The 57,671-nt window shown below is 63.2% G+C and carries 19 protein-coding genes, 2 tRNA genes, 1 rRNA gene and 1 pseudogene (1 of these 23 running past the window's edge); 21 read left to right on the top strand and 2 right to left on the bottom strand.

What is annotated here, in order from left to right:
• The 11 genes in view from QA649_RS28960 to dhaK are tightly spaced (at most 46 nt apart) and all read left to right on the top strand, a layout consistent with a single transcriptional unit that may run on beyond the window.
• Positions 1-826, top strand: the 3' portion of a protein-coding gene (locus tag QA649_RS28960; RefSeq protein WP_283020174.1) for a sugar ABC transporter permease. 98 nt of this gene lie to the left of the window's left edge; only the last 826 of its 924 coding nucleotides appear in the window; its start codon lies off the left edge, out of view; its stop codon occupies positions 824-826.
• Positions 823-1,800, top strand: coding sequence for a carbohydrate ABC transporter permease (locus tag QA649_RS28955; RefSeq protein WP_283020173.1), 978 nt, complete (start codon positions 823-825; stop codon positions 1,798-1,800). Before QA649_RS28960 ends, QA649_RS28955 begins: the two co-directional genes overlap by 4 nt.
• Positions 1,797-1,997, top strand: a complete 201-nt coding sequence (locus QA649_RS28950; RefSeq protein WP_283020172.1) for a hypothetical protein — start codon at positions 1,797-1,799, stop codon at positions 1,995-1,997. Before QA649_RS28955 ends, QA649_RS28950 begins: the two co-directional genes overlap by 4 nt.
• Before the next feature lie 10 nt (positions 1,998-2,007).
• A complete protein-coding gene (locus QA649_RS28945) occupies positions 2,008-3,105 on the top strand; it encodes an ABC transporter ATP-binding protein (RefSeq protein WP_283020171.1) in 1,098 nt (365 codons plus the stop codon).
• Positions 3,098-4,123, top strand: coding sequence for an ABC transporter ATP-binding protein (locus QA649_RS28940; RefSeq protein WP_283020170.1), 1,026 nt, complete (start codon positions 3,098-3,100; stop codon positions 4,121-4,123). Before QA649_RS28945 ends, QA649_RS28940 begins: the two co-directional genes overlap by 8 nt.
• Before the next feature lie 12 nt (positions 4,124-4,135).
• Positions 4,136-4,759 (top strand): dihydroxyacetone kinase subunit DhaL, encoded by a 624-nt coding sequence (dhaL, locus tag QA649_RS28935; protein WP_283020169.1) that lies wholly within the window; start codon positions 4,136-4,138, stop codon positions 4,757-4,759.
• Positions 4,756-5,148: a dihydroxyacetone kinase phosphoryl donor subunit DhaM gene (dhaM, locus tag QA649_RS28930; RefSeq protein WP_011086355.1), complete on the top strand. Its 393-nt coding sequence runs from the start codon at positions 4,756-4,758 to the stop codon at positions 5,146-5,148. The genes dhaL and dhaM overlap by 4 nt, the downstream gene beginning before the upstream one ends.
• A 31-nt stretch (positions 5,149-5,179) precedes the next feature.
• Entirely contained in the window at positions 5,180-5,479 is a 300-nt protein-coding gene (locus QA649_RS28925) for an HPr family phosphocarrier protein (protein ID WP_283020168.1), read from the top strand.
• 4 nt (positions 5,480-5,483) lie between these two features.
• Positions 5,484-7,103, top strand: a complete 1,620-nt coding sequence (ptsP, locus tag QA649_RS28920) for a phosphoenolpyruvate--protein phosphotransferase (protein WP_283020167.1) — start codon at positions 5,484-5,486, stop codon at positions 7,101-7,103.
• Positions 7,096-7,518, top strand: a complete 423-nt coding sequence (locus QA649_RS28915) for a hypothetical protein (RefSeq protein ID WP_063710359.1) — start codon at positions 7,096-7,098, stop codon at positions 7,516-7,518. Before ptsP ends, QA649_RS28915 begins: the two co-directional genes overlap by 8 nt.
• 46 nt (positions 7,519-7,564) lie before the next feature.
• Complete coding sequence (dhaK, locus tag QA649_RS28910) at positions 7,565-8,548, top strand: dihydroxyacetone kinase subunit DhaK (RefSeq protein WP_283020166.1); 984 nt, start codon at positions 7,565-7,567, stop codon at positions 8,546-8,548.
• A 122-nt stretch (positions 8,549-8,670) separates the two neighbouring features.
• On the opposite strand, the gene QA649_RS28905 is transcribed toward dhaK, so the two are convergent.
• Positions 8,671-14,547, bottom strand: a complete 5,877-nt coding sequence (locus QA649_RS28905) for an AAA family ATPase (RefSeq protein WP_283020165.1) — start codon at positions 14,545-14,547, stop codon at positions 8,671-8,673.
• 424 nt (positions 14,548-14,971) lie between these two features.
• Between QA649_RS28905 and QA649_RS28900 the strand changes: the two are divergent.
• The 6 genes and pseudogenes from QA649_RS28900 to QA649_RS28875 form a co-directional block, all read left to right on the top strand.
• Positions 14,972-15,091, top strand: a pseudogene (locus tag QA649_RS28900) (branched-chain amino acid ABC transporter substrate-binding protein); the annotation flags it as partial.
• A gap of 1,181 nt (positions 15,092-16,272) precedes the next feature.
• Complete coding sequence (locus tag QA649_RS28895) at positions 16,273-18,462, top strand: type I secretion system permease/ATPase (RefSeq protein ID WP_283020163.1); 2,190 nt, start codon at positions 16,273-16,275, stop codon at positions 18,460-18,462.
• Positions 18,459-19,922 (top strand): HlyD family type I secretion periplasmic adaptor subunit, encoded by a 1,464-nt coding sequence (locus QA649_RS28890; protein WP_283020162.1) that lies wholly within the window; start codon positions 18,459-18,461, stop codon positions 19,920-19,922. Before QA649_RS28895 ends, QA649_RS28890 begins: the two co-directional genes overlap by 4 nt.
• 272 nt (positions 19,923-20,194) lie before the next feature.
• Positions 20,195-20,662: a DUF1629 domain-containing protein gene (locus QA649_RS28885; protein ID WP_349254033.1), complete on the top strand. Its 468-nt coding sequence runs from the start codon at positions 20,195-20,197 to the stop codon at positions 20,660-20,662.
• 1,247 nt (positions 20,663-21,909) lie between these two features.
• Complete coding sequence (locus QA649_RS28880; protein ID WP_283020160.1) at positions 21,910-22,527, top strand: toxin-activating lysine-acyltransferase; 618 nt, start codon at positions 21,910-21,912, stop codon at positions 22,525-22,527.
• A gap of 99 nt (positions 22,528-22,626) precedes the next feature.
• The gene (locus QA649_RS28875) at positions 22,627-23,298 is read left to right on the top strand and encodes a DUF1629 domain-containing protein (RefSeq protein WP_283020159.1); all 672 of its coding nucleotides are present in this window, start codon (positions 22,627-22,629) and stop codon (positions 23,296-23,298) included.
• Between the two features lie 761 nt (positions 23,299-24,059).
• On the opposite strand, the gene QA649_RS28870 is transcribed toward QA649_RS28875, so the two are convergent.
• Positions 24,060-25,067, bottom strand: coding sequence for a hypothetical protein (locus QA649_RS28870; protein ID WP_283020158.1), 1,008 nt, complete (start codon positions 25,065-25,067; stop codon positions 24,060-24,062).
• A gap of 3 nt (positions 25,068-25,070) precedes the next feature.
• On the opposite strand from QA649_RS28870, the gene QA649_RS28865 reads away from it, so the two are divergent.
• From QA649_RS28865 to QA649_RS28850, 4 genes are all read left to right on the top strand, one after another.
• Positions 25,071-54,110 carry a tandem-95 repeat protein gene (locus tag QA649_RS28865; protein ID WP_283020157.1) on the top strand — a complete coding sequence of 9,680 codons (29,040 nt, stop codon included), beginning with the start codon at positions 25,071-25,073 and terminating at the stop codon, positions 54,108-54,110.
• Between the two features lie 1,689 nt (positions 54,111-55,799).
• Positions 55,800-57,287, top strand: a 16S ribosomal RNA gene (locus tag QA649_RS28860).
• Positions 57,288-57,478: 191 nt separating this feature from the next.
• A tRNA-Ile gene (locus QA649_RS28855) sits at positions 57,479-57,555 on the top strand.
• Between the two features lie 33 nt (positions 57,556-57,588).
• A tRNA-Ala gene (locus tag QA649_RS28850) sits at positions 57,589-57,664 on the top strand.
• Positions 57,665-57,671: the final 7 nt, after the last annotated feature.

Raw genomic sequence — 57,671 nt, 5'->3', positions numbered from 1 at the left:
GCTGGCGATCAACATCTTTCCGCTGGTGTGGATGATCCGGCTGTCCTTCACCAGCCTCAACCTCAGCATGTCCTATCTGCCGTTGCGGTTCGTCGGGCTCGATAATTTCCGCGACATCCTTACCGACGAGGATGTTTGGTTCCGGCTCCAGACCACAGCGCAATTCGTGATCTGGTCGGTGGCGTTACAGGTGGTCATCGGGTATGGCTTGGCGCTGTTGATCAACCGCCAGTTTCGCGGCCACAGTTTCTGGACCACGATCATTCTGCTGCCGATGATGCTGTCGCCGGCGGTCGTCGGCAACTTCTGGACGCTGCTGTTACAGCCGCAAATCGGGCCGTTCAACTCCCTGATCAGCCTGTTCACGGGGGTGCCGCCGAGTTCGTTCAGCATGACCGGGCAGGTCTCGCTCGCACCTTGGACCATCGTGCTCGTCGACACCTGGATGTGGGCCCCCTATGTGATGCTGATCTGCCTCGCCGGGCTTCGCTCCATTCCCGATTACATCTACGAGGCGGCCGAAGTCGACCGCGCCTCGGCCTGGCGGCAATTCTGGTCGATCACGCTGCCGATGACCGTGCCGTTCCTGATGCTCGCGGTGCTGTTCCGCGCGATCGAGAACTTCAAGATGTTCGACATGGTCAACCTCCTGACGTCGGGAGGACCGGGCTCGACCACGGAGCTCGTATCGATCACGCTGAAGCGTGCGGCGTTCGAGAAATGGCGCACCGGCTATTCCTCCGCGCTCGCCATCATCCTGTTCGTGACCGTGTTCGGTGCCGCCAACATCTATGTCAAAGCGCTCAACAAGGTGAAGCAACGATGACCGCTGCCGTCGCCAAATCTGCCCTCGCCAAGTCCACCGCTCACTCCATCGTCGAGGCTTCGCCGCGTTCGAAGGCGGTCGCCGGTGGTCTCGTTATCCTCTATGCCGTGATCACGATCCTGCCGCTGCTCTGGATCGTCGCCACGGCGTTCAAGTCGCAGAGCGATGCGATTGCCTATCCGCCCAAGGTGCTGTTCGAGCCGACCCTCGAAGGCTATGTGAACCTGTTCACGGTGCGCACGCGGCAGACGCCGGACTTCATCGCAAAACTGCCGCCGCCAGAGACGTGGTACGACAAGCTCGTGCGACAGCGGGACATGGTCATTGCCGGACCGTCGAAGGTTGTGCCGCGTTTCGTCAACTCGCTGATCATCGGGTTCGGCTCGACCTTCCTGGCCGTCTTTCTTGGAACGCTCGCGGCCTACGCTTTCTCGCGCTTCCGCATTCCCCTGGCCGACGACCTCCTGTTCTTCATTCTCTCGACGCGCATGATGCCGCCCGTTGCGGTGGCCATCCCGATCTATCTGATGTACCGGCAGCTCAACCTGACCGACACCAGGCTCGGCATGATCCTGCTCTACACCGCCGTGAACGTCTCGCTCGCGGTCTGGCTGCTCAAGGGGTTCATCGACGAGATCCCGCGCGAGTATGAGGAGGCGGCCCTCGTTGACGGCTACACGCGATTGCAGGCGCTGCGCAAGGTGGTGCTGCCGCAGGCGGTGACCGGTATTGCGGCAACTGCGATCTTCTGCCTGATCTTCTCCTGGAACGAGTATGCCTTCGCGGTTCTCCTTACCAGTGGTGAAGCCCAGACCATGCCACCCTTCATCCCCTTCATCATCGGCGAAGGCGGACAGGACTGGCCGGCCGTCGCCGCCGCGACCACGCTGTTCGTCGTCCCGATCGTCCTGTTCACCGTGTTGTTGCGCAAGCACCTGCTGCGTGGCATCACCTTCGGAGCTGTGCGCAAATGAACGGCTCTGCGGTTGGCAAAAGCGGAATGTCTCGCTGGTTCCTTCGTGGGCCCTGGGAGGCCGGCGCGATGACCCTGATCGGGGGCGGCATCGTCATGCTGGTGCAGCCTTGGTCGATCGATCTGTACAGCTATTCCTTTGTGACGATCCTTGCCGGCACGGTTGGCTATGTCATTGTTAGCCATTTTCCGGAATAGGACGGCAGCCATGGCACAAATCCGCGTCGAAAACCTCCGCAAGTCGTTCGATCAGTTCACAGCCGTTGAAGGTTCGAACTTCACCATCGACGACGGCACCTTTTTCGCGATGCTCGGGCCCTCCGGCTGCGGCAAGACCACCACGCTGCGCATGATCGCGGGCCTCGAACTGCCGACCGAGGGCAAGATCCTGCTCGACGGCGAGGACGTGACCTTTCGCCGTGCCGCTGCCCGCGATATCGCCTTCGTGTTCCAGCTCTTTGCGCTCTATCCGCACATGAATGTCGCGGGCAATATCGTCTTTCCCCTGAAGTGCCAGGGCATGGGGCGGAGAGAGATTCGCGAGCGTGTGCAGGAAACCGCGCGGCTGCTGCGGATCGAGCATCTCCTGTCGAGCAAGACTTCGAAACTGTCGGGCGGCGACCGGCAGCGCGTCGCGCTTGGCCGCGCTATGGTGAGACGGCCGAAGGCCTTCCTGATGGATGAGCCGCTCGGGGCGCTCGATGCCGAGTTTCGGCACCTGATGTGCGGCGAGCTTCGCGATTTGCACGATCGCATCGGTGCGACCACCGTCTATGTGACGCACGACCAGCTCGAGGCGATGTCGATGGCGGATCAGATCGCCGTCATGAACAAGGGACGCGTCGAGCAGATCGGCTCGCCGCAAGAGGTCTATGACCGGCCCGCCAGCATGTTCGTAGCCGATTTCATCGGCTCGCCACCGATGAATTTCTTGCGGTTTGAAAGCGGCCTGCGGTTGGGGGATCGGGCTGTTGCCTTTCATAGCGTCAGCGTCGAAGTCCCAGAGATCCGCGAGGATCGTGCGAGCGCACCGCTGGCGCTCGGGATACGTCCCGAGCACATTCGCTTTGCCGACGCGGCACCCGTCCGCGGCGAGGTGTTCGGCGCCGAATATCTCGGCACCACGCAGATCGTCACCGTCGACACGGCGCATGGACGCGTTGCGGCGCGGCTGCCCTCCAGCGCGTCGGTGCGGATCGGCGAGACGGTGGGTCTTGAATTCCACTCCGAGAGGCTGGCGCTGTTCGATGTTGCCAGCGGCCTCGCTGTTCGAACCGCCAGTTTGGGGAGTGCGCGTCGTGGCTGACGTAGTTCTGCGCAACATCAGCAAGCGTTTCGAAGCGGTCGAGGCCGTGCGCGAACTCTCGCTGGCAGTGAATGATGGAGAATTCCTGGTCCTGCTCGGGCCGAGCGGAGCCGGCAAAACCACGACGTTGCGGCTGATCACCGGGCTCGAGACCCCCGACGCCGGCTCGGTCATGATCGACGGCCGCGATGTGACGCACGATCCGCCAGGATCACGCGATATAGCCTTTGTCTTCCAGCAATATTCGTTGTATCCGCACCTCACGGTTTATGACAATCTGGCGTTTCCGTTGCGCTCCCCCGCGCGGCGCGTGTCGGAGCCAATTATCCGCAAGCGCGTCGAGCAGACGGCGGAGCTTTTGCATATCGCAAGCAAGCTGAACAACCGTGCAACCCGCCTGTCGGGCGGCGAAATGCAGCGGGTGGCCATCGGCCGCGCGCTGGTTCGCGATCCCTCGATCTACCTGATGGACGAGCCGCTGTCGTCGCTGGATGCGAAGCTCCGAGCGGAGCTTCGTCTTGAGCTCAAGCGGATCCAGCTCGAGCTTGGCGCAACTATTCTCTACGTGACCCACGATCAGGTCGAGGCCATGACAATGGCCTCCCGGATCGGCGTGATCAGGGACGGCCAGCTTCTTCAGTGCGGCACGCCGCGGGAGATCTACGAAAGCCCGTCGAGCAGCTATGTCGCCTCGCGCCTCGGCACGCCCCAGATCAACTTCCTTCCGGCCCATCTGTTGTCCGACGTGCCGGTGCCGCCGGGAACGGAGACGGTCGGCATCCGAACCGAGCATCTGCAAATCGCCGCGCGCAATGGCGGACGGATGGTCGGCCGGGTGCACCGCGTGGAGCACCTGGGTGAGCAGAATCACGTTCACCTGGATTATAAGGGCGAGATGTTGGTGACGCTTGCGGATCCGCGTCAGCCGCTTCAGTCCGGCCAGGAGGTCGAACTGCACCTGGTCCATCCGCTCTGTTTCGACCGCGCGGGGCAACGTATCCCCGCGATGATGCACTAGAGGATCAACTCGATGTCGCTGCAACCCGAAACGTTCAAGTCGTTGGTCAAGGTGGCCGCAGAGCAGGTCATCGCCAGCGCGCCGGAGCTCACGACGCTGGATCAGGCGATCGGCGACGGCGACCACGGAATAAACATGAAACGCGGCTTCGAGGCCGTGCTCGGCAAGCTCGATGCCATCTCCACGCAACCGCTCGACGAGGCGCTGAAGACGATCGGCAAGACGCTGGTGATGACGGTCGGCGGCGCGTCGGGGCCGCTTTACGGCAGTTTCTTTCTTGCCGCCGGCGAAGCGCTCTCGCACGACAGGCACTTGCCGGACGATCTCGCTGACGTCTTCGGCAGCGGCGTGAACGCGGTGAGCGCACGGGGCCGCTCGCAGGCCGGCGAGAAGACGATGCTCGACGTTCTCGTTCCCGTCCTGGAGACGCTGAAGACGGCCGCCGGCCAACCTGACCTGATCGCGCGGGTCCGGACAATTGCAGCCGAAGCTGTCGAGCGGACTGCGCCGATGCAGGCCACCAAGGGGCGGGCGTCGTTCCTGGGACCGCGCAGCGTCGGGCATGTTGATCCCGGGGCACGTTCGAGTTGCGTTCTCGTGCAGGCGGTCTGCGCGAGCCTGGAGGGACAGCAATGACCGACACTGTGGGTATCGTGATCGTCTCGCATTCGAAGGACATCGCCAAGGGCACCGCCGACATGGTGAGGCAGATGGTCGGTAGCGAGGTCAAGGTGGCGTTCTGCGGCGGCAATCCCGATGGTGGATTGGGCACCAGCGTCTCCCTGATCATCGACGCCATCAATGATGCTTGGTCCGCCAAGGGTGTCGCGATCCTCGTCGACCTCGGCGGGGCCGAAACCAACAGCGAAATGGCGGTCGAGATGCTGGAGCCCGCGCGGCGCGATCTCGTTGTCGTATGCAACGCACCGATCGTCGAGGGGGCCGTGATGGCGGCGACCGAGGCGGCAGGCGGCAGCTCATTGGCCCAGGTGAAGGCCGTGGCCGAGGAACTCTCTGCCGACTGAGACGTCGGCGAAGCGAAGATGGAATAAAGGTATGCTGGACAAAGCGGACGGACAGAGTTTCACCGGCAGTGTGCGGCTGGTGCACGCAGTGGGAATGCACGCGCGCCCGGCGGTCAAGCTGACTAAGCTTGCCAAGAAATTCCAGGCCCAGATTTCCGTGCGGGTCGCAGGCGCGGCCGAGTGGATCAACGCCAAGAGCGTCGCCAAGATCATGGCGATGCGCGCGGCGCACGGCAGCACGATCGAGATCAGGGCGTCAGGCAGTGACGCAGAGGTCGCCGTCGCCGCGCTGGTCGATCTGATTGCAAGCGATTTTCCGGACGGGACTTAGCAGCATGCAGGTTGGCGCGACAGGACTGACCTACCGCGGCAGAACCGCCTCGATCGGCTTTGCCCACGGTCCGTTCGTCCGGGTCGACGCTGATACGAACGGCGAGCGTGTCGCGGGTAACCTCGCTGAAGAAGCGCTTGCCCTTCGTGCCGCGATCGACACGGCAAGCGGGCAGATCGCGGATTTGGCCGGGATCGCCGGCGGCGAGGCGGCGCAAATTCTCGAATTCCAGGTCGCGCTCCTGGAGGACGAGGATTTCATCGAGGCCATTTTCGCGTCGATCGGCGAGGGGGATGCGGCTGACGTCGCATGGCGTTCGGCGCTCGACACGCAGATCGCGGATTACAATTCAGCGGCGGACGAGTATTTGAAGGCGCGCTCTTCGGACCTTGCGGACCTGCGCGATCGCGTGATCAACATCTTGCGGGGCGATGGGGGGCAGGCGCTGGAAATTCCGAGCGGTGCCGTCGTCTGCGCCGACGATCTGCCGCCCTCGCGATTCCTTGAGATCGACTGGTCCGGTGGCGGTGGTCTGGCGCTCTTGCGTGGCAGTCCCACGAGCCACGTCGCGATGCTGGCGCGCGCGCGGGGTATTCCCATGGTCGTGCAACTCGGCGCCATTCCTGACGTCGGAGCGACCGCGCTGCTCGATGGTGAAGGCGCGACGCTCGAACTCGATCCCGGCGCCGAGCAGGTCCGCCTGTTCGAAAAGCGGCGCGAAAGCCATCGCAAGAGCAGGGCGTCTGCGCGCGCGATTCTGCGACGGCCGACGGCATCATGGCGCGGCGAGCGGATCAAGCTGCTCATCAATATCCAGCGCGTCGACGATCTCGAGCACGCCGACGCGCAATATGCCGATGGCATCGGCCTCATGCGCACCGAGTTTCTGCTGACGGAGCAGGGCGGCCTGCCCGACGAGGAGACGCAGTTCCAGGCCTACGATGCGGTGTTGCGTTGGGCCGACCGGCGCCCGGTCACTATTCGTACCTTTGACGCGGGCGGCGACAAGCCCATCGCCGGCTTCACGCTGGACGGCGAAGCCAATCCGTTTCTCGGAGTTCGCGGCTTGCGGCTTTGCCTGGCCCGCCCCGAGATCTTTGCCGTTCAGCTCCGCGCGCTGGCGCGCGCCGCGGTGCGTGGAAACCTCAAGGTCATGTTTCCGATGGTCACATCGGCGGACGAGCTGGAGGCCGGACGGAAGCTGTTTTCCGACCTCGTGCAGCGCTTGCAGGCGGAGGGCATTGCCGCGATGCTTCCCGAGCTGGGAATCATGGTCGAAGTCCCGGCGGCGGCCCTGGCGATTGTGAGCTTCAAAGCCGCCTTCTTCTCGATCGGCTCGAACGATCTTGCGCAATATGTCCTTGCCTGCGATCGTTCCAATGGAGCGCTCGCCCCCTTGATGGACCCGCTGCATCCGGCCGTGCTCGAACTGATCGCGCGGACCGCCGAGCATGGGCGGCGCGCCGGGATCAGTGTCAGCCTGTGTGGCGACATGGCTGGCGATCCGCGCTGTCTCCCCGCATTGCTGAACTGCGGCTTACGCGAGCTTTCGGTGAATGCGTCGGCGCTTGCGCAGATCAAGCAGACCATCGACCGGCTGAGCGGCGGAGGTGGCCTTGGCTGACACGGCAATCGATGAACCGGCGGAAGCCGGTGCTGTGGCGATTTACAAGCGCATCTTCAAGGAGGTGCTTGAGAGCCGGCCGTCCGGCATGCGGCTTCGTCTTGCGCATGCCATGGGGAAGAATCGCAGCTTCGTCAGCCAGATCAGCAATCCCGCTTATCCCGTGCCGATTCCCGTGCAGCATCTCAATACGATCTTCGATGTCTGCCACTTCCCTCCGCAGGCGAAGGCCGCTTTTCTTCGCGCTTATGCGCGCGCACATCCGCGCCGGGTCGGCCGGCTGACCGAAGGATCGCACGAGCGGACGTTGACTCTGCATTTGCCGGATCTCGGTAGCGCCAAGCGGAACGCCGAGCTCGATGCGCTGCTCCAGGAATTCGCGCGGCGCCTGATTGCTATCATGCGGGAAAAATAGGGCGCGAGGCCAAGAAGGAAAAAGGGCAGGAAGCGGGGAGGAGACAATGAAGAAGTTCATCAATTCGGTCGACGGCGTGCTCGCGGAAAGCCTTGACGGGTTTGCGACTGCGCATGCCGATCTCGTCGCGCTCGGGCCGGAGCGGAAATTCGTGCGACGCCGCGAGCTAAGCCCCCGGAAGGTCGCGCTCGTGTCGGGCGGTGGCAGCGGGCATGAGCCGCTGCATGCCGGTTTCGTCGGCTATGGCATGCTCGACGCCGCCTGCCCGGGACAGGTTTTTACCTCGCCGACGCCGGACCAGATCGTCGAGGCTGCTCAGGCGGTTGCGGGGGACGCCGGCGTGCTGTTCATCGTCAAGAACTATGCGGGAGATCGCATGAACTTCGAGATGGCGGCCGAGATTGCTGAGGGCCGTATGGCCACGATCGTGACGGATGATGACGTCGCGGTCGAGAGCTCGACCCACAGCATCGGGCGTCGCGGCGTGGCGGGCACATTGATCGTCGAAAAGGTTGTCGGCGCGGCCGCCGAAAAGGGTGCTGACCTCGAGGGCTGCGTTGCGCTCGGCGAGCGCGTCAACGCGCGCACACGCTCGATGGGCGTGGCGCTGACGAGTTGCACGGTCCCGGCGGCGGGCACGCCGACCTTTTCGCTCGGCGAGGATGAGATGGAGATGGGGGTCGGCATTCACGGCGAGCCGGGTCGTCGCCGCGTCAAGCTGGAACGAGCCGATGTGATCGCGGACGAGATGACGACGGCCATCGCGCAGGATCTCGACGCGCGCGACGGGGCCGAGGCCCTCCTGCTCGTCAACGGATTTGGCGGAACGCCAACGATCGAGCTCTATCTGATGTACAACGCGGCGCGCCGGATGCTCGAGAAGCGCGGCTTGCGCATCGCTCGCTCGCTGGTCGGAAGCTTCGTCACCTCGCTGGACATGGCCGGGTGCTCGCTCACCGTCAGCCTGCTCGATACCGAAACGACGGCGCTCTGGGACCATCCTGTGCGCACGGCGGCATTGAAATGGTGATTGCGGTCGTCCTTGTGCCCTCTTGGCCTAGAGGGCAAAGCGAAGTGCAAGGCTCGGGCGAAATCCGCCGCGACAATGCCGAGGTGTGTCCTTGAAAGGTGTGTTCACGGGCAGGAGGATGATCAGGAAGCGTCTGCGGGACGGACCGGCACGGTGAAGTGAAAAGTCGCTCCGCGGGGCAGGTTAGGCGTCACCCACAAGCGCCCGGCATGAGCTTCGATAATCGAACGGCAGATGGACAGTCCTAGCCCGAGCCCGCTCGGCTTCGTCGTGTAAAAGGGGGTGAAGACGTGCTCGAGAGTTTCCACTGCCAACCCCGGTCCCGAGTCCTGCACCTCGACAAGAACACGATCCGGGCCGACCTCACCGGTGGTGATAAGCACCCTTCTGGCGTCGTCCGCCACGGTGCCCATTGCCTGGACTGCATTGACAATCAAATTAAGGACCACTTGCTGCAATTGGACGCGATCGCCCTCCACAAGCGGTAAGCTGTCTGCAAGTTCCGCTTGTACCGAGACGCCGTTCTTCATCGCTTCGCCGCGGGTAAGCTCAATCACGTCCCGGATGGCTTCGTTGATATCCAAATTATCCTTCCGGGGCGGTGCTTTCTTGATGAGATCGCGAATTCGCTGGATGATGTCGCTGGCGAGCGCAGTATCGTTAATGACCCAGTCCAGTGATTGCCTGACCCTCTCGAGATCGGGCGGGTCTCTATCAAGGAACCGCGCGGCCGCACCAGCATTCATGGATGCCGCGGCGACCGGCTGGCTTACTTCGTGGGCGATCGAGGCCGTGAGTTCGCCCATGGTGGCGAGGCGGTTGGCATGCGCCAACTCCCGCTGCATCTCGCGCAGGGCCTCCGTGGCGCGCTTCTGTTCGGTGATGTGACGTCCCACGCCGCGATAGCCGATGAACTGGCCGGACTTGTCGAAAACCGGCATCCCGGACACGGAGACGTAGCGCTTGCGGCCGTCTGTCGTAGGGCGCGCGAGCTCGAAGTCACGGAATGGCAGGTGGGCATCGAGCGTCTCCCGATGCATGCGCCAAGCCTCCTCGTCGGGCTCCAAGTAGGGCACTTCCCAACGCGTTTTACCAAGTTCAGAGCCCGACGCGGGAGCGTCAGCAACGGTTTCGGCGAACTCCTGGCGGATGAAGCGATGGTCCGCATCTGATTCCCAGTACACGTCGAAAGAGAACTGTACGAGAGTACGAAAACGCTCTTCGCTCTCCCGCAGAGCCTCCTCGGACCGTTTACGCTCCGTCAGGTCGACGACAAAGGAGACACCTTGGTCCCGTTGCTCGTCGAACGCAGCCATTCCAATCAAGACCGGCACGCGGCTTCCGTCCTTACGGAAATACTCTTTCTCGAACGGCTGTACGCTCCCCATCTTCTTGAGTTCCGGGATCCACCATCGTTCGTGCCGATCGAGCCATTCCGGCGGTGTCAGGGCAGTCCAGAGCAGGCGACCAGAGGCGAGATCCTCACGGTCGTACCCCACGATGCGCAGAAACGCGTCGTTGGCCTCCAGAATGGGACCTTCAAGCTCCCAGATGATAATCCCAATGATGTTGGCGTCGACAAGGCGGCGGATCTTCGCTTCGCGTTCCCTGACATCGCGATACAGAGCCGCATTTTCCAGCGCGATTGCCGCTTGTGAGGCGAGAAGTTTTAGAACAGCAACTCTAGCGGGTGCGAAAACGTGGGGCGTCAGTGTATTCTCGAGGTAGAGCACCCCGATAAGCTTGCCATGGTGGATCAGAGGCAAGCAAAGAATGGAACGAGGCTTGCGCTGACCAAGGTAGGGGTCCGTAGCAAAAGGAGGTTGGCAGGCGGCATCCTCGAGAACAGCACACTCTCTGGTCCGCATTACGTAATAGAGAACGGATTCCGGGACCAGAGCCTCGGTCACCGCTGCTTCGCACAGTTCGACGGTCACTCTCTCGCCGGTTGTCGTGGCTTCCGCCTCGATGCGCGGCTCGTTGTTCTCGTGCGACAGGATCAACAGACCCCGTTCAGCGCCTGCTTGTTCAATGGCCGTGTGCATCAGCGTCTCGATGAGCTTTTCCAAGACCATCTCGCCTGATACCGCTTCAGACACCTTGATCACGGTAGTGAGGTCGAGATGCTCGACCGGCGCCCCGATGGTGCTCATGGGGCCAGGCTCTGATCTCACCTCCTTGAGGTGCGGATGGATATCCTCAAGTTGCCGCACTTTGCCGTCCGCCCCCCAACGAACATAGCAATCGCGCGCTTTTTGCAGATAGATGCGAGCAAACTCTTCGAAGCCACGCATGCCGTAAAAGCGGGCGGCCATTTCGTAAGCGAGTCCTTCGTGGTGGACGAAGCCGTTGCCGCGGGCGGAGCGGATGGCTTGTTCATAGAGATGCTCCGCGTCGAGTTCTCTGCCTTGGAGGCGGGCGATTTCTGCGCCGGCGAGTACAGCGCGGTTCGTGAAGCTCTCAGGGCAATTCTGCGCCCACAATTCGAGCTGCTGCTGGTGGGCCGTCAGCGCTTCAAAGTGCCCTTGCTGTTCTTCAGGGGGAGCCAAATCCCAGCATGCGGCGCGGGACAGTGCTGCATAGAACTCGTATTCCGCCGTTTCGAATAGCTGAGGTGATGACCACGGTAGGCTCCGAGCCTTGGCTGCGGCGGCCGCGGCTGACACATAGTCGCCGGCAAAGAAGCACGCTTGCAGCTTGCGTATCCAGTACCAGCTCTCAGGCAGTGCGAGCGCCGGATCAGCAGCCAAATGCCGCTCGAACCGAAGCTCGTCGGACTGGTTGTCGTGAAGAGCGCCGAACCGCCGCGTCAAGCCACGCAGCATCCGGATGAGCCCAAGTTGCGGCTTTATGATGTCGCCGATCAGCGCGAATTTCGCCTTCTCGGTCAACCGCAATCCGTGCTCGGCTTCGCGTTGTGCGTCTGCAAGCGGGTCGCCCGCCGCAAGGAAATTTGTGTTCAGGCTGGCGCAGCTGAAGGCAGCGAACGTGATATCGCCACTGTTGCTCGCCGCCTCAAATGCGCGTCGAAACGCGTCTCGCGCGTGCTGGAGGGGCTTTGTCCATGAAAGGACAAGGTTGCCATAGTTCAGGTAGGTCCTCGCTTGAACGAGCGAAAATCCGCGCCGCTCGACCAGCTCAGTGCCGATACGGCTCAATCGAAGCCCCGCCTCATAGTCGTCGAAGCGCGCGCCGGCAATGGCGCCGAACATGACGTAGGGAACGCAGGAAGCATCGTTGTTCCCCCACTCCAGGCTGACATCCACCGCTTTGATGACCACCAGCGAGCGAAGGTTCGTATCGGTGAAGAATGCAGGCGGCATGAGGGCCGTCAAAAGATCCAGCAAGGCCAGTGCGAGCGGATCCGTCATCAGCGGCAGATCCAACACCTCCTCGATGGCTCGGTCTCCGAGGCGAGATCGGACGCGCTCGTATTCCTGTCGGACGTGATCATCGCTTGGGTGGGCCAACCATCGAATCCCGAATTGCTCCAGACAGCTGAGACCGGCGCCAACCGCGCGGTCCGGCTTGCTTAGCGCGGTATACAAATCCACCAGCCGGCGTGCGACGACTGCAAGGTCAGTTGCACTCGAGATTCGCGTCGTCAGGTCGTGTAAGCGCTGTTCCGCCTCAACGACAGCGCCGGTCACGAACTCGCATTCGGCGCGATGCAGCTCGAGTAAAAAGGCAAGCCGCTGGAAGCGCTCCCAACAGTCGTACGGTAACAATGCCGCACCAGTTACGGCGTAGTTGAGCGATGCCGCGTAGGCCGCCGACGCCCGCGCGCGCAGGCTGGCTGTCAGATTGAGCTCCGCAAGCTGCACGCGTTCATCTCGCGAGGTGATCAAGGCCGCGCCGCGGTTGAGCTGATTGACGAGTGCGAAGATCGCCTTCTCGCGCTTCTCCCCGAATGTCTGCGCCAGCAATTGCCGTCCGATTCGCAGATGGAGCGCCGCGCGTTGATGCTCCGGGATCAGCGAATAGCAAGCTTCTTGTACGCGGTCGTGGACAAACCTGTAGGCATCAGCCTGTTGCTCGATCAATTCCTGGCGGACCGCCTCCCAGAGCGCCGCATGAACCTGCTGCTCGGAGAGCCCGAGTACGACCGAGAGTGTCGTGGTTTCGGCGAAATTTCCGAGACAGGCCAACTCCCGCAGCGTATTCTGTGTGTCAGCCGGCAGCTGTGCCAGCTTTGCGATCATCAAATCCACGACGTTGTCGGTGTGCCCCTTTGCGTGAATGCGATCCAGATCCCAGCACCAGCACCTCGCGTCATGATCAAAGCGGACGAGGCCCTCTTCGGCGAGTACGTGGAGGAACTGATTCACGAAGAATGGATTGCCGGCCGTTTTATGGTGGATCAAATGCGCGAGCGGCGCCGCATGCAGCAAATCGCAGCCTAGAGCATCAGAAATCAGGTGTGAAATGTGTTCGCCGGCAAGCGGCGCGAGGATGATCTGTCGTAGGTTTGCACCAGCGTTCTCTATGGCTTCAAGCTGACGCCGTAACGGATGGGCGGCGGTAACCTCGTTGTCTCGAAAGGACCCGATCAGCATCAAGTATTGCAGATCGGTCCGGGTCAACAGATCCTCAATGAGATCCAACGTGGCGGCGTCGACCCATTGAAGATCGTCGAGGAAAAGTACCAACGGATGTTCCGAACGTGCGAATACCCCGATGAAGCGCCGCAGTACGTGATGAAAGCGGTTTTGTGCCTGCGATGGCGGGAGATCAGGAACGGGAGGCTGCTCTCCCATGATCAGCCGCAATTCAGGAATTAGGTTGGCAACAAGCTGGCCATTTGCGCCCAGCGCATTTTGAAAGGCTTGGCGCCAGTTCGCGAGCTCGACGTCATTCTTGCTTAGAAGAGACCTCGCGAGGCTCCGAAATGCCTCGACCAGCATCGAATACGGAATGTCGCGTTTGTACTGATCGAACTTGCCCCATGCGAACAGTCCGTGCGACGGAACAAGCCGATGATGGAGCTCATTGACCACTGAGGACTTGCCGACGCCGGAATAGCCGGAAACCAGCACCAATTCCGGCACGCCGCTCTTGAGCATGCGGTCGAACGCGCCCAGCAGGATTTCAATCTCGCGGTCTCTTCCATAGAGCTTTTCGGGGATCAGCAGTCGGTCGGGCGTGTCGTATTGCCCGAGTGCAAAGTCTTCGATCCGACGTCCGGTTTCCCATTCATGCAGGCAGCGGCATAGATCATGCTCAAGGCCCGGCGCGCTCTGATAACGTTCCTCCGCGGACTTGGCGAGCAGCTTGAGTACTACGGCCGAGATTGCAGTCGGTACAGTGCTCAGGCGCTCGCTGGGCGGTACGGGCTTTCGCGCGATATGGCAATGTACCCACTCCATCGAATGTGCCGCGGTGAACGGTAGCGAGGCAGTCAGCATTTGATAGAGCGTCACACCAAGCGAGTAGAGGTCGCTACGGAAATCGATCGAGCGGTTCATCCACCCGGTCTGTTCGGGTGCCATGTAAGGGAGCGTGCCCACGATGAACTCGGGCGGCCCGGGCGTGCGTCGCTCCCGGACCAGGCGCGAAGCGATACCGAAACCGGTGAACCGGATCCGTCCGTCGTCGCAGTTTACCAGTATATGCGCCGGTTTAACGTCCTTGTGAACGAGGCCGCGCTGATGCACCTTGTTCAAGACTCTCGCGATCTCGATTGCTAGTCGCAAAAAGGGCTCGATGTCCATGGGCGCACCAAGCAACTGCTCGAGTGGCTGGCCGCCAGGATACTCAAGCAGCAGAACAGGGTGACCACCGTCGTACTCCAGCCCGAGCGGCCGCATTGCCCACGCGCCATCCAGCTGGTCCTTCAGTTCGAACTCGTGAGCGAGCCGATCGAGGATGCCGGACGAAGCGTGCTTCGCCTTGGGAAGTACCGCCAATACAGCTCTGCAGGTGGTATCGGAATCCGGACACAAAGCCCGGCAAAAGATGCGGGCATCGTCCTCCCATAGCACTTGGAACCTGTTGTCCATGCGCGTCGAACCGAAAATGATGGGTTCAACCGGAAGCCTCCAAGTGACCCGATGCTGGGTGAGGAGGTGCTTTCCTAAGCTCTGAATCTGCCACAAACGGGCAGGTGTGCCCAGCCTAAGCTGGAGCTGCCAAAGCGCCGCGAAGAAGCGGCGCGGATCGTCTGCAGACGTTTTCTCGCAATCATTGGTTTATGCCCGCTTAGCGCTATCGGAAAGAGGGCTGGATCGCGCTGTGGCACGTCAGCTCTGACAGCACATCGCTTGTTGCATCTTCAATGCAACGTCGTGCCGAACTTCGCTTCGGTTTGACTGCGTAATGCTGCCAGACCGAAAATAGGCTCTAGTCAGTTGAGATCGCCCGATGGATATCACGGTGTCCATCTGCGTAAGGGACTTGATGTCCATCTCGGACGGCCAACCTCGCAAGGAGGTGTATCTGAACAACGGCCTGTCCACGACGAGCGCAACCGATCCCAACGACCACGACGAGCGCTCGGCGTTTCTGATCAAGGTGGAAGCAGGGCGCTTCAGGTTGATGAAGTAGCCTGGCAATCAGTCGATCGCATCCGGCGTCAACGGGGGCGGCTCTGCTTCCTCCCACTTGTGCGCCTCCATCAACATGGCGACGAATGCTGTCACTTTCGGTGCGCATCTTTTGCGGGGAATATGGCGGTTGCCTCGCTTCGGCAAGGTTAACTGCCGCAGAGTATGCGGAGAATGGAGGCCTATTCTCCGCATCGAACCGGATGCTCATCCCAAGGCGGATCCGTTGGCGCCTCGTCTGACGCCTGCCCTCGCGCTTCGACCAAAGGCATCCAAGCTGCCGGCGGACGACGTTGGGTGTCTGTACCGCCGTAGACGTCCACCGATGGCTGCGCGCGAGTTCGCGCGTGTACTGAGAGATCAAAACGGGTAGAAACGTGTGCAATTTCGTCTAGTTTGGAGTGCACACGTCCGTGCTTCATCCCATTGAGAGGTTAGAGGTAAATCATTGGAATCGCAGGATTATCGCTTTTCTGTCGCCCCCATGATGGATTGGAACGAGAGTTCAAGCTTTTCAATCGGTTAGAAGGTGACGTGTGCACGACGTGAGCACCCGGGAGATCAAAGAAGATCTCGATGCGGATAACGTGAACAGGTGAATGCCCCAGCGGGCCCGCTGAGCACAACCAATGTTTCCAAAGCAGCGAGAGATCATACAAAATCTCGCGGCAGCCAACGTGAACACAGCTCTCTGAAGTGGTAGGTCGTCATGTGGAGTTTCGATTTTTCGATGCACATTCGCTTTGGGCCTACGACCCATTGACCAGAGGCGCGGCGCACTTGGATAAGCAAGCTGACTCTTAATCAGCGACTCCTACGTTCGAGCCCTGGCGCGCTCGCCATCGCTAAAGCAAGCTACTTCAATCGCCGCGAATATTCCTGACCTCAACGCCAATCGCGGGGCAACCCTCATCCGACCGACCGGGCGTATTCGCTCTGCTGCGCCTCCACCATGCCACTGGGATCGATCATATGGTGACCTCGACCTTCGTCGGGAGCCACGAACGAAGGCTTGGCTTGCCCATTGAACAACGTTAGATATAAGCAGTTGTGTCATCCGTGGTTAAGTTGTTGTCTCGATCTGCTGCGCGTGTCGATGAATGACCGAGGGACCAAGCAAGTCCTGCATCATGGTTCCCGGTTGGGATCCCGACTGTTCTGGCTGGGTGTGAAGTCTGGGTCATGACCATCGCAGTTGCGAAAGCGCTTAACGAGGCCGCAGACATTGCGAGCGGCATTGATCCTGATCTTCCGGCGTCGCTGCTTTCCTTCATTCTGCTAGCTAAATTCCTTGGTGTCCCGGCCGACGCTGGCCAGATCGCTCATGACCATGGCTCGCCGGGCGAGCGGTACCGGCTTGAAGACCTCGCCCGGATCGCCAAGCGGCTGAAGATCGTCGCCAAGGTGAAGCCCGCGGCACCCGAGGAGCTTCACAAGGTCCCATTGCCAGCGCTCGCCGAACTGGAGGACGGCGAGGCCGTCGTGCTGCTCAAGGTTGACCAACAGCCGACTGGATCGCGCTTCCTGATCCAGCGCGGCAATGGCGGACGTCCCGAAGTGTGGTCGGCGGACGATTTTGGCGAGCGATATGCCGGGCGGCTGCTGCTCATGACGACGCGTGAGCTGATGGCGGGGGAGACGCGCCCCTTCGACATCAGTTGGTTCATTCCTGCTCTCGTGAAATACCGCGGGCCGCTGCGCGACGTGCTGATCGGGTCCTTTTTCCTGCAACTGATGGGACTGATTTCACCCATCTTCTTCCAGCTCGTCATCGACAAGGTGCTGGTCCATCAGTCACTGACGACGCTCGACGTGCTGGCGGTCGGGCTTTCGGCGGTGCTGATCTTCGAGACCGGCTTGTCGGCGCTGCGCAACTGGCTGTTTGCTCACACCACCAATCGCGTCGACAGCGAGCTTTCGGCGCAGCTGTTCCGGCATCTTCTCAACCTGCCGCTGTCGTATTTCGAGGCGCGCCGCGTCGGCGACAGCGTGGCCCGCGTGCGCGAGCTCGATCGTATCAGAGAGTTCCTGACCTCGAATGCCGTCACGGTGGTGATCGATCTCTTCTTCACCATCGTCTTCTTCGGCGTCATGTACGCCTATAGTCCGTTGCTGACCCTGATCGTTACGCTGTCGATCCCGCTCTATGTCGCGATCTCGGTGATCGTGACGCCGCCGCTGCGCGCGCGTCTCGACGAGAAATTCAAGCGTGGCGCGGAGAACCAGTCCTTCCTCGTCGAAAGCGTCACGGGCATCGGCACGCTGAAGGCGATGGCGGTCGAGCCGCAGATGCGGGCGAAATGGGAGAAACAGTTCGCGGGCTACACCAGCACCGGATTTCAGGTCGCAACGCTCGCGAACTGGGGCAGCCATCTGATCCAGCTGGTGTCCAAGCTGACCACGGTTGCGATCCTGTTCTTCGGCGCCAAGGCGGTCATCGCCGGCGACCTCTCGGTCGGATCGCTCGTTGCCTTCAACATGCTCTCCGGGCGTGTCGCGCAACCGATCCTGCGCTTGTCCCAGCTCTGGCAGGACTTTCAGCAGGTCCGCATCTCGGTCGACCGGCTCGGCGACGTCTTGAACGCGCCGGCCGAGCCCGATCACAATCCCAACCGGGCGAGCCTTCCTCCGATCAAGGGCGCGGTGAACTTCGATCGGGTTCGTTTCCGCTATCGTCCCGATGCGCCGGAGGCTTTGCGCGGCGTCACGCTCGCGATTCAGCCGGGCGAGATGATCGGCATCGTCGGCCCCTCCGGCTCGGGCAAGTCGACGCTGACCAAGCTGGTGCAGCGCCTCTACGTTCCCGAGCAGGGCAGGGTGCTGGTCGACGGCGTCGATCTCGCGCTGGTCGACCCTGCTTGGCTGCGTCGGCAGATCGGCGTCGTGCTGCAGGAAAACATCCTGTTCAACCGCTCGGTGCGCGAAAACATTGCGCTGGCCGACACCACGATGCCGATGGAGCGGGTTATCGCCGCCGCTCAGCTCGCCGGCGCCCACGACTTCGTCCTCGGGCTTTCGCACGGCTACGACACGGTGATCGACGAGCGGGGCGGCAATCTCTCGGGCGGGCAACGCCAGCGCCTCGCGATCGCGAGGGCGCTGATCGGCAATCCGCGCATCCTGATCCTCGACGAGGCGACCAGTGCGCTCGACGCCGAGAGCGAGGAGATCATCCAGCACAATCTGGCCGGCATCGCCCGCGGCCGCACCGTCATCATCATCGCGCACCGCCTCTCCGCCGTGCGCCAGTGCGACCGGATCGTCACGGTCGAAGCCGGCGAGATCACCGAAACGGGAGATCACGAGACACTGCTTCGCTCGGGCGGTCGCTATGCCCAGCTCTATACCAAGCAAATGGGGCGCAGCACTTGACGGCATGGGTAGCCGAGCGCTTTCCGACTCTCGCCAAGCACTGGGCCGTGCTGCGGGCGAGCTGGAGCATGCAGAACGAGGCCGACCGCAACCGGCGGCCGCTCTCCGATCACGAGTTCCTGCCGGCCGCCCTCGAGATCATGGAGAAGCCGCCGAGCCCGGGGCTGCGCATGCTGCTGCTGATGACCTGCGGCTTCTTCACGGCCGCTCTGGTCTGGTCCGTCATCGGCACGGTCGACGTCGTGGCGGTGGCGAGCGGGAAGATCATTCCGTCGAGCAAGGTCAAGACCATCCAGCCGATGGAGATCGGCTCGGTGCGCGCCATCCATGTCGCCAACGGCCAGCATGTCGAGGAGGGGCAGCTTCTGGTCGAGCTCGATCCGACGCTCGCGACCGCCGACGAGGCGCAGGCGCGCCAGAACCTGCAGGCCTCCAGGCTGATCCAGGCCCGCAACGCTGCGCTGCTCGCCTATCTCGACGGCCGGCCGACCGGCTTCGTCGCGCCGGACGATACGCCGGCCGCCTCCGCCGCGGTGGAGGAGCAATTCGTTCGCGCCAGCATCGCCGAATACGAGGCGCAGGTCGCGAGCCTGCAGCAGCAGATCGCGCAGCGCGCGGCCGAGCTGACCTCGGCCGAGGTCGAGATCAACAAGCTGCGCCTCACGCTCCCGCTCGTCGATCAATCGCTCGAGGCGCGCCGGCAGCTCACCGAACAGGGCAATTTCGCGCGGCTGCGGCTGCTCGAATACGAACAGCAGCGCATCGAGCACGTTCAGAACGTCGACGTGCAGCTCGCCAATGCTGCGCGGGCGCGCGCCGCGATGACGGCGCTCGAGGCCGAGATCCGCAAGCTGCGCGAGACGTTCGGCAAGACCGCCGTGACCGAAATGGTCCAGGCCCGCGACAAGGCGCAACTCGCGGCCGAAGATCTGCGCAAGACCACGCGGCGGCGCGAGTTCCTGGCATTGCGCGCGCCGGTCGCCGGAACGGTGCAGCAGCTCGTAGTCGCGACGATCGGTGGGGTGGTGCAGCCGGCCCAGCCTCTGATGACCGTCGTTCCCGACGGCGCCGAGATCGAGGTCGAGGCCCAGGTCCTCAACAAGGACATCGGCTTCGTCCGCGAGGGGCAGCCGGTCCGGGTCAAGCTGGAGGCCTTTCCCTTCACCGATTACGGGCTGGTGCCGGGGATCGTCGAGAGCATCAGCCGCGATGCGATCGACCTGTCGCAATCGAACGGGCAGCCGCAGCGCGACGACAAGGGCCGGCCGGTCCAGCCCGGCCTCGTCTACGCCGCGCGCATCCGCCTGTTGCAGACCAGCATCCGAATCCGCGACCGCCAGCAGACGCTCGGCCCCGGCCTCTCCGTGCAGGCCGAGATCAAGACCGGCGAGCGGCGGATCATCCAATATCTGCTGTCGCCAATCACGCAGTCGCTGGATGAAGCGGGGCGGGAGCGGTGATCGAGGGTCGCGCGCCCGGCGTCTTCCCGGTTCGCTGCTGCAGAAGATGATGCGGCCGGGGGAAGGCGGCGAACGCAGAGGTGGTTAATGTACTATCTGGGATCGAAGCCGACGCTAGGGCATTACGCTAACACACAGACACTCGATGGCGATGTGTCAAAGATCGAGGTGGCGGATAAGAGCCCTGATGCCGGCTTCGATCTGAATACACCGCTTCGGCCTATCCGGCCCATCAAGGTCGGCCCATCCTGACCGAGCATGTTCCAACCAAGGTGGAATGGCAGGAAAGTGCTCCCGTCCCGGATGTGGACACAGTGCGCGGCTTGTTGGCGGTTCCTCCGCGATTTCGCGAGATCGTTGAGCAATTTGAACCCGGCGTCCATCAGTTCCTGCCTGTCGATTATCTCGACCGGAAAGCAGCTATTCTTGCAAAGCGCTTCTTCTTCGTTGCCTGCAACCGGCTCGACAGTGTCGATCGCGCGCACATCACGATGATTTTGTCCAAAGGGATGTGGGTTCCACCGCGTGACTTGGTAAGGCGGAAGGAGGAAATCCCACCCGGAATTGATGTCAACGCTGCGGCCAAGCTCGTCTTCAACAACGCGCAGATCGGCGACAAGCACGCGTGGAGCGATATGTTTCTGCCCCTCTATGGACCCTTTCTATCCGATGCCTTGGGTGCTGCTCTTGAGGCCGAGCGCTTCACCGGAATTGGGCTTGGAAAAGGGGAGGCGGTCTGACTACGCTGACAGTGCATCCACCTCGCGCTGAGCACGGCAGCCTTGTATCCATCGCTGAATTCGCATGACTTGCAGAGCGAACGCGGAGAGCAATGGGCGTGGACCTACCAAATTACTGAGAAATATAAGGCGTGGACTGACGCAAGCGGCCAGTATTTCGATTGGCTCGAGGAGCTCTGGGCCCTGGAAGAGGAACAGAAGGCCAGAGGCGGAGACTCGCAGGAGGTTCTCATGATGCCTGTGTCGGAATGGCGTTTGCCTAAACTCAGCTTTATCGTCGATTGCCTCGCAGCGATCAGGGCGAATCCTGATTTGATGGGCAGGATTTCTGACATGGCTCGCCGTTATCCGACGCCCGATCTATTGCCCGAAACCGAGTCGCACGAGCTTGCACACCTAATTCGGATGTTTCTGACCTGGTTCGATCTCAAGAGAGAATCGGGCCAGAGCCCAACATTGTCGCCTTTCAACCCAACGGCTTTCAGGGTTCCTCTACGGCATCCTATACGATCAAGAACGTTGAAGCCTGTAGTGCTCAGACGTCGAAGCAATCAGGCAGGAAATCCTTCCGGGATTTTTTTCCGACGACTTGCGACTAGATCAAAGGGAAGAGTCTGATGGCTGATTTCTTTATTCTCGACACGGTGCTGCCGGGACGCTTGCTAGAATTGCGAATTACGGTGACAGTGCACACAACTCGCGTTGAGCATCGCGCCTTGTATCCGTCGCCGAACACGCGTGATCGAATGGCTCGACCGGCTCATCGAGGGCGCGTCGTCAGGCCTTTTTGTATGACGGCACGGTGACGCCACGGCTTCGTTTGCAGGCCGTTGCTCGCTTGCTGCGCGCCTCGCCAATTGTGCGCTGAGCAGCCCGCGCCGATCTCCGGACGCCGCCGAGTTCCCTTCTCCAAAACTGGCGATCGTTGCCAATCGCAACGGATAGACACATCGCGAAACATTTTTTTGGGCGTATCGCGATTTCGTCTTGAAGTTGTATGCGGGTTAACGTTCTATGAACTCCGAAGAAGGGCAGTGGGGCTGCTTCCGATCATCTGCGAGAGAATTATACATCCGCTTTCTCGTGCCGGTCGTTGGCACAACCAGGGCGGGTGATGTGCGGGTGACTGGTCTTTTTGCGTCGGCAGACATGCGGCCCGGACAGGGCTGCAGGCCGCCACGGCAGGCTCACTTCCTCATGATCGCAATACGCCCCATTGGGCGGATCGAGATTTGGGAGCGAGAGCCATGGCAAAGAGCGCGAACGAGACGGCGGCCGCTGGCAAGCCGGCATTGAACGGGATCAAGGGCGGGGCCGCGGCCGGGCCGACCGAAGCGAAAGAGCGCGCGCTCGATCCGCAGGTGCTGGCGCAGATCGCCGCGTTCAAGATGCGGATCCAGGCCGGCGTCGGCGAGGTCGTTCTCGCCATGCTCAACCTGCCGCGCTACCGCAACCAGACCCTGGCCGACGTCATGCACCTCGTCGTCGAGCCGATGACGCGCGACCGCATCGCCATCGCCAAGGCCGGCGGCGAGGGCAAGGTCGAGGAGACCGCCGGCATCGCGATCTGGGCCAGCGTCTCCGACGAGGTCGACGCCAGGATCCGAGAGCAGATTCAGGCACGCGTGTTCCCGGTCCGCCTCAAGGCCGAGGACTGGACCAGCGGCGAGACCACCTGGCTGCTCGACGTCATTGCCCCCTCGCAAAAAGTCGCCACCGCCGTGCTCGCCAACTTCAAGCAGGTGGTGAAGGACAAGCCGGTGCGGATCCATCCGATCGTGAGCCAACTGGTCGATCCGGCGGTGCTGGAGAAGATGAAGGTGCGGCCGGTGGGGGAGGCGGGGGAGAACAAGCGGGACACCTAGAAGCGATGCGGGTAAGTTGACGATCGACTTCGACGTTGTCGGAAACAAATGTTCTGACCACTGTGACGAGGCGATCCGAGACGCAAGAGGATTTTGAAGATGGTGTGGGGATTGGTTGACCCTGGCAATTTTGGCGATTTCTTTCCTTACGGCGACTACGTCGGCTGGGAAGAGGGGGTCAAGCGACATTTCGACGAGGAAATGTCCGCCGAGCAAAGGACCGCGTTCGACAACTGGGATGTCAATTACAGGGAGACGGTGTCCCGTAGGTTCACTGAAGACGGCGGAGATTTGTCTCAACCCCATCAGCGCCCGTCGGAATTTAGATTGGACGAATCGCGCAAATCGCTCGGATCGCTCCTCCTGCTTACCAATCGTCTTCTTGCCGTCGATGCGAAGTTGCATGAGTTGATCGAGAGTCTGGAGCCAGGCGTGCATCAGTTCTGGCCGATGCGGATTACCCAAAAGAAGGGCGAAGAATACCCCGTTCGATATTTCGGCATGATAATCCGTCGCTTCATCGACAGCTTCGTGCCGGCTCAAAGCGTCGGCTATGAGGGGTCGGACGAAGCAAACTTTTTTTCGACCATCAGCCCCACAAAAAAGGGCTACGGCGATCTGGCCGTTTCGAAGGATGTCGTCGCCGGTAGCCATCTCTGGCGCGAACGCCGACTGAAAAGACCCAACATTCTATTTTCCGATGAGTTGCAGGCGAAGATCGCTAGCCAAGGCTTGCGCATACCAAAACATCATCAACTGAAAGTGGTTTGATCATGAGCTCCCAAGGCATCCAGGGGCAGGACATCATACCCCTTGAGATATGGAAGCAATACAAGGACGTCTTCGCAAAGTATCTTCCGGGTTGGCAAACCAGCGGCATTTACAATTACAACGCTTCAGCCTCGACGCAGTTGGCTTCGCTGCAGCTGAACAAGTTGCTTCATTCAGGTTCGCATCCGTGGTTAAACGATGCGATAAAGGACCTTTTTACACGCCCTGAATGGACCAACGCTACGGAGGCGCAGAGAACCACGCGTCTCTCTCAGATGGTCAACTTTCTTACCGAAGCGCAGAACCCCAACAGTAGCAAGACAAACGGATATATCGCTTATGCAAGCCGGCGGGATCCGCTGCTTATAGCGGCTCAGAACGGCAGGCCGACGACGGCCTTTATGCGCCAATATACCAGCGCTGGGCTTTCATGGGATAACATCATCAACTCGTCGGCGGGCCGGGAAGTTGCCGCGTTGAATCCCCGCGTGGTCGGCAACGCGTTGATATATGACGGGAAGCTGGCTGGTTCCGGTTTCTTTTCCAAAGTTTCCAGCGAAATAGGCACCTTTCGGACGTTTGGACCAGCGGGGAGCAGGTCCGCCTCGGCGGCATTTTCGTCGGCTTATGCTGCCGAGAATAACATCACGGTCGTCAAGAACGGTGCTGTGATCGGCGGTACCCAAGCTAGAACTTACGCCGAAGCAAAAGCTCTTCTGGACACAAAACTGCCCAGTGGGAAGACGATCGGATCGTTCGGATCAGTTCCGAAGATCGTTCGTTCCACCATTGCAGCAAACATCAAGAGGTTGGGGCCTGCGGCTGCTATTGCAGCGATTTCTGTCGCGGCGGCAGGCGCGGCGCAAGCTCAAGAAGCGTCGACATACGACCCTTCCAAATCGGTCGCAGCGAATAAGACACTCATTTCCGAAGTGGTGGGGACGGTCGCCGGCCAGCTTGGCGGTCTGGTCGCCGGCTCGTTGGCAGGGATGGCCAGTTGGGGTGCTCTTACCATCCCGGCGGCGATTGCTGTCTCTGAAGCGGCCGAACGGTTCGGGAAGCTGATCGGCAATTTTTTCTATGACAACTTCACCGCCCTGGCGAATTCTGCCGCGGAAACTCTTGCGGGCCTGTTCGCCCCAATCGGTGAAGCAGTTGTCGACTTCGCCGACGCGATCGTCAATTTCGTTTCTGACGCTTTTGATTACGTAGCGGATCAGGTCTTCGGCCGCGAAGGCCTGTTCGGGATGGACGGCCCGCTTTTCGGAGCTGGCGGCCCGATGCACTTTGCCAAGTCGTTCCTCGAGGAAAAATCGATCCTCACCCATGAAGGTGTTTGGGCTTACGATGGTTTCGACGAAATTCTCTATGGTGAGGATACCGACGATGTCCTCGTCCACGACGGGTGGGGTGCTGCGTACGGGGGCAAGGGCGACGATGTTCTCATCGGCTGGCATTCGCAACCCAAAGATGCCGGACAACCTCTTTTTGATGATAGCAGCCAGCCGAGCGCCAACACGAACGAGCGCCTTGTTCTCGATGGAGAGGAAGGCGATGACTGGGTCATCGCTTTTGGGGGCGAGAAAGTCAAAACCATCGGCGGAGTCGGCCGCGACTGGATCGTCAACTGGTCCAACGGCGGCGAGATATACGGCGATACGATCGACGGGATTGATCCCGAGACCGGCCAAAAGGTTGCGGATAGCAAGGAGAACGCCGACGACATTTGGTACTCGGCCAACACCATCGTCAAGGACGCGCAGCACCATGACGTGCTCAAGTTCTATGGATTGACGCTTACCGGCGGCAATGCCGAAGGTGGCATCGCTGGTCTCATGGCATTCGGCGGCGTGGGTGCCGTCGTCGGCTACACCAATTTCCTGGCAACGGCTGCTGCAAACGGCGGCAAATACGATCCCGCGAAGTCGATCTATTTCGATCATTTGCTCCCGTGGATGACCTATGCGTTCCGGCCAAATTCCCGCGGCGGGCTGGACATGTACGTTACGAACCAGTTCGACCAGCTGTTTACGGCTGTCATCGGTGGCACCGCGAGCGAGGCCTACAAGGCGCAGCAGGCGCTGGATGCGCAAGGCATCCTGAAGGGCTGGATGAAGATCGAGAACTTCGATCTCGTCGGCAGCTACATCGGCTTCCAGCAGGGGGAGCTCACCGGCCAGGGCACCTTTGGCATGGTGTTCAAGGCGCCCAATCCGATTGCCGATCTCATGACGATCCTCGAACCGCTGCTCGGGGTGTACGGCATTGCCATCGCCGCACAGTATGGCGGCAATACGCTGATCGATCAGGCCGCAACCCTTGGCGCCGCCGCGGCGCGGTTCGCGAAGGGCATGAAATGGGCGGACGGCGCCGATCCCCTTGTGATCGACCTCGATGGCAATGGCATCGAGACGACCGACCTCGGAGTCAGCCAGGTCTATTTCGATATCGATCACGACCTGTTCGCCGAGCGCACCGGCTGGCTGAGCGGCAGTGACGGCTTCCTGGTCCGCGACCTCAACGGCAATGGCGGGATCGACGATATCTCGGAAATGTTCGGCGGCGTCGGGCAGTCTGGCTTTGCCCAGCTTGCGCAGCTCGATTCCAACGGCGACGGCAAGATCACGGCCGCGGACGTGCTGTGGTCCGAACTCAGGGTATGGCAGGACCTCGATGGCGACGGCATTACCGATGCGGGTGAGCTGAAGACGCTCGATCAGCTCGGCATCGTCAGCATCGATCTCGGCGCCACCGCGATCGACATTACCACGCCCGACGGCGCGCGGCTCACCGGCGTCGGCGATATCACCTTCCAGAGCGGTGCTGTCAGGCACATGTACGACGCCATCCTGGCCTCGAACGACACAGACACCAGATATGCCGGCGAGGCCGGCCGGGCGCCCTGGCAGTCGAACTCGACGCTCGACGTCAAGGGCTTTGGGCGGGTCACCAACCTCGCGGTCGCTACCGCCAACGACATCGCGTTCGGCGAGCTCGTGACCTCAACGGCGGCGGCGATGACGACGCCGAAGCTGCGTACGCTGGTGGCGCAGGTCGGCGGCGTGCTCGGCGCCTGGGGCGAGGCGCTGGAGCAGACGCGCGAACTGACGCCGGTGCTGGTCGGCACCGATGCCAATGGCAAGGCCGTGCTGCTCGACCGCGGCGTCTATGTCGAGGACGGCCAGGGCGGCTATTGGACGCTCGCCTCCGGCGCACCGGTGCTGGGCGCGCAGGGCCAGCCGATCGCGCGCGCCACCATGCAGGACGTGCTGGCGCAGGCGGCAGCGTCCGGCGCCTCTTGGCGCCTGGAGCAGACCTGGTCGCCGTCCGACCGCGACGCCGCGCTAACGGATCGCGATGCCGCGCCCTATCTGATGAGCGTCGTCAACGGGCGCGCCGTCATCCTCGACTACGGCATCAAGCAGACCGACGGCAGCTGGAAGCTCGCCTCCGATGCCGCCACCAGCTACGCCAGCAAGGACGCCATCCTCGCGCTCGCCCATCCCACCGGCACCGAGTGGCGGACCGAGCAGCTCGGCTTCAACCCCTATGCCAACCTTCCCGTCGACAAGATCGGCGTGCGCTTCACCGACGGCATCGCCGTCGATTACACCGTCAGGGTGACCGATCAGGACGGCACCTTCTATGTCTGGGCGCGCAATCTCGACCGTGCCTTGCAACTGGAATGGAAGACCGGCGATTCCCGGGAATTCAACCTGCGCAACTACGCCATCGATTTCGATACGCTCGACGAGGTGAATTCGACCGACGATTCCACCTATCGCGTCGAGATGCTGACGCCGGCGCAATTCCACTTCGCGACCTCGCTCAGTGGTATCGATTTCCGCCCCGAGATGCTGACGGCGCAGCTCGACAATGCGACCGGGCACATCGCCTATGCCGTCGGTCCCAGCGGCAGCGCCAATCTGTCGACCGATCCGGCGCGCTACGTCTCCGGCATCGCGACCATGATCGACATGCTGCAGCCGGTCATGACCGAGTACATCGCGACCTCGCGGCGCTATGCGGTGCGCATCGCGATGCAGGGCGGCTTGAAGGATTTCTTCCGGGGCCTTGCCTACGATCTCGCCTCCGACAGCTACAAGCCGACGACCAATCGCGAGCTCGCCCCGATGTTCGAGGCGATCTTCGCCGGCGCGCCGGCCGCCAACACGAACGACGCCGTGTTTGACTACCTTGCGCAGTGGAACGGCATCCTGGCGCAGGTCTATCCGGACTATCATCCCTCCGGCGAAGGCAATCTCGGCGGCTCCACGCTCGCGGTCAACCAGGCCTTCATCATGCAGATGATGCTGCCGGCCTTCGAGACGGTCGGCGTCGATCTCGACATCCGCGGTGTTGCGCACGCGCTCGGGATCAGCGACGAGCGCATCATCACCCACACGGCCGGCGACGTCATCGTCAACGGCACCGATGCGACCGACTATTTCTACATGACCGCGGGGAACCAGACCCTGCGCGGCGGCAAAGGCGCCGATTTCTACTTCGTCGGGCGCAATTCGGGCGACGACGTCATCGACGACAAGGACTATGGCGACAGCGACGAGCTGCGTCTCACCGACGTGCTGTCGACCGACGTCAAGGCGATCCGCGACGGCGAAGATCTGATCCTGCAGATCCGCGGCCGCACCAACACGATCCGCCTGACCGACCAGTTCCTCGGCGAAAACAACGCACTCCTGAGCAACGGCAAGCGGGCCGATTCCGGCGTCAGCGCCATCGTGTTCGCCGACGGCGTCGCCTGGGACCGCTTCCGCATGTCGATGGAGGTGCTCGACAGGGACCGCGCGGCGGGGCAGTTCAACGATAGCCTGATGGGCTCGGGCTCGGCCGACATCCTCTGGGGCGGCAAGGGCAACGACTATATGAGCGGCGGCGCCGGCGGGGACATCTACGTCTTCCAGGCCGGCGACGGACAGGACGTCATCGACGACCTCGGCAATTTCTCGTTCGGGCCGGTCAAGGCCGGCATTGACGTGCTCAGCTTCAAGGGCGGCATCAAGCTCGAGAATCTGAAGCTGATCCGCGACGGCGAGAGCCCCGACCTGAAGATCGTCTTCCTCGACGACAACGGCCATCCGACCGGCGACACGCTCGACATCAAGGGCCAGTTCGCCGGCGTCAAGACAGGCCTCGGCCTGTTCTCCGACGCGCTCGGCAGCAGCGATGGGCTCGACTATGTCGCGCCGAACCTGATCGAGCGTTTCGTCTTCGACGACGGCTCCAGCCTCGATTTCACGCAGATCGTGCAGAAGGTGCTGGAGAACGCCAAGACCGCGAACGACGATGCGATCTACGGCATGATCAATGCCAACACGCTCGACGGCGGCGCCGGCAACGACTTCCTGTCCGGCAAGGAGGGCGACGACACCTATATCTTCGGCCGCGGCTACGGCCGCGACGTCGTCCTCGACAACGCCATTCCCGGACTGTTCGACCCGCCGCAGCACGACAAGCTGCAATTCATCGACGAGATCCGATGGACCGACCTCGACTTCCTGCGCGACGGCGCCAGCGATACGCTGCGCATGCGCATCAAGGGCACGACCGACGAGATCGTGCTGCAGGACTTCCTTGCCACCGTTCCGATCGTCGGCTTCATCAACGTCATCGAGGACATCCAGTTCGGCGACGGCACGGTCTGGACCGGTTTCAAGCTGGCCCAGCACTATATCGATATCGCCAAGACCGCCGGCAACGACACGATCTACGGCTACGATGAGCTGTCCGATTCGATCGACGGCGGCGCCGGTAACGACCGCCTTGTCGGCTTCGGCGGCAACGACGTCTATTACGTCGTGCTCGGGGAGGGCAACGACACCATCCTCGACAGCTCCGGCAACGACCAGGTCATTCTCTCCGGTATTGCGTCGTCCGATGTCGACTTCTCCCGCACCGCGCTCGATCTGATCATCACCGTCCGCGCCACCGGCCAGCGCTTCGTGCTGGAGAACCAATATGTGCGCGACGATGGTCAGACCTATGCGGTCGAGAGCCTGGTCTTCACTGACCGCACGGTGTCGTTCCTCGACGTCAATCCCGAGGACATCGACCTCGTCGGGACCAATGGCGACGATGCCATCACCGGCTCGAATTTCGCCGAGACGCTCGACGGACGCGGCGGCAACGACACGCTGACCGGCGGCGACGGCGGCGACACCTACAAGTTCGACGCCGGCTACGGCCAGGACGTCATCGTCGACCGCCGCGTGCGCGCGAGCTGGTCGGACCGGCGCGGCGTGCACGTGCCGGTGGACGACGTCGTTCAGTTCGGCGGCGGCATCACCCGCGACAACGTCGTCTTCACCAAGGACGGCGACGACCTCTTGATCTCGATCACCGGCCGCACCGACACGCTGCGCATCCGCAACCAGTTCCGCGACGCGGAGGACGGCGTCGAGCTGTTCCGCTTCTTCGACGGTTCGACCATCAAGATCTCGGACGTCGAGCAATTGCTCCAGATCGCCGGCGGCAACCGCGGCGACAACGTCATCACGGGCCTGCTCGAGCAGGAGAACGTGCTGGACGGGCGCCAGGGCGACGACACGCTCTACGGCGGCAACCGCGCCGACACCTACGCGTTCTCCGCCGGCTACGGCTTCGACCGCATCATCGAGCGTCCGGACACGGTGGGCATCGTCGATCGCGTGGTGTTCGGCGCCTCCGTCCGCTTCGAGGACATCGCCGTCAGCCGCAACGGCAACGATCTCGTCATCGACCTCGGCAGCGGGCTCGATGTCCTGACCATCGTCAACGGCCTGTCGACCAGCCGTGTCGAGCAGTTCGAGTTCGCCGACGGGCGGATTCTGTCCATTGAAGCCATCATTGATCGCATGCTGACCGGCACTGCCGGCGACGACCATCTGATCGGCTTCGACAACCGCAACGATGTGCTGTCGGGCGGGGCCGGCCAGGACGCGCTCGAGGGCGGATTCGGCAACGACACCTATAAATTCGGTATCGGTGACGGCAGTGACAGCGTCTACGACGCCGGCGGCGTCGACAAGGTCGTGTTCGGCGAAGGCATTACCTCGGACCTCGTCCATTTCAGCAACGTCGACGGCGATCTACTGATCTCGATCGGCAACGGCGCCGACCGGCTCGCCATCCTGTCCGGCTACAGCGCACGGCCGGTCGAGAGCTTCGTCTTCGCCGACGGCACGACGCTGTCGATCGAGGACGTCCGCGGCATCATCCGTGACGGTCTGTCGAACGCCAGCCAGGATCTCGTCGATCTCAGGGAGTTGCCGGCCGCAAGCGCGCTGCATCCGGGCGCTGGGCATGACCGCCTCATCCTGGCCCAGGACTCGCGCGTCGTCATCGGCGCCTCGGAAGGCATCGACAGCGTCGAGATGCCCGCCGGCGTGACCAGCGCGACCGTCGTGCTCGAGGCCTACGCCTCGAGCGATGCCATGGTCAGGCTCGTCGCGACCGACTCGACCGACCTCATCGTCTCCTTCTCGTCGGGCAGCCAGCTGATCGTCAGGGGCGCGCTCGGCAATGGCAGCCTGCCGAACATCGAATTCGCCAACGGCGTTACCTGGAACGGTGCCGCGCTGGTGCAGGCGGCCATTGCCGGGCAGTCGAGCGCGGGAAGCGACATCATCGTCGGCAGCGGCCGCGCGGACGTCATCGCCGGCGGTACGGGAGACGACCTCCTGAGCGGCGGGGCGGGCGACGACACCTACAACTTCACGCGCGGCGACGGCCGCGACGTGATCGACGACAGCTCGGGCAACGACACGCTCGCCATCACCGGCTATCGGCCCGACGAGCTGCGCGTCTCGCAGATCGATTCGGCGCGCAACGAGCTCGTGCTGTCCTTTGCCGATTCGACCGACCAGATCGTGCTGCGCTACGGCTGGGGCTGGAACGGCGTCGACGCGGTTCGGTTCAGCGACGGCACATCGTTCACGCTCGACCAGCTCCGCGACATGGCGGCCGATGTCGGGACCTGGCAGAACGACCGCATCGTCGGCTCCGGGCGCAGCGAGACGTTCAGCGGCGGCACCGGCGATGACGTCATCATCGGCGGCGGCGGCGACGACATCTACCGGTTCGGACGCGGCGACGGGCAGGATCGTATCGAGAGCAACGGTTCGACCGACGGCAAGGGAACGCTCGTCTTCGGCGCCGGGATCGCGCTGCAGGACGTCGTCACGGCGCGGGATGCCGACGGCAACATCGTGCTGTCGATCAGTGGCACCGACGACCGCGTCACGCTGGTCGATCCGGCCGGCGACATCGATCCGATCATCGCCAAGATCGTCTTTGCCGATGGCCGCAGCCTCAACTACCGGGCCCTTGCCGCCTCGATCGGATCGACCGACGGCGACGACCACATCATCGTTCCCTCCGATCTCGCCAATCCCGACATCGGGTCGGCGATCTTCGGCGGCCTCGGCAACGATCGTATCGAGGGCGGAAGGGGCGCCGACGTCATCACTGGCGGCAAGGGCGACGATCTCTCGGAAGGCGGCAGCGGCGCCGATGCTTATTATTTCGCGCGCGGCGACGGGCAGGACACGATCGCTGATGTCGAGACCACCGATGCGTCCAAGGTCGACAAGGTCCATTTCGCGGCCGGTATCCTGCCGGGCGATATCCGCTTCCTCTCGGTCGGGCCGAACGACCTCGTGATCGGCCTCGTCGGCAGCGACGACCGTCTGACGCTCAAGGACATGTTCCGCGCCGGGAACAGCGCGACCGATTATGGAGTCGAGCAGTTCGAATTCGCCGACGGCACGGTCTGGCAGCTCGCCGACATCGTCTCGCACGCGGCGGCGTCGGCCGGCGCAGGCGCCGATTCCATCGATTTCGGTCCGCAGCTCGATCTCGCGATTACCCTCGACGGCGGCGCGGGCGACGATGTGCTCGCCGGTGGTGTCGGCGACACCACCTACGTCTTCGGCCGCGGCTATGGCCGCGACACGATCCGCGAGGCCGCGAACGCGACCGGCTCCAGCGACACGCTGCGTCTGAATAGCGGGATCGTGCCGAGCGACGTCGTCGTGGTCAGGAATGGCAACGATCTCGTGCTGCGCTTCGTCGGCAGTGACGACCAGCTCACGATCGTCGGCCAGGCCACGGCGAGCGCGCCGCCGATCGACGTCGTACGCTTCAACGACGGTACGCAATGGAGCGCGGCGACGCTGCTCGCGCGCGCGCTGACGCCCGATGCGGCCGAGCACGTGCTGCATCCGAGCAATTCGTCGGCCGATCCGTTCGCCGCCCCGGTCTTCGCAGGCGCAGGCGCAGGCTCGGGGTCGGGATCCGGATCCGGCGGAGGCGGAACGCAGGCATCCTCGACCATCGGCCTTGCCCGCTACGACGCCGTTTCGCAGCCCGTGAGCGGCCTTGCCGTGGTCGGTTCGGCCTCAGCGTTGGGCAACGGCGCCTATCAATTGACGCCGGATGCCGCCAACAGGGTCGGCGCGGTCTGGGGCAGCATCAACCTCTCGAAGAACGTGGTCTGGACCACGAAAATGTTCTTCGGCGCCAATGAGGGTGGTGCCGACGGCGCTTCATTCGCGATTCAGAACAAGAGTGCCGGCGAAATCACGGGTGCTGGCGGCGGCGGAATGGGCACGCTGGTCTCCGGCTCGTTCGGGATCATCTTCGACACCTGGGGGCAGACCACCGACTTCAGCCAGTTCGTCGTCAACGGCCAGACCGGCGACAACAATTTCGACCCGCGGCACGATTTCACGCAACTCGAGGACGCAGCCTGGCACGACGTCGTGATCAGCTGGGACGCGGCCAGCAAGACCTTCAGCTACAGCGTCGATGGAACGCTGATCGGCAGCAAGACCTACGACGTTGTCGGCAGCTTGTTCGGCGGCGATTCCGACGTCTGGTATGGCTTCGGCGCGGCCACGGGCGGAGCCAGCAACGATCAGCAGGTCAAGATCATCTCGGTCACCAGCAGCGAGACCCATGGCGTCGATCCGTCGACGGTCGGGACCGTCGAGCAGATCGGTTCCGGCCTGTTCGCGCGAGAGCTTGCCGGCGCGGCTGAACGAAACACTTATGATGTCTTCGTGCCGCTGACGCGCTGGGGTGAACGCGTCGATGTCGTCACCAATTTCAAAAGTGGCGATCTCGGCGATACCCTCAACATCGCCATTGCCAATGGCATGTCCGGAATGCTGCTGGCACGCGCCTCCGGTTCCGATACCGTGATCTATTTCGCGGAGCAGGGTGTGCAGAGCCTTGCCGATGCGCGGTTGCTGTTGCGTCTCAACAACGTCTCGCCGGCCAGCCTGACCGGTGTCAATTTTGGCGGCTCCGCGTTTACGGTGGTCGCCAGTCAGACCTTGAACGCCAGTGGTGCGGCTCCCGTTCAGGGCGGTTGGGGTGACGACACGCTCAACGGAGACAATTCGGCCAACACGTTGTCGGGCGGTGCCGGCAACGACACGGTGGCGGATGCCCGCGACGGCAACGACGCTCTGACCGGCGGGACCGGCAACGATTGGCTCCGCGGCGGCGGCGGAAACGACACCTATGTGTTCAATCGGGGTGACGGCCAGGACACCATCAGCGACGCGGGTTCCGGGACCGACACGATCCAGTTCGGCGCGGGCATCTCGGCCGCCGACCTGGTGATGAGCCAAAGCAGCGATGGCGCTGATCTGATCATCGCGATCGCGGGAACCTCGGACAGGATCACGGTCCAGCGCGGCATCGTTGACGCGGCTTACCGCATCGAGCAGGTGCGCTTCGCCGACGGAAGCAGCGTGAGCTACGCGCAATTGTTCGGCCAAGCAGTCGCGCCCACGGCGGGTGACGACAGGCGCTATGGCGACGAGCTTGCCAACACGCTGTCGGGCGGCGCCGGTAACGATACGCTGGATGCCAGCTATGGCAACGACACTCTGACCGGCGGGACCGGCAACGACTGGCTCCGCGGTGCTGGCGGCGACGACACCTACGTGTTCAACCGGGGCGACGGCCAGGACATCATCAACGATTGGGGCTCCGGGACCGACACGATCCAGTTCGGCGCGGGCATCTCGGCCACCGACCTGGTGGTAAGCCAAAGCAGCGATGGTGCTGACCTCGTGATCGCGATCGCGGGGACGTCGGACCGGATCACGATCCAGCGCGGCGTCGTTGACACGGTTTACCGCATCGAGCAGGTGCGCTTCGCCGACGGAAGCAGCGTGAGCTACGCGCAATTGTTCGCCCAAGCGGTAGTGCCGACGGCGGGTGACGACAGGTTCTATGGCGACGAGTTCGCCAACACGCTGTCGGGCGGCGCCGGCAACGATACGATCGCGGATGCCGGCTATGGCAACGATACGTTGACCGGCGGGACCGGCAACGATTGGCTTCGCGGCGCTGGTGGCGACGACACCTACGTGTTCAACCGGGGCGACGGCCAGGACCTCATCAGCGATTGGCTGTCCGGCAATGACACGATCCAGTTCGGTGCGGGCATTGCGGCCAGCGACCTGGTAGTGAGCCAAAGCGTCGATGGTGCTGACCTCGTGATCGCGATCGCGGGGACGTCGGACCGGATCACGATCCAGCGCGGCATCGTTGACACGTCTTATCGCATCGAGCAGGTGCGCTTCGCCGACGGAAGCAGCGTGAGCTACGCGCAATTGTTCGGCCAAGCGGTCACGCCCACGGCGGGTGACGACCGGTTCTATGGCGACGAGCTTGCCAACACGCTGTCGGGCGGAGCCGGCAACGATACAATCGCAGATGCCGGCTATGGCAACGATACGTTGACCGGCGGGACCGGCAACGACTGGCTCCGCGGTGCTGGCGGCGACGACACCTACGTGTTCAACCGGGGCGACGGCCAGGACATCATCAACGATTGGCTCTCCGGCAATGACACGATCCAGTTCGGCGCTGGTATCGCCGCCACCGATCTGGCGGTGAGCCAGAGCAGCGATGGCACTGACCTCGTGATCTCGATCGCGGGGACCTCGGACAGGATCACGATCCAGCGCGACATCGTTGACGCGTCTTACCGCATCGAGCAGGTGCGCTTCGCCGACGGAAGCAGCGTGAGTTACGCGCAATTGTTGAGCCAAGCGGTCACGCCCACGGCGGGTGACGACCGGTTCTATGGCGACGAGTTCGCCAACACGCTGTCGGGCGGCGCCGGCAACGATACAATCGTAGATGCCGGCTATGGCAACGATACGTTGACCGGCGGGACGGGCAACGATTGGCTCCGCGGCGCTGGCGGCGACGACACCTACGTGTTCAACCGGGGCGACGGCCAGGACATCATCAGCGATTGGCTGTCCGGCAATGACACGATCCAGTTCGGCGCCGGCATTGCGGCCACCGACCTGGTGGTGGCGCGAAGCAGCGACGGCGCAGACCTCATCATTACAATTGCAGGGACCGACGACAGGATCACGATCCAGCGCGCCATCATTGACGGCTCTTATCGGATCGAGCAGGTGCGCTTTGCGGATAATAGCACGCTCAGCTACGCGCAATTGCTTGACCGAGCGCTGGCGTCGATCAGCGGTGACGACACGCTCAATGGCGATGGGCTTGCCAACACGTTGTCGGGCGGAGCCGGCAACGACAGGCTGGACGCCGGCAACGGCAACGATACGCTGACCGGCGGGACCGGCAACGACTGGCTCCGCGGCGGCAGCGGCGACGACACCTACGTGTTCAACCGCGGTGACGGCCAGGACCTCATCAGCGATTGGCTCTCCGGCAATGACACGATCCAGTTCGGTACGGGCATTGCGGCCGCCGATCTGGTGGTGAGCCAAGCCAACAACGGCCAGGACATGGTCATTTCGATCGCGGGGACCGACGACAGGATCACGATCGAACACGGCGTCAACGACGGGTCTTACCGCATCGAACAGGTGCGCTTCGCCGACGGAAGCAGCTTGAGCTACGCGCAATTGTTTGTCCAAGCGGTCGTGCCCACGGCGGGCGATGACAGGTTGTATGGTGATGAGCTTGCCAACACGCTGTCGGGCGTAGCCGGCAACGATGCGCTGGATGCCTGGTACGGCAACGATACGCTGACCGGCGGGACCGGCAACGACTGGCTGCGCGGCGGCGGCGGCGATGACACCTACGTGTTCAACCGGGGTGACGGCCAGGACCTCATCAGCGATTGGCTCTCCGGCAATGACACGATCCAGTTCGGTACGGGCATTGCGGCCGCCGATCTGGTGGTGAGCCAAGTCAACAACGGCCAGGACATGGTCATTTCGATCGCGGGGACCGACGACAGGATCACGATCGAACACGGCATCAACGACGGGTCTTACCGCATCGAGCAGGTGCGTTTCGCCGACGGAAGCAGCTTGAGCTACGCGCAATTGTTCGCTCAAGCGGTAGCGCCCACGGTGGGTGATGACAGGTTCTACGGCGACGAGCTTGCCAACGCGCTGTCGGGCGGAGGCGGCAACGATACGCTGGATGCCAGCTACGGCAACGATACGTTGACCGGCGGGACCGGAAGCGACTGGCTCCGCGGCGGCGGCGGCGACGACACCTACGTGTTCAACCGGGGCGACGGCCAGGACATCGTCAGCGATTGGCTCTCCGGCAATGACACGATCCAATTCGGTGTGGGCATTGCGGCCGCCGACCTGGTGGTGAGCCAAGCCAACAACGGCCAGGACCTCGTCATCTCGATCGCCGGGACCAGCGACAGGATCACGGTCGATCACGGCATCATTGACCCGTCTTACCGCATCGAGCAGGTGCGCTTCGCCGACGGGAGCAGCTTGAGCTACGCCCAATTGTTCGCGCAAGCGGTAGCGTCCACGGCGGGTGATGACAGGTTCTATGGTGACGAGCTTGCCAACACGCTGTCGGGCGGCGCCGGCAACGATACGCTGGATGCCAGCTACGGCAACGATACGTTGACCGGCGGGACCGGTAACGACTGGCTCCGCGGCGGCGGCGGCGACGACACCTATGTGTTCAACCGGGGCGACGGCCAGGACATCGTCAGCGATTGGAACTCCGGCAATGACACGATCCAGTTCGGTGCTGGCATTGCGGCCGCCGATCTGGTGGTGAGCCAAGCCAATAGCGGCCAGGACATGGTCATTTCGATCGTGGGGACCGACGACAGGATCACGATCGACCGCGGCATCGTTGACCCCTCTTACCGCATCGAGCAGGTGCGTTTCGCCGACGGGAGCAGCTTGAGCTACGCGCAACTGTTCAGTCGGTCGACGACGACCGGTGGCGCCGACACCATCATCGGAACGACCGAAGGCGATACCCTCGAAGGCCGCGCCGGGGACGACAATCTGTCAGGTCTTGCCGGCGCCGACATCCTCCTTGGTGGAGATGGCAACGATACGCTGGGCGGTGGCGATGGCGCGGATCGCCTCACCGGCGGCCATGGGGATGATACACTCGTCGGCGGCAAGGATGCTGACACCTATGTCTTCGCGGCCGGTGACGGCTCCGATACGATCATCGACGACGGCAATGCCACGTCCGATATCTTGCGGATCGAAGGCTATAGCTTGTCGCAGATGCGATTCCGTAGCCTCGGGAATGATCTCATTATTCGATTCCTGGGCAGCAACGATCGTATCGTCGTCCGCGATGGGCTCAGTGACAGTGCGGCCAATACCGTCGAATCCTTCGAGATCGCAGCCGATGGCGTCACTTTGTCGCTCGCCGACATTCGCCCCGGCCTCGTCGAGGACGTGCCGGTTGCCGGCGAAGTGCTGATCGGCAGCGCTTCGGACGATACGATCGTCGGAAGCAGCAGCGACGATTACCTGAAGGGCGGCGAGGGGGCCGACACCCTGTCCGGTGGTGCCGGCAACGATCAGTTCGGCGACATTTCCGCCGATGGCTCCGTCGACACGCTGACCGGCGGCGCCGGTCGCGACACCTATTACTACCTGCCGGTCCGGCAAGGTGCGTCGCCCATCGTCGCCGATATCATCACCGATTTCCAGGCGGGCGCCGGCGGTGACGTCATCCGCCTGATGACCAGCAATCCCAATCCGTTCGAGGGCGGCAGCATCTTCCTGGCGCAATCGGGCAGCGACACTGTCGTGATGATGCGGGCAAACTCGGGACCTGATCAGGTGCTGCTGCGCCTGCTCGGCGTCGACGCCACCACGCTGACCTCGGCCAATTTCGACGGCGTTCCGATCGCGATCGACAATTCGATCCGCATCAACGATGACGATGCCGGCCACGTCCTCAACGGCAGCGCCCTCGACGACCGCATTTACGGCAATGGCGGCAACGACGTCATCAGCGGCTTCGGCGGCAATGACCGGTTGGCCGGCGGCGCCGACAACGACGTGATCGACGGCGGCCTCGGCAACGACCTCATCGCGGGCCAGGAGGGCAACGACCAGATCGTCGGGGGTGGCGGCAGCGACATCATGTCGGGCGGCTCCGGCGACGACGTGATCACCGGCCACGGCGACGGCAGCTTCACGACCGACACGGATGTGTTCGAGGGCGGCCTGGGCGATGATCAGCTGTTCGGCGGCACCGGCACGGACGTCTACCGCTTCGCGCGCGGCGACGGCCGCGACACCGTCTCCGATCTCGGCGGCTCGGATCGCCTGGAATTCGCCGCGGGCATCGCGGCCGCCGACGTCAGCGTCGTGCAAATCGGCCGCGACGTCGAATTGCGGATCAACAACGAGGGGGGGCGGGTGCGCGTGACCGGCGCGCTCGACGGCGCCAGCGCCATCGAGACGATCGCTTTCGCCGACGGCACCTCATGGACCTGGAACGACGTGCTGACGCGATCCCTGCAGGGATCGGGCGGCGACGACGTGCTTGCGGTTCCCGCGAGCTTCCAGGGCAACTCCGTCACCCTCGACGGCAAGGCGGGGAATGACAGTCTGCAAGGCAGCGCGGGCGCCGATACGCTGATCGGCGGCACCGGCAATGATGTGCTGCAGGGCGCGGGCGGCGACGACACCTATGTGTTCGCCCGCGGCGACGGTCAAGACGTCATTCTCGACGTATCGGGCACCAACACGCTGAGCTTCGCGGCAGGTATCTTGTCGACCGATATCCGTGTCGTGCGCGGCGCGGCCAATCTGGTGATCGAAATCATCGGCACCGGCGATCGCGTCGATCTCGGCTCTCCGGCGACGGCGGACATGGGCGTATCGCGCGTCACCTTCGCCGACGGCACGGTCTGGACCGCGTCGACCCTGATCGCGCTCGCCCGCGCGGCGACGGATGGCAACGACGTCATTCGCGGCGACGATCTCGACAATACGCTCACCGGCGGTGCCGGCGATGATTTGCTGATCGGCAATGGCGGGGCTGATGACCTCGACGGCGGCGCGGGCAACGATCGCCTCGAAGGCGGTGCCGGCGACGATACCTACCGGTTCGCGGCCCATGGCGGCCACGACCGCATTGCCGATGCGGCCGGCAACGACACGCTGCTGCTGGCGGCCGATATCGTCCCTGACGACATCACGGTCTCGCAGAGCGAGGACGGGGCCGATTTCACGCTGATCGTCAAGTCGACCGGCGCGCGCATCACCATCGAAGGCGCGCTTGGCGCAGGCGGCATCGAATCGATCCGCTTTGCCGACGGCACGAGGTGGGGAACGAGCGATCTGCTCGCGCGCGCACCGAGCTTTGCCGACGATTTGCTGACCGGCGATGCCGGCAACAACGTCATGATCGGCGGTCTCGGCAACGATCATTTGTCCGGCGGTGCCGGCAACGACACCTACCGATTCGCCCGCGGCGACGGCAGCGACGTCATCAACGACAAGGCGTCGTCCGCGGCCGACCGGCTCGAGATCAGCGGCTACTCCGCCGCGGAGATCAGCTTCCACCGCATCGCCGCCGACAGCGATGATGTGGCGATCCGCTTTGCAGGGACGACGGACCAGATCGTCATCGTCGACGCGCTCGCTGCCAACTCCGCCGGGGTCGAGACGATCGTGCTCGCCGACGGCACGCAGTACACTGTCGCCGATATGAAGCTGGCGATCCTCGCCAGCCTCACCACCGACGGCAACGACATCATCATCGGCACCGACGGCGCCGATACGCTGATGGGCGGCAAGGGCAACGATCTCATCGACGGCGGTTACGGCAACGACACCTATCTCTATCGCCGCGGCGATGGCGACGACCGGATCAGCGCGGTCGGCAAGGGCACCGACGTGTTGAGCCTCACCGACTACAACGTCGCCGACGTCGTCTCCGCCGTCCGCGCCGGTCCCGACAGCAACGATCTCGTGCTCTCCTTCGCAGGTGCAGGCGATCGCGTGGTGCTGATCGACGCGCTCAGTCCTTCCAACAATCCCGCGTTCGGCCTGTCGGTCCGGTTCGCCGACGGCACGGTCTGGAATCGCGACGCGATGCGGGCCCGCGCGCTGTCGGATATCGACGGCAGCGGCAACGACAATGTCTACGGCTTCGACGGCAACGACATCTTTGCCGCCCGGGCGGGCAACGATTTGCTCTCGGGCGCTGCCGGCGACGATCTCTATCTGTTCGGGCGCGGGGCCGGCAACGACACGGTCGTCGATTCCGGAACAGGCGGCACCGACCGGATCCAGATCGCGGATTTCACCTCGACGGAAGCCCATGTCGAGCAGCTCTATCGCGGCTCGGATGCCGTCGTCATCCGCTTCACCGGCAACAGCGCCGACAGCTTGACGGTGTTCGATGCGCTCTCGACCGATGCCAAGGGCATCGAGAGCTACGTCTTTGCAGACGGCGTGACCTGGACCAAGGAGACCCTGCGGGAGCTGCTGGGCAACCGGGCCCCGACCGCCCTGGGTGACGGCTTCTTCTCGGTCACCACGGGCGTCGAGCTCGTCATCAAGGCGGCCGATCTGCTGCGCAACGATTTCGACGCGGACGGCGATGCGCTGACGATCGTCGGCGTCGATGCGGGCGCTTCGGGCGTTGCCACGGTCGATGCCCAGGGCAACATCCACTACACCGCGACCAACGGCTATTACGGCTCCGCCTCGATCAGCTACACGATTTCCGACGGCCATAACGGCTTTGCCACGGCCTCGGTCGATCTCAAGGTGCGCCCGGTCGCAACCGCCTATCCGGATACGGGCTTCACCGTCGCCGAGGACGGCTCGCTGGTGATCCGCGTCGAGCGCCTCTTGGCCAACGACCTCGACGGCGACCGCATGGTCGTCGGCCAGGTCTATCAAGCCGTCAACGGGACGGTCGCGCTGGCCAGCGACGGCAACATCACCTTCACGCCGAACGCCGATTTCAATGGCACCGCCGAGTTCAGCTACGTGGCGAACACGCCGGAAGGCGGCCGGGCCGAGGCCAAGGTGACGATCCAGGTCACCGCGGTCAACGATGCGCCGGTGGCGCATGACGATACGGTCGATGCGACGCCCGAAAGTACGGGCTTCACGCTCGATCCGAGCACGCTGAGCGCCAACGACACCGACATCGATCACGACGGGCTGGCGGTGCAGTCGGTGATCTCTAACGCGGACGTCACCGTGACGATCGGCGACGATGGCCTGATCCATGTGACCCCGCGCGCCTATTTCTGGGGCAACGCTCACTTCGACTACGTCGTCGCAGATCCCAGCGGGGCGACCTCGACGGGCCGAGTCAACTTCACCGTGACCCCCGTCAACGATCCGCCGGAGCTGCACGACGACCGGTTCGAGACGACCGACAACGGCGATCCGATCCGCGAGGACAATCCGATCGTGATCGGAGCCGACCGGCTACTCGCCAACGACATCGAGCACGACGGCGAGGCGATGACACTCACCGCCGTCCGCAACAGCCATGGCGGCAACGCCGTGCTGCTCGAGAACAACACCGTCCTGTTCACGCCGACGCCCAATTTCAACGGCGATGCCTGGTTCGAATATCAGGTCGACGACGGTCATGGCGGAACTGCCTGGGCTCGCGCGACGCTGGCCTATCAGCCGGTCAACGACCTGCCGGATGCCCGCAACGACAGCTACACCGACCAGAGCCTGCCGATCCTGCGCGGCACGGAAGACCACGCGATCGAGATCCCGATCATCGAGCTGCTCAAGAACGACAGCGATATCGAAGGCTTCGCGGTGCAGTTCGAGAGCGCCGGCAACGCAGTACATGGCGACATCACGGTCACCGACCACGGCACGATCATCTTCACGCCCGATGCCGATTTCTGGGGCGAGGCGACGTTCAGCTACCTCGTTTCCGACAACGAAGGCGCGGTGGACGGTGCCACCGTCACGATGTGGTTCGAGAACGTCGGCGACGCCCCGCCGGTCGCGCATCGCGACGTCATCTATGTGAACGAGGATATCCCGACCGTCATTCCGATCGCGACGCTGCTCGCCAACGATACGGATGTGGACCGTGATCCGCTCCGCTTCCTGGGCTGGCGGCTGTCGACGACGTTGGATGCGCTGGTGTTCGGCGGCGATGCCGGCCAGAAGCTGAACGGCACGATCGAATTCGACGCCGACGGCAATCTGGTATTCACGCCGAACCGGGACGCGAGCCAGAGCTCCGGCTTCGTCTACGGGGTGACCGACGACGCCGACGGTTCGGTGGAAGGTTATGTCGACATCATCATCGTCTCGACCAACGACGATCCGACCGTCGGCCAGGACGAAGGCTTCGTCACGCCGCTCGATGCGCCGCTGTTGCTGCGCGTCACCGATCTCCTGAAGAACGACTACGACATCGAGCAGGCCGACCATGACGGCGACGGCGTGATCGACGACGACCTCGACAACCCGAACCGCGCCCGTCCGACCTTCGTCGGCGTCGACGGCGTCTACGATGCAGATGCGCTCGCGCTCGGCCAGCGCGTGCCGCGCGGCACCGCCGAGGTGGTCGACTGGAACGGCGAGAAGTTCATCGTCGTGCACTTCGCGGCCGGCTTTACCGGCCAGGTCGCGGTCGAGTACCGCATCGCCGACACCGATGGCGCAACCGACACCGGCTTTGCGATGGCGTCGGTGGCCGACAGCTATAACGGCCTGCTGCGCGGGACGGCGAAGACCGACTACCTCGTCGGCACCGAGGGCGCGGATCTGATCCAGGCTCTCGGCGGCAACGACTTCGTGCTGGCCGGCGGCGGCAACGACCGGATCGAGGCCGGCAGCGGTGACGATCAGGTCGATGCAGGGGCCGGCGACGACTGGATCGACGCCGGTGATGGCGCCGACCGCATCACGGGCGGCGACGGCTACGATACCGTCAACTTCGAGAACTCGGACTTCCTTGTCCGCGCCGATCTCGAGTCGCGCGTCGGCCAGGGCGGCTACGCGCAAGGCGACACCTATATCGGTATCGAGGCGCTGGTCGGCTCGCAATATGCCGATCAGCTCGGTGGCGATGCCGGCGACAACCGGCTCGAGGGCCTCGGTGGCAACGACATCCTGGAGGGACGCGCCGGCAACGACATCCTGCTCGGCGGCGCGGGCGACGACGTCCTGACCGGTGGCGCAGGGGCCGATATGCTCGATGGTGGCCTTGGCAACAACACGGCCGACTACAGCTTCGGTACGACCGGCGTGTCGATCTCGCTCGTGGCCGGAACGGCTCATGGCGGCGACGCCGAGGGCGACGTCCTCACCAACATCCAGAACCTGACCGGCACCGACGTCGACGACACGCTGGAAGGCGACGCGCTCGCCAACATCCTGTCCGGTGGCCGCGGCAACGACATTCTGATCGGCAATGCCGGCGAGGACATCCTGATCGGCGGCCGCGGCGCGGACCAGCTGATCGGCGGCGACGGCATCGATACGGCCGACTACACGCTGTCGGCGGAAGGGGTCACCGTCGACATGGCCAACGGCGCCGCCGGCGGCGGCGATGCGCTCGGCGATACCTTCTCCGGGATCGAGATCGTCCAGGGCTCGTATCAGGACGACACGATCAGAGGTGACGCCGGCGACAACCGCATCCGCGGCGGCCGCGGCGCCGATATCATCGACGGACGCGGCGGCTTCGACATCGCCGATTACAGCAAGGCCGACGAGGGCGTCGCGGTCAATCTGGCGACCGGCCTCGGCACCGCCGGCGAGGCAGCGGGCGACCAGCTCACCTCGATCGAGATGCTCGTCGGGTCGCTTTGGAACGACCAGTTCACCGGCAGCGTCGGCGACGACCGGTTCCAGGGTCTTCGCGGTAACGACGCCATCGCCGGCGGGGCCGGCTCCGACACCTACGTGTTCGGCTTCGACGACGGCCAGGACGTCATCACCGAGCAGGGCGCGGAGACCGACACCGATCGCCTGGTGCTGTCGTCGCAGATCGCGCCGAAGGACGTCTCCGTCATCCGCGAGGGCAACGACCTCCTGCTCGAATTCGAGCGGCAGGATGGCTTCCTGATCGACACCGTGCGCGTCACCGACCACTTCCTCGGCGCCCAGAGCGGCATCGAGGAGGTCGTGTTCAGCAACGGCACGGTCTGGAACCGCGACCGTATCGATCAGCTGCAGCAGCTCGGCCGCTTCAATGCCGCCGACGACATCGTGCATCTCGGCGTCGAGGACGAGCCGATCGTGATCGATCCGGCGACCCTGTTCGCCAACGACGCCGACAGCGCGGTCAACCTGGTGCTCGCCGGCGTCGGCAATGCAGTGAACGGCACTGTGCGAGTGCGCGAGGACGGCAAGATCGAATTCCTGGGCGCGCCGAACTACAACGGCGATGCCTTCTTCAATTACACCGTGCGCGACCAGTTCGGCCGCGAATCCACGGCCCGGGTCGAGGTCGATCTCGCGCCGGTCAACGACGCGCCGACGGCGGTGGATGATCCGCGGGTCTACGCCGTCGAGGACCAGATCCTGCGGATCCGGATCGACACGCTGCTCGCCAACGATTTCGACGTCGATGGCGACGCCAGTCTGGAAGGGTTGCACATCGTTTCGATCGCGCCGCTGACCAACACGTCCGGACAGGCGATCGAGAGCTACAAGGATCTCGACTACCGGTTCGAGGCCAGCAACGTGACCGCGCGGCTGGATGGCGACTACATCCAGTTCAAGCTGCGTCCGGACTATTTCGGCGCGGCAGGGTTCGTCTACACGCTGGCCGACGCCAGCGGCGCCACCTCGACCGCCAAGGTCGAAATCTCGATCTCGCCCGTCAACGACGCACCGCGCGATCGCGACACCTATCGCTGGATCCGTCTCGGCCAGGATACCACCGTCACGGTCGCCGACCTGATGGCCAACACCTACGACATCGAGGGCGATAGCTTCACCTTCGTCGGCTTGCATGGCGGTCTCGACAACAACCCCGCCAACAATGGCAGCCTGGTGTACGACCAGGCGACCGGCACCATCACCTTCACGCCGGCCTCCCTCGGCCAGGCGAGCATCGAATATGACGTGATCGACGCGCGCGGCGCGGCGGCGACCCTGACCTATGACTTCAAGGTCAAGCCGCTCAACGACCCGCCGAAGGCCTACAACGACTATGGCTACCGGACGCTCGAGGACCAGACCCTCGTGATCGACCCGGCGACGATCCTTGCCAACGATACCGACGAGAACGGCGACACCCTGGTGCTCGACAGCATCGTCCGGTTCGCCGACGGCGGCAAGATACGCCTGCGCGACGACGGCATGATCGAATTCCGGCCGACGCCGGACTACAACGGCGCCGCCGGCTTCCAGTACACGATCAGCGACGGCCATGGCGGCACCTCGACCGCCTATGTCGCGATCACGGTCCTGCCGCGCAACGAAGCTCCGGTCTTGCGTAACGACTATGTCAGCGGCCTGGAAGACGGTCCGCTGTTCGTGATCCCCGGCGAGGCGTTCGGCAACGACATCGATGCGGACGGCGACGTGCTGTTCTTCAAGCGCTCGACCGTGCTCGGCGTGGTCGACCACCGCTATCTGTCGGCCGGATACGAGGTCAGCGCGGCCCTGGCCGACGGCTCGGCGCTGCCGTCCTGGCTGCAGTTCGATTCCGCCACCATGCGATTTGCGGGATCGCCGCCGGCCGGCATGGACCCGCTCTCCGTCGATGTCTGGGTGCGCGATCCCTCGAATGGACGGATCTTCAACACGCGGTTCGAGCTGACGGCCGGCGACATCTCGGGCGGCTTCAATGCCAGGACCGATGTCCTCAAGGGTTACGAGATCCGTTCCGCCTTCGCGGTCGACTACGAATTCGATGCGTCCGATCTCGATGCCGACACGACCGCCACGGCCAAGCTCGCCGATGGCTCGGTGCTGCCGTCCTGGCTCAGCTTCAACGCCCAGACGCTGCAGTTTACGGGAACGCCGCCCGAGGGGGCGACGGATCCGATCAAGGTCCAGCTGACCTTCACGCATTCGGCCGCAGGCGGCGGCAATCCAAAGACGTTTATCGACAGCATGACGCTGGATCCGGCGACGCTGCCGGCCGGCGTCACCTATGATAGCCAGGTCGCGCTGCTCGACACCAAGAGCGGGACGGTTTCGGCCTCGATCATCGGCGGCCGTCCTTTGCCGGATTGGCTGTCCTTCGACGCAGCGACGCGCACGGTCAGCCTGAGCGGCTTCGCACCGGATGCGGATGCGCAGCTGGCGCGCCTGCAGGTCGTGTTCACGCCGGCGCCGCGTGTGCTTCCCGACGGGACCTATGCGTCGAGCAATCGGGGCTTCACGCTGGAATTCGTCGTCGATCCGCACGGCGACCTCGCGAGCCAGATGACGGCGATCAACCAGGCGCTGGTAGGCGATGCCTATTTCGCGGACCAGGGCCTGTTCGCGCTCGACCTGAAGGGCGCCGGTGCCATCACCGCGACCCGCGAGAGCGGCGCGCCGCTGCCGGACTGGCTGAGCTTCGACCCAGCCAACTTCACCTTCTCCGGCATGCCGCCGGCCAATTGGGTCGGCGCCGTGCCGGTCCGCCTCGATATCGCCGCGGGCAACGGCCATCCGGCGATGTCGATCATCACCGAAGCCGTGGTCGACGACACCTTCAAGATTGCGCCGTTCCCGGCCTCCACGGTCGTCTCGCCCGAGCAGATCAACCTCACGGTTCCCTCCGACTTCAACGGCACGGTCGTGCTGAGCTACGACGCGACCGACGAGAAGGGCGGCGTCTCCGGCAATCCGGCGCTGATCTTCTACGACGTGAAGCCGACGCGCGAGCGGCCGGACGCCGCGGTCGACAATCTGACGGGACGCGAGGGCCAGTCCACGCGCTTCGCGGTGACCGACCTACTGCGCAACGACTTCGATCGCGACCGCGATGCCTTGCGCATCCTGTCGCTCGGGCAGCCGGCCAACGGCTCGCTCGTCGTCGAGCTCGCCCATGCCAACATCGCGCCGCCGGCCGGGCTCGGCCAGCTCGACGGCGCGGTCTGGAGCGCGACGCTCGCGGACGGCACGGCGCTGCCGGGCTGGCTTATCATCGACAGCGCCACTGGCGCGCTCTCGGGCGACGTGCCGCTGGCGTTCGCCTCGAACCTCGACATCCGCTTCACGCGGACGCTCGGCGGCGACAGCCAGAGCGCAACCCTGACGCACCGCTTCGACGGCAACGCGGGGGCCTTCGTCGTCTACACGCCGGCGGATGCCTTCTCCGGCGATGACGGCTTCAGCTATGTCGTGACCGACGATCGCGAAGGTCCTTCGACCGGCTTGGCCATCGTGCATGTCGCCGCCGTCAACGATCCGCCGACCACGGTCGAGGATACAGTTGTGGCGATCGAGGACACGCCGCTCCTGATCGACCCGGCGACGCTGCTCGCCAACGACTACGACGTCGACAACAACCCGATCCGCTTCGTCGACGTCGCCAATGCCACGCATGGCACCGTCAGCTTCGACGGCACCCATATCGTGTTCACGCCCGACCACAATTTCGAGGGCGTCGCGTCGTTCGAGTACGTCGTGACCGACGACACCAACGGCTCGAGCACGGGCAAGGTCAAGGTCAACGTCGCCTCGACCAACCGCGCGCCGATCGCCGCGACCGATGTGTTTGCGACCGACGAGGACACGCCGTTCGAGTTCACGACGGCCGATCTGCTCGGCAATGACAGCGATGCCGACGGCGACACGATCACGTTCCAGTCGCTGTCGCGCAGCGCCGGCAATGGCCGCATCATCGAGCTGCCCAACGGACGCTGGCAGTTCGTGCCGAACGAAAACATCAGCGGCGCGGTCAATTTCAGCTACACGATCTCCGACGGACGCAAGATCTCGACCGGCACCGTGACGTTCAACATCACCGCCGTGAACGATGCGCCGATCGCCAATCCGGACGGAGCAGGGACGGCCAACGATCCCCAGGGCGTGTTCAGGACGACCCAGGGCCAGGCCATCACGATCGACTTCGCCGCGCTGATCGCCAACGACCGCGACGTCGAGGGCGACAGCTTCGAAATCGTCGAAGTGTTCGACGGCGACCAGGGCACGGTGGTCCGCGTCGGCTCGACCGCGGTCTTCACGCCGAACGCCGGCTATATCGGCGATGCCGGCTTCCACTATCGTGTCACCGACAGCCGTGGCGCCTCCAGCGTCGGATTCGTGACGCTGCTGGTCGCGCCCAACGTGCCGCTGCCGATTCCGGTGTCGGATGCCGGCTTCGAGGTGCTCGAAGACGGCTTCATCGACATCGATCCCGCCGCGCTGATGGCGAACGACGTCACACCCGATGGATCGACCCTGATCTTCGTCGGGCTCGAAGGCGCCGAATTGCTCGCGAACGGCAAATATCGCGTCACGCCGGCCGCCAACTTCAATGGCGAGCTGGTGCTGCGCTATTCCGTCAAGAACGAGCAGGATTTCGCGGTCTCGACGACGGTCACGATCAACGTGCTGCCGGTCGCCGATGCCCCGGTGGCGCGCCCCGATGCGCTCGAAATGCGCGAGGATGCGCCGCTGACGCTGTTTGCGAGCCAACTGCTGGCCAATGACAGCGATGCCGACCAGCAGGCGTTCGTGCTCACCCGGATCGTTGCGACCTCGGGCGTGACGGTCACCGATCTTGGCTTCGACCAGCTCCAGATCACTCCGACTGCCGATTTCAATGGACCGGCATGGTTCGACTACGAGATCGAGGATTCGACCGGTCTGACCGCGACGACCCGGGTCAATGTCAACGTGGCGGCGGTGAACGACGCGCCGGTCATCTCTGCGGTTCCCGTGCTCAAGGGGATCGAGGATCAGCGCTTTAGCGTGACCCTGCCGGCCGGCTTCGTCGCCGACGTCGACGGTGACGCGCTACTGGTCGAAATCCGGGGCAAGGACGGCACGGCGCTGCCTGCCTGGCTGCAATACGATCCGCAGACGCGGGTGCTGAGCGGCGATCCGCCCGCCAACTTCAATGGCACGCTCCAGCTCGAGATCGCGGCATCCGACGGCACCGCGCAGACCGTGCGGGAACTGCTGGTTTCGATCGCCCCGGTCAACGACGCGCCGGCGATCGTCAGCGCGATCGGTGATGTCGATGTGACCGAGGATCAGCCGTTCTCGATCGCACTGCCGACCGGAGCGTTCGCCGATGTCGACGGCGACGCTTTGACCTTCGCCGTGACCCTCAGTGACGGCTCGCCGCTGCCGTCCTGGATTTCGGTATCCAACGGCCGCCTCATCGGCACGCCGCCGGTCGATTTCAACGGCACGCTGGCGCTTGCGATCACGGGGGGCGACGGGACGCTGTCGACCTCCGCCAGCTTCCAGCTCAACGTGCTTCCGGTTAACGATGCGCCGGTCCTGGGCCGTCCGCTGGACGACCAGGCGGGCCGCGAGGGCGAGGCGCTCGATATTGCGCTCGACCGGTCGGCCTTCGCCGATATCGACGGCGACACGCTGACGTTCACTGCGCGCTTGAGCGACGGCAACCCGTTGCCGGCGTGGCTCAGCTTCGACGGTTCGCACTTCACCGGCACTCCGCCGCAGAACGCGACCGGCGACTTCGACATCGAGGTCACGGCGAGCGACGGTGCGTTGGTCGCCAGCGACGTGTTCCGGCTAAGCATCACCTCGGTCAACCAGGCGCCGGTGCTGTCGGTGCCGCTGGCCGATGTGTCCTCGTCCGAGGATGCGCCGCTCTCGATCGCGATCCCTGACGGCAGCTTCACCGACCCCAATGGCGATCCGCTGACCTATTCGGCGACGCTGGCCGACGGCAGCGCGCTGCCGTCATGGCTCGGCTTCGACGGCACGAATTTCACCGGCACCCCGCCGCCGAACTTCAACGGCAGTTTCGATATCCTGGTCACGGCCAGCGACGGGGGGCGCGCGGCGAGCGACGTCTTCCGCGTGACCATCACGCCGGTGAACGATGCGCCGGTGCTGGTGCAGCCGTTGGCCGATATCGTCTCGCCGAAGAACGTCCGCGTCACGATCCCGGTCCCGGCCGGCAGCTTCGCCGATCTCGACGGTGACACGCTGACCTTGACGGCAACGCTGGCCGACGGCAGCGCGCTGCCCTCGTGGCTGGCGTTCGACGGCGCGACCTTCAATGGCACGCCGCCCACCAACTACACCGGCGCGATCGACATCAAGGTCACGGCGAGCGACGGGTCGCTCTCGGCGAGCGACGTGTTCCGCCTGACGATCCCGTCGGTGAACAACGCGCCCGTGGTCGCGATCCCGCTGCCCGACGTCTCCTCGCCGGAAGACACCGCATTGTCGGTCGCGATCCCGGCGGGCAGCTTCACCGACGTCAACGGCAACCGCCTGACCTACACGGCGCTTCTCTCCAGCGGAGCCGCGCTGCCGTCCTGGCTCTCCTTCGACGGCACCACCTTCACCGGCACGCCGCCGGCCAATTTCAACGGCACGGTCAGCATCAAGGTCACGGCCAGCGACGGCGCGTTGTCGGCCAGCGACATCTTCGTGCTGACGATCACGCCGGTGAACGACGCGCCGGTGCTGTCGGTGCCGCTGTCCGACGTCAGCTCGGCCGAAGATGCCGCGGTTTCGTACACGATTCCCACCGGGCGCTTCACCGATGCCGACAGTAATCCGTTGACCTATTCGGCGACGCTGGCGGACGGCAGCCCGCTGCCGTCCTGGCTGACGCTGACCGGCACCAAGTTCGCCGGCACGCCGCCGCTCAACTTCAATGGGGCGATCGATATTCGGGTCACGGCCAGCGACGGCTCGCTCTCGGCCAGCGATGTCTTCACCCTGACCATCACGCCGAAGAACGATGCGCCGGTGCTGTCGGTGGCGCTGCCCGACGTGACGTCGCCGGAAGACACGCCGTTGTCGATCGCGATCCCAGCCGGCAGCTTCACCGATGTCGACGGCGATACGCTGACCTACACGGCGACGCTCTCCACGGGCGCTGCGCTGCCGACCTGGCTCTCCTTCGACGGTACGACGTTCACCGGCACGCCGCCGGCGAACTACAGCGGCACGCTCAACATCAAGGTCACGGCCCGCGACGGTGCGTTGTCGGCCAGTGACACCTTCGCGCTGACCATCACGCCGGTGAACGACGCGCCGATGGTCTCGGTGCCGCTATCCGACGTCAATTCGCCGGAGGATACCGCGATCTCCTACACGATCCCGACCGGCCGCTTCACCGATGTCGACGGTAACACGTTGACCTATTCGGCGACGCTGGCGGACGGCAGCCCGCTGCCGTCCTGGCTGACGCTGACCGGCGCCAAGTTCACCGGCACGCCGCCGCTCAACTTCAACGGCGCCATCGACATCCTGGTCACCGCGAGCGACGGATCGCTCTCTGCCAGCGACGTCTTTACCCTGACGATCACGCCGAAGAACGACGCGCCGGTGCTGTCGGTGCCGCTGCCCGACGTGTCGTCGCCGGAAGATACGCCGCTGGCGATTGCGATCCCGCCCGGCAGCTTCACCGATGTAGACGGCGATACGCTGACCTACACGGCGACGCTCTCCACCGGCGCTGCGCTGCCGACCTGGCTGAGCTTCGACGGCACCACCTTCACCGGCACGCCGCCGGCGAACTACAACGGCACGATCAGCATCAAGGTCACCGCTCGCGACGGCGCGCTGACAGCGAGCGACATCTTTACGCTGACGATCACACCGGTGAACGACGCGCCGGTGCTCTCGGTGCCGCTGTCCGACGTCAACTCGGCCGAGGACGCCGCGGTGTCGTTCACGATCCCGACCGGCCGGTTTACCGATCCCGACGGCAACACGCTCACCTATAGCGCCACGCTGGCGGATGGCGGTGCGCTGCCGTCCTGGCTGACGCTGACCGGCACCAGATTCGCCGGGACCCCGCCGCTCAATTTCAACGGCGCGATCGACATCCTGGTCACCGCCAGCGATGGCTCACTCACGGCCAGTGACGTGTTCACCCTGACGATCACGCCTGTCAACGACAAGCCGGTCGCGGCCAATGACGGTCCGTTCTCGGTGACCCATGGCGATACGCTCGCCATCGCGCGCGCAAGTCTGCTCGCCAACGACGTCGATATCGACGGCGACCTTTTGTCCATCGTTTCTGTCGGCGCCGCGCCCAAGGGCACTGTCGTGATCGACGAGCAGGGCGTCAGCTATACGCCCGATTTCGGTTACGAGGGGACCGACAGCTTCACCTATACGATCAGCGATGGCGTCGCGACAGCGACGGCCACGGTCAGCCTCACCATCTCGAACGCCTTCGAGGGCTGGGTGGTGGGGACCGCCAGCGCCGATACGTTGATCGGCGATGCGATCGCTCCGAGCAGCATCTACGGCGCCGGTGGAAACGACGTCCTCACCGGAGGCGCTGCCGCGGATCGTCTGGCCGGCGGCATCGGCAACGACACGCTCAACGGCAATGACGGCGATGACTCGTTCTGGGGCATGGCCGGCAACGACACGATCAATGGCGGCAACGGCACCGACACCGCCTACTACAACGGTGTGATGTCGACCTATTCGATCGTCACGTCGGCGGGATCGGTTCAGGTCACCGACAATTCCACGGCGAATGGCAGTGACGGCGTCGATACGCTGACCAGCATCGAAAGGCTCATCTTCCGCAACGGCGAGACGGTCACGCTGGCGGCGCCGATCATCCTCGATCTCGACGGGCGGGGTGTGGAAACCACGACGGCCAGCCAGTCCTCGGCGATGTTCGACATCGATGGCGACGGCACGGCTGACGACACCAGCTGGATCGGGACTACGGAAGCCTTCCTGTTCCTCGATCGCGACCGCAACGGTACGGTGAGCGGCATCTCGGAGCTGAGCTTCGCCGACGATGTGGCGGGCGCGCGCTCCGATCTTGAAGGGTTGCGCGCCTTCGACAGCAACCGCGACGGAATGCTGTCGGCCGACGACATTCGCTTCGCGGATTTCAATCTCTGGCAGGACCGCAATGGTGACGGCGCTGTCCAGGACGGGGAGATTCTGTCGCTGTCGGCCGCCGGCGTGCGCTCGATCAATCTCGCGGCATCTGCAACGGAAGCGTCCTGGGAGTTCGGCGGCACCGTGATCGTCAATCGCGGCAGCTACACCCGCACCGATGCGCGCACGATGGAATATGTCGATGCCGCGTTGACGCGGGCGACGGTGTCGCAACCGCTCGCCGTCGACGTCGCGAACGCCGCAAGCTCGGCCCAGACTCTGGCCTCTGCGCTCGAGATCATGTCTGCGAACCCCGCACCCTCGATCGGTGAGCAGTTCTGGCGCGCGATGGACGCGATGGCAAAGCCTGCGTTCCCGGACAAGTCGGACGCGGCTGGCCCGTCGCGCCCTGGAGCCAACGAGGACAGTCGGGTCGGGCGCGTAGCGAGAGGCGAGGGGGCGACGGATCAGTCGCCCGCGCTGCTGGCGCTGATGCGGCAGGAGATGTCCGCGTTCGGCACCAATGCGGGCGCCGCCGATCTCACCTGGCGCAAGGAAGCGACCCCGCATCCGATGGATTTCTTCGCCTGACGGCGCTGTCGACCGTCGGGCGAAACAGCAACCTGAGGGAAGGTCAGCTGAACTGGCCGCGCTTGTCTTGCCGGATCGTGAGAGCAGGTAAGGCTTCAAGAGCGGACTGCCAGCGCCTGTCTGTCTCGAGTTTGCCGGTCGATTAGGTCCTGGTGCGGCCAACGAGGAATTCCTTTATACTCGGTTGGCGGGACCAGCTAGTGTGAACCGGCGTTCTGAACTGAGGCTGACCCCCACCGGTTGGTGGTACGTGCACGATCAAAGTTCCGAAGGGGTCATAGGCCTGCGGATTTACATCGTCGAATTGCGCAAGCTCTCGGCGACGGCAACGACGGCGCGCGGTATATTTCGAACATCCCAAGCTGGGGTGACTGCTTGGTCGCCCCCTTCAACGGAGCGTCCGGATTCAGGCGCCGCGCTCGATGGAAGCAGGGGCGACGGTCCGGTTGGAGGCGAGCTCACCGATCACATCCCATCACGTTGCGTCGACGGATACCTCTAGCTAACGCAATCGTGGTCGCCAGCGTCATAGCCACTACCATCATGGCGTATTGTCGGGCCCTCGCGCTGCGGAAGATACAACTCCGCACAGCAAATTGCTTCGTAGCTGGGAAGGCAGGGATCGACGATTGAGGGGAGCCCAGGTTAGTCGTCTCGAAAAAAGCGGGACTATAGTTCTAGTTCACCGCGATATATCGTTCGCCGGAGAGCATGGTGAGTGATGTTTCGAACACGGAAGAGCAAATCTCGCGCGCGTGCGCAACTTGCGGAGCAAGGACGCGAGCGCAATAGGAGTTCCGGCAAGGAGATCCAGGCTTCTACAGCTGAGTTGAGAAGCTTGCCACGGGACAAGCTCGCGGATGCGGTTTTCCTGCTCTCGATGGCGGCAAAGCAGAAAAGCAATCAGATGCGACGATCGATCAATGAACGCGCGGGGGGGCCGAGTTCGAGTTTTGGAGCGCCACTGAACGGAGACTTAACTGACTATCGTGCGGTCAGGTGTCTAAGCGTGGGGAAAGTCTGCTGCTTTCAGGAAGAAGCTCAGCGTTTGGTGCAGACAAACTGCGCCAGCGCTCTTTGATGAGAGAGAAGGGGGAGGCGACTAGAGTTCTGACTATCTGAGCGCCCGGGAGGAAAGTCGATGAACGTCTGGATAACCAGGATGATCAGGCTTGCTGCTCTGCTGCGCGGACACGAGAAGATGAGCGCAGGGAAAACTTTTCATTTTCTGCTTGAAGTCAGGTGAATGAGCGTCTATGTCCTTTTTCAGCGTTGCCCGTCTGTCGGGCGCTTTCTTCGGCCCTTGATGCCAAGGGAAGCATTGACGCTCTTGATGCTCCTCACCTTGTTGAGTGACACAACAGCCGGCACCAGTCGGTTGGAGTTGATCCATCGTCGGTAAGAGTGTCGGAACCCTTCTTCTCAGGAAGGTTGGGGCCTCTCCGGTCCCGGGCTGTTTGACAAGTGAAGATGAAGAAAGAGAAACGTGGACGGCGGAGTCCTTGCGGGTCTCGCTTCTGGAAAGCTTCGGCTTTTCTGATCGAGACCGGACGAAAGACTTCGGCGGTACACGTTTCAAAGGAAACACCATCGTTGCCAGCGATGTGAATCGCAGGCAGCACATCGACTTCGGTCGATAATGGTGGGACCTCGTCAAACGTTGTGATCAGCCGGTTCAAAGTTCAAGTCCAACTTGAGAGTTTGATCCTGGCTCAGAGCGAACGCTGGCGGCAGGCTTAACACATGCAAGTCGAGCGGGCGTAGCAATACGTCAGCGGCAGACGGGTGAGTAACGCGTGGGAACGTACCTTTTGGTTCGGAACAACACAGGGAAACTTGTGCTAATACCGGATAAGCCCTTACGGGGAAAGATTTATCGCCGAAAGATCGGCCCGCGTCTGATTAGCTAGTTGGTAGGGTAATGGCCTACCAAGGCGACGATCAGTAGCTGGTCTGAGAGGATGATCAGCCACATTGGGACTGAGACACGGCCCAAACTCCTACGGGAGGCAGCAGTGGGGAATATTGGACAATGGGGGCAACCCTGATCCAGCCATGCCGCGTGAGTGATGAAGGCCCTAGGGTTGTAAAGCTCTTTTGTGCGGGAAGATAATGACGGTACCGCAAGAATAAGCCCCGGCTAACTTCGTGCCAGCAGCCGCGGTAATACGAAGGGGCTAGCGTTGCTCGGAATCACTGGGCGTAAAGGGTGCGTAGGCGGGTCTTTAAGTCAGGGGTGAAATCCTGGAGCTCAACTCCAGAACTGCCTTTGATACTGAAGATCTTGAGTTCGGGAGAGGTGAGTGGAACTGCGAGTGTAGAGGTGAAATTCGTAGATATTCGCAAGAACACCAGTGGCGAAGGCGGCTCACTGGCCCGATACTGACGCTGAGGCACGAAAGCGTGGGGAGCAAACAGGATTAGATACCCTGGTAGTCCACGCCGTAAACGATGAATGCCAGCCGTTAGTGGGTTTACTCACTAGTGGCGCAGCTAACGCTTTAAGCATTCCGCCTGGGGAGTACGGTCGCAAGATTAAAACTCAAAGGAATTGACGGGGGCCCGCACAAGCGGTGGAGCATGTGGTTTAATTCGACGCAACGCGCAGAACCTTACCAGCCCTTGACATGTCCAGGACCGGTCGCAGAGACGTGACCTTCTCTTCGGAGCCTGGAACACAGGTGCTGCATGGCTGTCGTCAGCTCGTGTCGTGAGATGTTGGGTTAAGTCCCGCAACGAGCGCAACCCCCGTCCTTAGTTGCTACCATTTAGTTGAGCACTCTAAGGAGACTGCCGGTGATAAGCCGCGAGGAAGGTGGGGATGACGTCAAGTCCTCATGGCCCTTACGGGCTGGGCTACACACGTGCTACAATGGCGGTGACAATGGGATGCGAAGGGGCAACCCCTAGCAAATCTCAAAAAGCCGTCTCAGTTCGGATTGGGCTCTGCAACTCGAGCCCATGAAGTTGGAATCGCTAGTAATCGTGGATCAGCACGCCACGGTGAATACGTTCCCGGGCCTTGTACACACCGCCCGTCACACCATGGGAGTTGGTTTTACCTGAAGACGGTGCGCTAACCCGCAAGGGAGGCAGCCGGCCACGGTAGGGTCAGCGACTGGGGTGAAGTCGTAACAAGGTAGCCGTAGGGGAACCTGCGGCTGGATCACCTCCTTTCTAAGGATGATCCTTCAGCGAGCCTCAAGCTCACTATCGGATCGTTTTAGAAACATCAGTGGCCAACAGATCGCCAGATCGTTGAGCTGCATTGGCGGGATTTCGCCGTCTTCGTTTCTCTTTCTTCGCGGACGAACACGCGCTGGGCCTGCAAGGGCAGGATCCAGGGTCCTTAACGGGATATGCGTTAGGGGCTTGTAGCTCAGTTGGTTAGAGCGCGCGCTTGATAAGCGTGAGGTCGGAAGTTCAAGTCTTCCCAGGCCCACCACTTACATCGAGTGAGCATTCGTCTTCTGGTTACGGGGCCATAGCTCAGCTGGGAGAGCGCGTGCTTTGCAAGCATGAGGTCGTCGGTTCGATCCCGTCTGGCTCCACCAGATGGTT

This window comes from Bradyrhizobium sp. CB1717, assembly GCF_029714325.1.
Classification (GTDB): domain Bacteria; phylum Pseudomonadota; class Alphaproteobacteria; order Rhizobiales; family Xanthobacteraceae; genus Bradyrhizobium.
This window is presented reverse-complemented; position numbering and strand designations above follow the sequence as displayed.

What these genes read in the sequence shown, in the direction of transcription:
- QA649_RS28955 (WP_283020173.1), top strand. Translation starts at nt 823, where the DNA reads ATGACCGCTGCCGTCGCCAAATCTGCCCTCGCCAAGTCCACCGCTCAC.
- QA649_RS28950 (WP_283020172.1), top strand. Translation starts at nt 1,797, where the DNA reads ATGAACGGCTCTGCGGTTGGCAAAAGCGGAATGTCTCGCTGGTTCCTT.
- QA649_RS28945 (WP_283020171.1), top strand. Translation starts at nt 2,008, where the DNA reads ATGGCACAAATCCGCGTCGAAAACCTCCGCAAGTCGTTCGATCAGTTC.
- dhaL (WP_283020169.1), top strand. Translation starts at nt 4,136, where the DNA reads ATGTCGCTGCAACCCGAAACGTTCAAGTCGTTGGTCAAGGTGGCCGCA.
- dhaM (WP_011086355.1), top strand. Translation starts at nt 4,756, where the DNA reads ATGACCGACACTGTGGGTATCGTGATCGTCTCGCATTCGAAGGACATC.
- QA649_RS28925 (WP_283020168.1), top strand. Translation starts at nt 5,180, where the DNA reads ATGCTGGACAAAGCGGACGGACAGAGTTTCACCGGCAGTGTGCGGCTG.
- ptsP (WP_283020167.1), top strand. Translation starts at nt 5,484, where the DNA reads ATGCAGGTTGGCGCGACAGGACTGACCTACCGCGGCAGAACCGCCTCG.
- dhaK (WP_283020166.1), top strand. Translation starts at nt 7,565, where the DNA reads ATGAAGAAGTTCATCAATTCGGTCGACGGCGTGCTCGCGGAAAGCCTT.
- QA649_RS28905 (WP_283020165.1), bottom strand. Translation starts at nt 14,547, where the DNA reads ATGGACAACAGGTTCCAAGTGCTATGGGAGGACGATGCCCGCATCTTT.
- QA649_RS28895 (WP_283020163.1), top strand. Translation starts at nt 16,273, where the DNA reads ATGACCATCGCAGTTGCGAAAGCGCTTAACGAGGCCGCAGACATTGCG.
- QA649_RS28880 (WP_283020160.1), top strand. Translation starts at nt 21,910, where the DNA reads ATGGCAAAGAGCGCGAACGAGACGGCGGCCGCTGGCAAGCCGGCATTG.
- QA649_RS28875 (WP_283020159.1), top strand. Translation starts at nt 22,627, where the DNA reads ATGGTGTGGGGATTGGTTGACCCTGGCAATTTTGGCGATTTCTTTCCT.
- QA649_RS28870 (WP_283020158.1), bottom strand. Translation starts at nt 25,067, where the DNA reads ATGGTGCTGCGCGTCCTTGACGATGGTGTTGGCCGAGTACCAAATGTC.